The sequence below is a fragment of the Streptomyces sp. NPDC006552 genome, from assembly GCF_040611655.1.
Taxonomy (GTDB): Bacteria; Actinomycetota; Actinomycetes; order Streptomycetales; family Streptomycetaceae; genus Streptomyces.
In genome coordinates, this window is record NZ_JBEXOS010000062.1 from 1 (window position 1) to 49,833 (window position 49,833).

Here is a 49,833-nt window from a genome sequence, read left to right on the forward strand (position 1 = left end):
CGCATGGTCAAGGAGTACAAGGCCGAGCTGATGCACCCCTACTACGCGGCCGAGCGCGGCCTGGTCGACGACGTCATCGACCCCGCCGAGACCCGCGAGGTGCTGGCCCGCTCCCTCGCCATGCTGCGCACCAAACACGCCGACCTGCCCTCCCGCAAGCACGGCAACCCGCCGCAGTAGCGGCACCTACTCGTAGGAGACCCGCCCCATGTCCATGCCTGACATCCGTGTCGAGAAGGGCCACGCCGACCCCGAAGAGGTCGCGGCCATCACCGCGATCCTCCTGGCCCGCGCCGCCGCCGCCCCGCAGGCCCCGGCCCACCGCGTCCGGCAGAACCGGGCCGGCTGGCGCCGCCTGGAGCGCGAGCCCGGCTTCCGCGCCCCGCACAGCTGGCGCTGAGCCGCTACGCACGAAGCCCCGCCCTCCACAAGGAGAGCGGGGCTTTCGCGTGTGCGGCGCCCTAGCGCAGGCGCGCCATCAGCGCGTGCTCGACCAGGGTGATGAGCGAGGACTTCGCGTCGGCGCGGTGCCGGGCGTCCGTCGTGATGATCGGGGTGTCCGGGCCGATCTGCAGCGCCTCGCGGACCTCGTCGGGGCCGTAGGGCTGGTTGCCGTCGAAGCCGTTGAGGGCGATGACGAACGGGAGGCCGGAGTTCTCGAAGTAGTCGACCGCCGGGAAGCAGTCGGCGAGGCGGCGGGTGTCCACGAGGACGACCGCGCCGATCGCGCCGCGCACCAGGTCGTCCCACATGAACCAGAAGCGGTCCTGTCCCGGCGTGCCGAACAGGTACAGGATCAGGTCCTGGTCGAGCGTGATGCGGCCGAAGTCCATGGCGACCGTCGTGGTCGTCTTGTCCCCGGTGTGGGTGAGGTCGTCGATACCCGCGGACGCGGACGTCATGACGGCCTCGGTGCGCAGCGGGTTGATCTCCGACACGGCGCCGACGAACGTCGTCTTGCCGACGCCGAAGCCGCCCGCCACCACGATCTTCGCGGACGTGGTGGAGCGACTCTGAGCAACCGGCCCTCCGCTAGAGCTTGCGAAGTCCACTGAGCACCCTTTCGAGCAGTGTCACGTCTGGCTGGCCGCCGGCGTTCTCGTCGCCGCCGGGCTGATGAATGGCGACCAGGCCCGCCTCCGCCAAGTCGGCGACGAGAATCCTGGCCACGCCGAGGGGGATGGAGAGCAGGGCCGAGATCTCGGCCACCGACTTGATCTCTCGGCAGAGGTGGCAGATCCGCTGGTGCTCGGGCAGTTGGCCCTGCAACTGGTGCGGCTGCGCGGTGGTGTGCACCAGCGCCTCGATGGCGAGCTGGTAGCGCGGCCTGGTGCGGCCGCCCGTCATGGCGTACGGGCGCACCAGGGGGTTGTTCGCGGCGGCGGGCCTCGCGTCAGGACGTGGCTGCGGCTGCACAGGCTGGATGCGGGGCGCCGGCGGCTGGTCGTAGGGACCGGGCTGCCGGACCGGCCGGGCGTGGCTCGGCTGGGAGGGGTAGTCGTACCGGTTCTGCGAGCCGTCGCTGTGGCCCGCGCCCGGCCGGCCCTGACCCTGGGCGGGGCCGTAGGGCGGCCAGTGGGCCGACGAACCGCTCGGGGGTGTTGCTGAACCAGACACGTACTCCTCCTCCGACTGCGCTGGGCACCATCACTGTGGAGCCGCGTCCCGAAACTTTACGGCCACGGGACGCGAAAACGCACCGCTTGTCTGTCAGTTGAGAAGGCTTCCCTGAAGCTCCGCACGCAGGTCGGGCGTGAGAACCGTGCCCGCGCGGTCGACAAGAAGTGCCATCTCGTACCCTACGAGGCCAATGTCCGCCTCCGGGTGTGCAAGGACGGCAAGGGAGGAACCGTCGGAGATGGACATGATGAAGAGGAATCCTCGCTCCATCTCCACAACTGTCTGGTTCACCGCGCCCCCCTCGAAGATGCGGGACGCGCCCGCCGTCAGCGAGGTCAGTCCCGACGCGACGGCCGCCAGCTGATCGGCGCGGTCGCGGGGGAACCCTTCGGACATCGCCAGAAGGAGTCCGTCGGCGGAGACCACCACCGTGTGGGACACCCCGGGGGTGTTGTCCACGAAGTTGGTGATCAACCAGTTCAGGTTCTGTGCCGCCTGGCTCATCGGGCTCACACTAACGCTCCTGGTGGTAGGTGCTGTCAGGGCCACCGGGAAACCCGCGGTCCTGGCCGTTCGTCGTCACTACGGTCACTGCTGATCACTACTGCCTTCACTGCGGCCGCGCTGCACGCCGCGGCGCAGATTGCTCAGCCTGCCCCGCACGTCCTCGGGCGCGCGGGAGATCGAGGGACCGCCCTGCGGCGTCGACTCCGCGGCACCCTCCACCAGATTGGCCTTGGGCACCCGGCGCGGGAGGCCGGACGAGGTGACCCCGCCCGCCTTCGGCTCCTTCAGCCGCTCCGCGCGCCCCCACCGCTCGTCGTTGGCCGAGCGCCAGCTGGGAGCGTCGGTGGCGGCCTCGGCGGGCCGGTCCTGCGCGGGCTCCGGGCTCCGGGAGGCGCCGGGGCCGCCGCGGCGCGGCAGGCCCGCGTCGGTCAGCTCGTGCGGGGCGGAAGGGGAGGGGCCCGCCGCGAGCCCGGGACCGGCGGGGGTGCCCGGGCCGAAGCCTACGCTCTCCCGGTCCGCCGCGTCAGGGCTCTGCGCGGATTCCGCTTCGGGCGCGTACGGCGCCTGGAAGTCGCCCTGGTAGCCGTCCCGCGCCTGCCAGTCGTCCTGCCGGACGGGCTGCTCGAAGGCGTTGTAGCTGTCCCGGGGGGAGTCCGCATAGCCGTTCTGCGGGGCGAAGCCGGCGTCGTAGGCGGCCAGCGGCTCCGCCTCGAAGGACGACTGCGCGGGGGCGTATCCGTCGTACCCGTTCTGGTGCCGGTCGTCGTAGCCGCCCTGCTGCGGACCGCCGTAGCCGCCCTGACTCTGATCGTCGTAGGCGATCTGCTGCTGGTCGTCGTAGCCGTGCTGCTGGGCGTCGTACGCGGAGTGCTCGGCGTAGTTCGACTGGTGCGGCTGGTGCGGCTGGGACTGGCGTTGCTCGATCTCGTCCCGGAAGAGCGGGCGGTCGTCCTCGCCGTCCTGGCCGTGCGTCTGCGCCTCCAGGGCGGCGCGACGCTCCTCGCGCATCAGGGAGCGGCCGACCGGGTCCAGCTCGCGCGCGTCGTCCGGCACGTCGTAGCGGCTGTCGTCGAAGCCGAGCTCGGCCGCGGTGCGCAGCGGCTCCTTCTCGAAGGACGGCTGCTGCGGGATCATCGTCGAGACGGTGAACTCCGAAAGGCCCGCGAAGTCGGAGCCGCCCGGCTGCTGGCCGCTGCCGCCGTGGGTGATCGCGTCCGGGAGCATGACCAGCGAGGTCGTGCCCGCCTGCTCGCCCGAGGGGCGCAGCTGGACACGGATGCCGTGCCGGTCGGCGAGCCGCCCGACCACGAACAGGCCCATGCGCTGGGAGATCGCGGCGTCCACGGTCGGCGGGTTGGCCAGCTTGTGGTTGATGTCCGCGAAGTCCTCGGCGGTGAGGCCGATGCCCTTGTCGTGGATCTCGATCATGATGCGGCCGTCGGGCAGCCGGGTCGCGGTGACGCGGACCTTGGTCTGCGGCGAGGAGAACGTCGTCGCGTTCTCCAGCAACTCGGCCAGCGCGTGCACGAGGTCGGTGACCGCGCGGCCGTGGATGTCGGCCTCGGGGACGCCGGAGAGCTCGACGCGCTCGTACTGCTCGACCTCGGAGGCGGCGGCGCGCAACACGTCGACCAGCGGCACCGGCTGGTCCCAGCGGCGGCCGGGCTCCTCGCCGGCGAGGACCAGGAGGTTCTCGCCGTTGCGGCGCATACGGGTCGCGAGGTGGTCCAGGCGGAAAAGGTTCTCCAGCTGGTCCGGGTCGGCCTCGTTGTTCTCCAGGTCGGTGATGAGGGTCAGCTGGCCCTCGATCAGCGACTGGTTGCGGCGCGAGAGGTTGGTGAAGATCGCGTTGATGTTGCCGCGCAGCAGGGCCTGCTCGGCGGCGAGCCGGACGGCCTCCCGGTGGACCTGGTCGAAGGCGCGGGCGACCTCGCCGATCTCGTCGCGGGTGTTGATCGGGATGGGCTGGACGCGGGTGTCCACCCGGCCCGGGTCCGTGCGCGAGAGCTGGTCGACGAGGGTCGGCAGCCGCTGCTCGGCCACGTCGAAGGCGGCGGAGCGCAGCCGGCGCATCGAGCGGGACATCTGGCGGGCCATCATCCCGGCGATGACGAACGCGGCGAGCAGGGCGACGACCACGGCGGCGCCGATGATGAACGCCTGCCGCTTGGCGTCGGCGGCGATGCCGGAGGCCTCTGCCACGGCCCGGTCGGCGAGGTCCGACTCGATCGTGCGGTAGGCGTCGAACTTGGCGGTGTTCACCGCCCACCAGTTCTCGGCCGTCACGCCCTTCTGCGCGAGGGCGAGCCGGGCGCTGGGCTGGGTGCTGGGCAGCGCGACGAGGTCGCCGACCATCTCGGTGGCGTCCGGCGGCGGGACGTACTCCGGGTCCTTCGCCTTGGCAGCGGCGGCCTGCTTGGCGCCGTCCGTCTTCAGCTGTTTGATCGTGGCGTCGAGCTTCTTGAGGTCCTCGGGGGTGCCGCCGCCCTTGTACTCCTCGATGGCGATGCCCTCGAGGTAGGCGTAGCTGCCGAGCGCGGTGCGCTGCTTGGCGAAGTGCGTGACGGTCGGGCCCGGCTTGACCAGCAGGTGCATACCGATGGAGCGCTCCAGGGAGAGCGCCGCCTTGGTCAGCGAGATCGCGTAGACGGTGCGGCCGTAGCTGGTGATGTTGCCGGTGCCCAGGCCCAGCTCGTTGGCGAACTCCATCAGCGGGTGCTGGATGGCGACGTAACCCTCTTCGGTCGACACGCCGGGCAGCTTGGAGGTGTACGAGGCGGCGCGCAACTTGCTCAGACCGCCCTCGACCTGGGTGAACTGCGCCATGCGGCGCTCCAGGCCCTCCTTGTGCGGCATGTTCTTCGCGGCGGCGTGGAACTCGTCGGCGGCGGTGTCCGTCGCCGCGCGGGCCTTGGTGACCTCCGGGTCGTTCTTCTTGCCCTGGAGCAGGGGAGCGGCGGAGATGTCGCGCTCCTCGACGAGGCGGTTGCCGTACGTGAGGGAGGCCTGGACGAGCCGGGCGGTGTTCTCCGCGTCCTCGGCCTCGTGCCAGGTGTCGATCGAGTTCTTCACCTGGAATCCGCCCATGACCAGACCGACGAGGACGGGTATGAGCAGGATCGCGTTGAGCTTCGTGGGGACACGCCAGTTGCGCGGCGACATCCGGCCGCCCGACGGCTCGGGCACTGCCGTCCCGGCCGGGGCGGGCTGTGCCGCTGTACGCGGCGGCGGGGTGAAGTTGCCCCGCGCCGATGCCGGCTCGGGACCGCTCTTGCTTCGCCTCACTCGACCAACAACCTCTCGGCGTCGGCACCTACGTTGTGCCGCGGTATGTCTCCAGGCCCGTTCTTACTGGGCAGTTCAGCGCATTCCAGCACGTCAGACGGCGCACCTCCAAACAGTCGGAAGCGGAACCTCCCCGTGATGTATGCCCCAGATAAAACGGTCATAAAGAGCGAGCCCCGCCAAAAGGCGGGGCTCTTGTGAGCACAGTGGAACCGGGTGTGCGCGACGTGTGTCGGCACTCCCGGAATTCTCTGTCGAAACGTTATGAACACCGAGGCCCCGCGTGTCAAACGCCACAGGAGCCTCCGATAGTGCCCGTGACAACTACCGTACGAATTTGGCCAATTGCTGGCCGACTTCCGACCGTTTCCGACTACTTGAGCCGCGCCATCAACGCGTGCTCCACCAGCGTGATCAGGCCACTCTTTGCATCCGCACGGTGCCGGGCGTCCGTCGTGATGATCGGGGTGTCCGGGCCGATCTGCAGCGCCTCGCGGACCTCTTCCGGGTTGTACGGCTGGTGCCCGTCGAACCCGTTGAGGGCGACGACGAACGGCAGGCCGGAGTTCTCGAAGTAGTCGACCGCCGGGAAGCAGTCGGCGAGGCGGCGGGTGTCCACCAGCACGATGGCGCCGATCGCGCCGCGCACCAGGTCGTCCCACATGAACCAGAAGCGGTCCTGTCCCGGCGTGCCGAACAGGTACAGGATCAGGTCCTGGTCGAGCGTGATGCGGCCGAAGTCCATGGCGACCGTGGTGGTCGTCTTGTCCCCGGTGTGGGTGAGGTCGTCGATGCCGGCGGAGGCCGAGGTCATGACGGCCTCGGTGCGCAGCGGGTTGATCTCGGAGACCGCGCCCACGAACGTGGTCTTGCCGACGCCGAAGCCACCGGCCACCACGATCTTGGCCGAGGTGGTCGAACGGGGAGCGGCCCCCGTGGCGCCGTCAGAGCTTGCGAAGTCCACTGAGCACCCTTTCGAGCAGAGTCACGTCCGGAGCGCCGCCGTTGGCCTCGTCGCCGCCCGGCTGGTGGATCGCGACGAGCCCGGCCTCGGCCAGGTCCGCGACGAGGATCCGGGCCACCCCGAGCGGCATCGACAGCAGGGCCGACACCTCGGCGACCGACTTCACCTCGCGGCACAGGTGGCAGATGCGCTGGTGCTCGGGCAGCAGCGTTCCCAGGGCCGAGGGGTCGGCGGTCGTGCTCACCAGTGCCTCGATGGCGAGCTGGTAGCGCGGCCGGGTCCGGCCGCCGGTCATCGCGTACGGGCGGACCAGCGGCTGGTCGCCCTCAAAACCGTAGGCGGCCTGTGCGGCTGCGCTGCCGTACGGATCGTGAGGAGCGGTGGGCGGGGTCATGGATCCTCCGGGCGGGACGGCGAGCCGGGGCTGCCGTCTGAGGGTGGGCCGGTGGGGGGATTGTGACGGCCTTACGGTGACGGGACGCAGATCAGAAGGGGATTACGTGACTTCGCTGGATTCCGGGTGGGGGATGCACCAGACTCGAGATGTGACCGGGGTTACCGGCCGTCACCCCCTTCAGTGCAGCAGGGTGCCCTGCAGCTCGGCACGGAGGTCCGGGGTGAGTACAGCGCCCGCGCGGTCGACGAGGAGCGCCATCTCGTACCCGACGAGGCCGATGTCGCAGTCGGGGTGCGCGAGCACGGCGAGCGATGATCCGTCGGAGACGGACATGATGAAGAGGAAGCCGCGCTCCATCTCCACGACCGTCTGATTGACCGGGCCGCCCTCGAAGATTCTCGACGCCCCCGCCGTCAGCGAGGTCAGCCCCGACGCGACGGCCGCCAGCTGGTCCGCGCGATCGCGCGGGAAGCCCTCGGACATCGCGAGCAGCAGACCGTCCGCGGACACCACGACCGTGTGGGAGACCCCCGGCGTGTTGTCCACGAAGTTGGTGATCAACCAGTTCAGGTTCTGTGCCGCCTGGCTCATCTGGCTCAACTAACGCTCCTGCTGGTGAGTGGGGCGGGGGTGGCTGCCGGTCTGACCTGTGCCGCCGGCCTGCCGTCCCTGCTGGATGCCCCTACGGAGATTGGTCAGCCGTCCTCGCACGTCATCGGGGGCGCGCGAGACCTGAGGGCCGGTCTGATTCTGCTGTTCCTGGGCCGTGCCCGCCACGAGGTTCGCCCGCGGCACACGGCGCGGCAGACCCGAGACGGTGACGCCGCCCGCGGCGGGCTTGCGCACCCGCTCGGCCTGACGCATCAGCTCGTCGTTCGGGGACTGCCGCCAGCCGGCCTGGCCCTGGGCGGGGCCGCCGGCCGAGGGGTTCGCCGGAGCGCCCGCCTGGGCGCGCCGCGGAGCCTGCTGCGGGGCGGCCTGCTGGCCACCGCGCTGCGGCAGGGGCCGGCCCTGCTGCGGGTTCTGGCTCTGGTTCTGGTCCTGGCCCTGTTCCTGCTGGCCGTGGAACCAGTTCGTCTCCAGCGTGTCGTACAGCGGCGTGCGGCCGTCGCCCGGCCCGGCCGGCGGCAGGTACTCCTGCTGCGGCTGCGCCGGTACGCCCTGGTCCTGCCCGGACGGACGCGGCACGGGCGGGAAGTCCTGGCCGCCACCGCGTCGGCGCGGCGCTGTCGGCGGCTCGTACTGGCCCGTGCCCAGCGGGTCCTGGGCCTGGCCGTACTGCCCGGTGTGCGCGGGGTCCTGGGGACGCCCGTACTGCCCGCCGTCGGACGGGCCCGCGAGCTGCCCGTACTGGCCGGTGTGGGCCGGGTCCTGCGGACGCTCGTACTGGCCGGTGTCCGACGGGTCCGGCCCACGGCCGTACTGACCGGCGTCCGACGGGCCCGCGAGCTGACCGTACTGGCCGGTCTGCGCGGGGCCCTGCGGGCGCTGCTCGTACTGGCCGGTGTGGGCCGGGTCCTGCGGACGCTCGAACTGGCCGGTGCCGGAGGGGTCCTGCGGACGCTCGTACTGGCCGGTGTGCGCGGGCTCCTGGCGGCCGGGGAAGCCGCCGTCCTGGAAGCCGCCGTCCTGGAAAGCACTGTCCGCGAAGCCGTTGGCGTTGGCGTTGCCGTTGTTGTGGCCGGCCCCGCCGCCGTTCCTGTTCGGTGCGCCGCCGAAGACGTCGGAACGGACGAACTGGCCGGTGCCCTGACCCGGGCCCTGGTTCTCGTCCTGGCCGGCGCGGGGCGCGGGAAGCGGCGCGTCGTAGTCGGGACGGGCGAACTCGGCCGTGGCGCCGGGCCCTTGACGCTCGTCCTGGATCCGCGGGAACTGCGACGTGGAGTCCGGCTCGTCGTGGCCACGCGGCGCGTCGAGGTGCGGCTGCGCGTTCTCGTCGCTCCAGCTCGGCACGCGGGACGTCGCGCTGCCACCCGGCAGCTCGGCGCGCGGGCCGCCGCGGGCGGGCAGCACCGGACGGCGCCGGCCCTGCTTCTCGGCCGGGTCGTTGTGCGTGCGCTGCTGCGGCGGGACAGGGCCCTGCGCGCTGTTGAAGACACCGGCGCCGGCACCGGTCGGGGCCTGCGGGCCCTGCTGGGCGCGCGCGGGCAGCGGGGCGCCCGGACGCTGGGGGGCCTGCGGGTTCTGCGGGCCGCGCTGCTGCCCGGAGTCACGCGGACCCTGCGGGTTCTGCGGACCCTGGGGTCCGCCCTGCGGGTTCGGGAAGCCGCCGTCCCGGGCGGGAAGAGCCGCCCGCGGACCACCGGCGCCGGCACCGACCTGCGGCCGCGCCGCACCGGGCCCGGAGTTGAGCCGGCCCGCGGCGCCACCGCCGGCACCCGGCGCGACACCGCGCCGCGCGGCACCGGCGCCGGCCGCGGCCTGCGCGGCGGCGGGACCGCCGCCACCGGGGCCCGCCTGGCCGGGAATCTTCTTGCCGCCCTGGGCGACATCGACAGGAAGCATGACCAGCGCGGTCGTCCCACCGGAGTCGGAGGGGCGCAGCTGGATACGGATGCCGTGCCGCTGCGAGAGCCGGCCGACCACGAACAGACCCATGCGGCGCGAGACCGACACGTCCACGGTGGGCGGCGACGCGAGCCGCTCGTTGATCGCGGCGAGGTCCTCGGGGGAGAGGCCGATGCCGGTGTCGTGGATCTCGATGAGCACGCGGCCGTCGGGCAGCGCGTGACCGGTCACCTTGACCTTGGTCTGCGGCGAGGAGAACGACGTCGCGTTCTCCAGCAGCTCGGCGAGCAGGTGCACGAGGTCGTTGACGACGCGGCCGGCCACTTCGGTCGTGGGGACCGAGGCCAGCTCGATGCGCTCGTACTGCTCCACCTCGGACGCGGCGGCGCGCAGCACGTCGACGAGCGGGACGGGCCGGGTCCAGCGGCGGCCCGGCTCCTCGCCCGCGAGGACGAGGAGGTTCTCACCGTTACGGCGCATGCGGGTCGCGAGGTGGTCGAGCTTGAACAGCGAGGAGAGCTGGTCGGGGTCGGCCTCGCGGGACTCCAGCTCGGAGATGAGCGAGAGCTGGCGCTGGATGAGGCCCTGGGAGCGGCGCGAGAGGTTGGTGAACATCGCGTTGACGTTGCCCCGCAGCAGGGCCTGCTCGGCGGCCAGTCGCACGGCCTCGCGGTGCACGTCGTCGAAGGCCGCGGCCACCTGGCCGATCTCGTCCCGGGAGTGCACACCGACGGACTCGACGGAGGTGTCGACGTCCTGCGGGTCGGACTCGGAGAGCTGCTTGACCAGCTCGGGCAGCCGGTCCTGGGCCACCTTGGTCGCGGTGTCCTGGAGCCGGCGCAGCGAGCGGATCATGGAGCGGGCCACGACGAACGCGCCGACGAGGGAGACGCCGAGCACGATCAGGATGAGCGCGCCGTTGATGATGGCGGACTGTTCGGAGGAGTTGCGCAGCTCGCGGGCCTGCTGCTCCATCTGGTTGAGCAGCGTCAGCTCGATCTTGGACATCTCCTGGATACGGGAGCTGTCCGCGTCGACCCAGTCCTTGTAGGAGCGCTTGTCCTGGGTCTTGATGCCGTCCGGCTTGGACAGCACGCGCTCGGCGTAGCTGTCCGCCGCCTTGATGGTGGCGTTGTTCTCGTCGAGCGGCTTGAGCAGTTCCTGCGCGGAGACGGCGCCGTAGACGCTGCGGAACGAGCTGAGCTGCGAGTCCTGGTTCTCGGACGCCGACAGCGCGTACTGGCGGTCCGTCTCCGAGATCGAGCCGAACGACGAGCTGTTGGGCGGCAGCGCTGCCGCGATCACGGCCCGCTGCTCCGAGGCGTACTCCTTGGCCGAGGAGAACGCGGCCAGGGCGCGGGTGCGCTGGATCATCTCGGGGCTGCTGGTCGCCTGCGCCATGTCGGTGGAGAGCGAGAGCAGCTGATCGACGATGCGGGCGTAGGCCTCGACCGTCTGCGAGGAGTTGGTCTTGCTGGCGTACGAGCCCTGCCGGATCTTGTTGAGGCCGATCAGCTCGTGGGCGATCTGGACGGCGTGCTCACGCACGCCGTTGAGGCTGCCTGAGTCGCTGTCGCCCTCGATGTCGGTCGTGCTCTGCAGGAACGTGTCGCGGGCGCGGTTGGTCTTCTCGCGCGCCGCCTTGATGCTGAAGTCGCCGGTCGCCTTGGGGTCGGTCGACAGCGGCCCCGCCGACTGGTCGCGCTCCTCCTGGAGCGCCGACGCCAGGTCGGTGGCCTGCTTCGTCATCTCGGTCAGCAGCTTCATGTTGTCGAGCTGCTGGATGTCGTCGAGGGACTCGGAGATGCGCAGCGCGCCGAGCGAGGTCGCGGCGACCACGGGCAGCGTCAGCAGCGCGACCAGACGGGTCGAGATCCGCCAGTTGCGCAGCGCTATGCGCGGGCCGGGCCCGGGGGCCGTCCTGGCCTTGGCCGCGGTCGGTTCGGGCGCGCCCGGGCCGCCGGAGACCTGGGAGCGCCCGTCGCGCTCACCCGTCTCGACGGAGGCCGTGCGCCCCGGGTTCTGGGCGTGCGGGGGCTGGGAGCCGCCTGTTATCGGGCCGGTCCCGCCGCGCGGCTCCGGCTCCGCCGCAGCGCTGCCATCCCTGTTCTTACGTCCCTGCACTAGCGTCGCAACCTCTGGACCAGGCGTCCCTTCCGCATACGCGGGCAGGACGGTGTCGGCGTAGTTCGAAGGGCGACCTGAAACGCCCCCCTGTGGTCGTGAGTGACCGGCGCTGGCTCCCCTCCCCGTCGCAGCTCGGCGCTGACTCGCGCCTCTGTGCGCCGGTTCCATCCGCGACGGTCCCGGGAATTTCAGCACAGTGCAGGATCTCCAACAAGGCCCGAGGGACGCGCCGCACCTCCTGTGACCCGGTGTGAGGGGAGCGTGACGAGACGTAGAAAGTGATCTAGGGGAAAGCGGGCATTAGCGGACGTTCCCTGTACGGGCGGGGGGTGTCCCAGTCGCCATGATCGGGAGCGGAATGATGGGTTCGGTGGCGCAATGTCTGTTTCGCCGGTGCGGGTCCGTGGCCCGAAGTGCCCTTTTTGAGAGGTGCCTCGTGAGCAAACTCACATGGCGACGATCACAACTTCCCGGCTTTCGGTGGGAATCAGATGTTTAGCCTGACGCTTTACACGGACGGACCGACCGACAACCGAGAAGGTGCCCGAGCGCAGCCATGAAGACGACGACGATGTTCCTCAACCTCGCCAATCCGCGGCGCACCACGCTGGCCCACCTCAAGGACGCCGAGGAGATCCAGGCCGCTCCGCACCTGCCGGAGCACGCCGCCGAACTGCCGGCCAGCACGGCCAACCCGAAGCGCACCATCCTCATGGAGAAGCCGCAGTAGGTGGCGGAGCGTTAGCCTGGAGCGGTCACATCCCACCCGGGCCCAACGCAAGAATGAGGGGCGCAGCCACCCGTGCGCATCGCCAGATTCTCCATCGACGGGAACGTCGCCTTCGGCGCGGTCGAGGGCGACAAGCCAGACGAGCTCGTCCTCGACATCATCAAGGGCATTCCCTTCGCGGACTTCGAGCTCTCCGGCACCAAGGTCCCGCTGAGCAAGGTCCGGCTGCTGCCGCCCGTGCTCCCGAACAAGGTGATCGCCTTCGGCCGCAACTACGCGGAGCACGCCAGGGAACTGGGCCACGAGGTCCCGGACGCCCCCTTCGCCTTCTTCAAGCCGTCCACCTCGGTGATCGGCACCGGCGACGAGATCCAGTACCCCTCCTTCTCGCAGGAGCTGCACCACGAGGCCGAGCTGGCCGTCGTGATCGGCCGGATGTGCCGCGAGGTGCCGCCCGCGCGCGTGAACGACGTGATCCTCGGCTACACCGCCGCGAACGACGTCACCGCCCGCGACGTGCAGAAGCGCGAGAAGCAGTGGGCGCGCGCCAAGGGCTTCGACACCTCCTGCCCGCTGGGCCCGTGGGTGGAGACGGACCTGGACGTGGCGGCCGCCTCCGACCTCGGCATCCAGTGCACGGTCAACGGTCAGCAGCGCCAGCTCGGCTCCACGTCCCAGATGATCACGTCCATCGCGGACCTGATCGCCAACATCTCCGAGGCCATGACCCTCCTCCCCGGGGACGTCATCCTCACGGGCACCCCGGAAGGGGTCGGCCCCCTGCAGATCGGCGACGAGGTCGCGGTCAGCATCGAAGGCATCGGCACACTCACCAACAAGGTTGTCAAGCGTGGCTAGCGCACCCGTACGCGTCCGTTTCTGCCCGTCCCCGACCGGTAACCCCCACGTGGGCCTGGTCCGCACCGCCCTGTTCAACTGGGCCTTCGCGCGCCACAACCAGGGCACCCTGGTCTTCCGCATCGAGGACACCGACGCGGCCCGCGACAGCGAGGAGTCGTACGAGCAGCTCCTCGACTCGATGCGCTGGCTCGGCTTCGACTGGGACGAGGGCCCCGAGGTGGGCGGCCCGCACGCCCCGTACCGGCAGTCGCAGCGCATGGACCTCTACAAGGACGTCGCGGAAAGGCTTCTCGCCGCCGGCCGCGCCTACCACTGCTACTGCTCCACCGAGGAGCTGGACGCCCGCCGCGAAGCCGCCCGCGCCGCCGGCAAGCCGTCCGGCTACGACGGCCACTGCCGCGAGCTGACCGCCGAGCAGAAGCAGGCTTACGAGGCCGAGGGCCGCAAGGCCATCGTCCGCTTCCGGATGCCCGACGAGACGATCACCTTCACGGACCTGGTCCGCGGCGACATCACGTACGAGCCGGAGAACGTGCCGGACTTCGGCATCGTCCGCGCCAACGGCGCCCCGCTGTACACGCTGGTCAACCCGGTCGACGACGCGCTGATGGAGATCACCCACGTCCTGCGCGGCGAGGACCTGCTCTCCTCCACCCCGCGCCAGATCGCCCTGTACGCGGCGCTCAAGGACCTCGGCATCGCCAAGCAGACCCCGCTCTTCGGGCACCTGCCGTACGTGATGGGCGAGGGCAACAAGAAGCTCAGCAAGCGCGACCCCCAGTCGTCGCTGAACCTCTACCGTGAGCGCGGCTTCCTCCCCGAGGGCCTGCTCAACTACCTCTCGCTGCTCGGCTGGTCGCTCGCCGCGGACCGCGACATCTTCTCGATCGACGAGATGGTCGCCGCCTTCGACGTCGCCGACGTGCAGCCGAACCCGGCCCGCTTCGACCTCAAGAAGTGCGAGTCGATCAACGGCGACCACATCCGCATGCTCGACCCCAAGGACTTCGCGGCCCGCTGCGAGCCCTGGCTGAAGGCGCCGGTCGCGCCCTGGGCGCCGGAGGAGTTCGACGAGGCGAAGTGGGCGGCGATCGCCCCGCACGCGCAGACCCGCCTCAAGGTCCTCTCCGAGATCACCGACAACGTCGACTTCCTCTTCCTGCCGGAGCCGGTCTTCGACGAGGCGAGCTGGACCAAGGCCATGAAGGAAGGCTCCGACGCCCTCCTGGTCACGGCCCGCGAGAAGCTGGAGTCGGCGGACTGGACGTCCCCGGAGTCCCTCAAGGAAGCGGTCCTGGCCGCCGGCGAGGCCCACGGCCTCAAGCTCGGCAAGGCCCAGGCCCCGGTCCGGGTGGCGGTGACCGGCCGCACGATCGGCCTCCCCCTCTTCGAGTCCCTTGAGATCCTGGGCAAGGAGAAGACCCTGACCCGCATCGACGCGGCACTGGCGAAGCTCGCGGGCTGACCCGCGACAGCGGCACCACGACCGGCCCGGCCGACGGATCCACCCCCGTCGCCCGGGCCGGTCGGCGTTACGGTCGTGCCATGCCGCAGCAAGGCGCCCACCGCGCCATCAAGGCCATCGTCTGGGACATCGACGACACGCTCTTCGACTACGCCACCGCCGACGCGGCCGGTATGCGCGCCCACCTCACCGCCGAAGGTCTGCTCGACGCCGCCGGCACCGCCGAGCGGGCGCTCGCCCGGTGGAAGGCGCTGACCCGTGCGCACTGGGCCCGGTTCGAGGCGGGGGAGGTCGACTGGGAGGGGCAGCGCAGGGACCGGGTGCGGGAGTTCGTGGACCGGGCGCTGGACGACGCGGCGGCCGACGCGTGGTTCGCCCGCTACCTCGCTCACTACGAGGCGGCCTGGAGCCTGTTCCCGGACACCGTGCCCGTCCTCGACACCCTCGCCGCCGGCTACCGGCACGCGGTCCTGTCGAACTCCTCGCTGCACAACCAGGACCGCAAGCTGCGCGTCCTCGGCGTACGCGACCGCTTCGAGGCCCTGCTGTGCGCGGCCGAGCTGGGTGTCGCCAAGCCGGACGCCGCCGCCTTCCACGCCGTCTGCGACGAGCTGGGACTCGCGCCGCACGAGGTCGCGTACGTGGGGGACCAGCCGGACACCGACGCACGGGGAGCGGCCGAGGCGGGGCTGACCGGCATCTGGCTGGACCGGGCCGGGATCGGCGGCCGCCCGGAACTGGTCCGCATCACCGGCCTCCACCAGCTCCAGCCGCTGCTGGCCCGCGATACCCGTTTTGGAGCGCCGGAGACCTTCGGGTAATGTTCTTCCTGCGCCGAGGGAAGCGAGCCGAGAGGCCGGGCCCCGCAAGCGCAAGCCGAACAGAGATCCCCCCGGGGATTGCGTTTTGGTGGCCTATGGTGTAATTGGCAGCACGACGGTTTCTGGTTCCGTTAGTCTAGGTTCGAGTCCTGGTAGGCCAGCTCGCAGAGCTTATCTGCACCTGTGGATTCCAGATCCACGAAGCCCCCGTTGTGTAGCGGCCTAGCACGCTGCCCTCTCACGGCAGTAGCGCCGGTTCGAATCCGGTCGGGGGTACAGATCCTTCCCATGGGGACGGCACGGGTAGCTCCCACCGACCCCGATGCAGGATCGCTAGGGCCCCCGTTGTGTAGCGGCCTAGCACGCTGCCCTCTCACGGCAGTAGCGCCGGTTCGAATCCGGTCGGGGGTACGGGTCACACCCGCAAGGGTCTGAACCACCATGGCCTATGGTGTAATTGGCAACACTACGGTTTCTGGTACCGTCATTCTAGGTTCGAGTCCTGGTAGGCCAGCTCGCAGAGCTCATCTGCACCCGCGGATCACATCCGCAAGGCCCCCGTTGTGTAGCGGCCTAGCACGCCGCCCTCTCAAGGCGGTAGCGCCGGTTCGAATCCGGTCGGGGGTACAGAGACGACAGAGGCCCTTCCCGTGCGCGGGGAGGGCCTCTTCGCGTACGGCGGTGGGTGAGGCGTCGCGAAGACAACTCCGGCCGGTCGCTGCGGCGTTGGAGCGACCGGCCGGAACTGGCAGAAGTGCGAAGGGCGGGCGTCAGCCGGTGCGGCGCAGGGCCTCGGAGAGGCGGCCCGCGGCGTCGATCACGGCCTGGGCGTGCATCCGGCCCGGGTGGCGGGTGAGGCGCTCGATGGGGCCGGAGACCGAGACGGCGGCCACCACGCGGTTCGAGGGGCCGCGCACGGGCGCGGAGACGGACGCGACGCCCGGCTCCCGCTCGCCGATCGACTGGGCCCAGCCCCGGCGGCGGACGCCCGACAGCGCCGTCGCCGTGAAGCGGGCGCCCTGGAGGCCGCGGTGCAGCCGCTCCGGCTCCTCCCAGGCCATCAGGATCTGCGCGGACGAACCGGCCTTCATCGTGAGCGTCGAGCCGACCGGGACCGTGTCCCGCAGCCCGGAGAGCCGCTCCGCCGCTGCGACGCAGATGCGCATGTCGCCCTGGCGCCGGTAGAGCTGCGCGCTCTCGCCCGTGACGTCCCGCAGATGCGTGAGGACCGGGCCCGCCGTGGCGAGCAGGCGGTCCTCGCCGGCCGCCGCCGACAGCTCCGCGAGACGCGGGCCGAGAATGAACCGGCCCTGCATGTCCCGCGCCACCATGCGGTGGTGTTCCAGAGCCACCGCGAGACGGTGGGCCGTGGGTCGTGCCAGTCCGGTGGCCGCTACAAGTCCTGCGAGGGTCGCGGGCCCGGACTCCAGAGCGCCCAGGACAAGGGCTGCCTTGTCCAGAACGCCGACGCCGCTACTGTTGTCCATGCGTCGATACTCCCGTCTCACTCTGTGAAACGCAAGTTCAATTTTCCGGGGAACTTGCCACTCTGTACGGACACCGGCCCGCGGACCTACGGGCCGGGCAGCCGGCGTCCGGTACGGGGGGTACGAGCGACGGCGATCCGAATCTCTAGTTGGGCCGGCGCATGTGGTCGGTCGAAGGGAAAGCGATGGGTAGGACACTCGCGGAGAAGGTCTGGGACGACCACGTCGTCCGGCGCGCCGAGGGCGAGCCCGACCTCCTCTTCATCGATCTGCACCTGCTGCACGAGGTGACGAGCCCGCAGGCCTTCGACGGCCTGCGCAAGAGCGGCCGCCGGGTGCGGCGCCTCGATCTCACCATCGCCACCGAGGACCACAACACCCCGACCCTCGACATCGACAAGCCGATCGCCGACCCGGTCTCGCGCGTACAGCTGGAGACGCTGCGCAAGAACGCCGCCGAGTTCGGGGTGCGCCTGCACTCCCTGGGCGACGTCGAGCAGGGCGTCGTCCACGTGGTGGGACCGCAGCTCGGCCTGACCCAGCCGGGCACCACGGTGGTCTGCGGCGACTCGCACACCTCCACGCACGGCGCCTTCGGCGCGCTGGCCTTCGGCATCGGTACCTCGCAGGTCGAGCACGTGCTGGCCACCCAGACCCTGCCGATGGCCCGCCCCAAGACCATGGCGATCACGATCGACGGCGAGCTGCCCGAGGGCGTCACCGCCAAGGACCTGATCCTGGCGATCATCGCGAGGATCGGCACCGGCGGCGGCCAGGGATACATCCTGGAGTACCGCGGCTCGGCCATCGAGAAGCTCTCGATGGAAGCCCGCATGACCATCTGCAACATGTCGATCGAGGCGGGCGCCCGCGCCGGCATGATCGCCCCGGACGCCACCACGTTCGACTACCTCAAGGGCCGCGACCACGCGCCCGAGGGCCAGGACTGGGACGACGCGGTCGCGTACTGGAAGACGCTGCGCACCGACGACGACGCGGTCTTCGACGCCGAGGTGTTCATCAAGGCCGACGAACTCTCCCCGTTCGTCACCTGGGGCACCAACCCGGGCCAGGGCGCCCCGCTTTCGGCGGCCGTCCCCGATCCGGCTTCGTACGAAGACGCTTCGGAGCGCTTCGCCGCCGAAAAGGCGCTGGAGTACATGGGGCTGACCGCCGGGCAGCCGCTGCGCGAGATCAAGGTCGACACCGTCTTCGTGGGTTCGTGCACCAACGGCCGCATCGAGGACCTGCGCGCCGCCGCCGAGATCGTGGGGGGCCGCAAAGTCGCCGACGGCGTACGGATGCTGGTCGTGCCCGGCTCCGCGCGAGTGGGCCTGCAGGCCGTCTCGGAGGGCCTGGACAAGGTCTTCAAGGAGGCCGGCGCCGAATGGCGGCACGCGGGCTGTTCGATGTGCCTGGGCATGAACCCGGACCAACTCGCCCCCGGCGAGCGTTCCGCGTCCACCTCCAACCGCAACTTCGAGGGCCGGCAGGGCAAGGGCGGCCGCACCCACCTGGTCTCGCCCCAGGTCGCCGCCGCCACCGCCGTACTGGGCCATCTGGCCTCGCCGGCCGACCTGTCCGACGCCGACGCCCGTACGCCCGCTGGAGTCTGATCAGCCATGGAAGCATTCACCACGCACACCGGCCGGGCCGTCCCGCTGCGCCGCAGCAATGTCGACACCGACCAGATCATCCCGGCGCACTGGCTGAAGAAGGTGACCCGGGACGGGTTCGAGGACGGGCTGTTCGAGGCCTGGCGCAAGGACCCGGAGTTCGTGCTCAACAAGCCGGAGCGCGCGGGTGCCACCGTACTGGTGGCGGGCCCGGACTTCGGGACCGGCTCCTCCCGTGAGCACGCGGTGTGGGCCCTGCAGAACTACGGGTTCAAGGCCGTCATCTCCGCCCGGTTCGCCGACATCTTCCGCGGCAACTCCCTGAAGAACGGTCTGCTGACCGTGGTCCTGGACCAGAAGACCGTGGACGCGCTCCAGGACCTGGCCGAGCAGGACCCGACCGCCGAGATCACCGTCGACCTGGAGAAGCGCGAGGTGCGCGCCGAGGGCATCACCGCCGCCTTCGACCTCGACGAGAACTCCCGCTGGCGGCTGCTGAACGGCCTCGACGACATCAGCATCACGCTGAGCAACGAGGACGACATCGCCGCCTACGAGGCGAAGCGGCCCGCGCACAAACCGCGGACCGTCCAGGTCTGAGCCGCCTGCGGACAAGGCTCATTCCGGCCACATCCGCGGCCCCCGTACCCCCAATCGTGCAACGGTTGGGGGTACTTCCGCGTCCGGCCCCGAAGACCCTCGGGCGGGGTGCGCGAGGCACCCGCGCGACCTGCCAACTCCCTTGATTGCCCGGGGTGTTCCGCGGGTAGGCGAGTCCCGGTGCCGCTGCGGACGAGGGCGCCGCGTACGGGCTCAGGAGGCCCTTGTGGGGCGGGAGTTACCCCCTGCGGAGGCGACAACTCGCCCCAGATGGCACAATCTGTGCATGGAACACGACGGCCAACTCCCGATGTACGCGGCCGTCGCGGACCAGCTCAAGGAAGCGCACGCCAGAGTGCGCGCACTGCAAGTCCCGGAGGGCGTACGGATGGCGCTGGCCCGGAAGCTGCTGGCCATTACGGCCGCGGCCAAACACGATCTCGCCGGTGCGGCCAGACGTCTGGAGCGATTCGGTGCGGACCTCGACGACTTCGAAGAGGGCTCCCGCACGGAAGAGGAACTCTGAGACGGCCGAGTTCGTTGCGGCACAAGGGTGATTAGCCCGTTTCGTGTTTGATTTGCGGTATATATCTGCCTAACGTGCGAAAAAGCCGGGGCGAAAGAGATTCGTTCCGGCAATGTCTCCGAAGGGGAAGACGTGAACAAGGCGCAGCTCGTAGAAGCGATTGCCGACAAGGTCGGTGGCCGTCAGCAGGCCGCCGACGCCGTCGACGCGGTACTCGACGCCGTCGTCCGTGCCGTGGTCAACGGTGACCGCGTCTCGGTCACCGGCTTCGGTTCGTTCGAGAAGGTGGACCGTCCGGCCCGTTACGCCCGCAACCCGCAGACGGGTGAGCGCGTCCGGGTCAAGAAGACCTCGGTCCCGCGTTTCCGCGCCGGACAGGGCTTCAAGGACCTCGTCGCGGGCTCCAAGAAGCTCCCCAAGAACGACGTCGCGGTCAAGAAGGCGCCCAAGGGCAGCCTGACGGGCGCCGCTTCGGCGACGGTCAAGAAGGCCGCGGCCAAGAAGACGACGGCCAAGAAGGCCGCCGCCAAGAAGGCGACGCCGGCGAAGAAGACCACGGCCACCGCCAAGAAGACGGCGCCCGCGGCGAAGAAGACCACCGCCACCGCCACCGCCAAGAAGGCGTCGCCCGCCAAGAAGGCCACGGCGACCAAGGCGACCGCCAAGAAGGCGACCCCGGCCAAGAAGGCCACCACCGCCAAGAAGGCCACCGCGAAGAAGACCGCGCCCGCCAAGAAGGCCACGGCCAAGAAGGCGCCCGCGAAGAAGTCGACCGCGCGCAAGACCACCGCCAAGAAGACCACCGCCCGCAAGAAGTAAGGGCGTACGCCTCAAGGCTGCTCACGCGCCGGGCCGGGCTCTCCTCGGGGAGCCCGGCCCGCGGCATGTCCACCCAGCTCAGCGGGGGTGCGAGCGCTCAGAAGGTCTGCAGGGTCACGAGCACGATCTGCCGTGCCCCGCCCTCGCCCCGGACCTCGATCCGCACCCGCTGGCCCGGCCGCAGCAGGCGAAGACCGCCGGCGTCGAAGGCGGCGGCGTCGAACGGCAGCGGCGTGCCGTCGTCCAGCAGCACGCTGCCGGAGCGGGAATCGGAGTCGTACGTGTACGCGGTGGCCTGCATGCAGGCAGCGTACTCAGTCCATGCTCAGCAGCCCGGCCGCGGCCCTCGCGGTGTACGGGCCGACCCCCAGGATCAGCGCCGTCCGCAGATCGTCACCGGTGTCCACGTCCTGGCGGACGGAATCGACCTCGCCGGGGACGAGTTCCACGGCGCCCGACGCGGTGTGCCGGGAACGGGAACCCGTACCGAATGCGGGAAGCAATTCCGCGCCCGGTCCCGCGGACAGGAGCGTCGTGCCGATTCCGGCGGCGTCAGGGAGAAATGCCCGGGGAAATGCGGCCGCCGCGCCCAGAACGCGCGCCAATTCGGCGGGACGCAGCGCCGGGAGATCCGCGTTCAGCGCCGCCACCGCCGCGGCGGGACGCGGCGCGCGGACGGCGGCCGCTCCGTGCGCGAGCGCCGCATTGAGTCCGGCCCGCGGTGTGTCGGGCACGATGCGCGCGCCGAGCGCCGCCAGTTCCCGTCCGGCGAGGGCGTCGTCCGTGACGACCACCACATCACCGACGGCCGGGCAGGCCCGCGCGGCGGCCACCGTGTCCTGCGCGAACGCCAGCGCCAGGTCCGGGCGCAGGCCCCCGGCCGCGGGCGCCAGCCTGCTCTTGGCCCGCACCAGCGGTTTCAGCGGTATCACCAGGGTCCACTGCACGCGCCTATTGTGACCTGTGCATGAGGGGCCCCGGTGCGTAAGGCCAGGTACGCGAGGTGCGTACAGGGGCGGTGACGCGCGACGGGCGGGCGTACGGTGTTCTCGACAGACCGGTGGCCTGGGGCGACACTTGTGCGGCCCGACGGGGTCCCACGTGCATGGTCCTAGAGGAAGGTGTCCGAGTGTCCCGCCGCAGAATCGGGTTCTGGTACCGCTTCGCAGCGGTCCTCTGCAAACCCCCCCTGGTGGTTCTGTTCAAGCGGGACTGGCGCGGAATGGAGCACATTCCGGCCGACGGCGGTTTTATCACCGCGGTGAACCACAATTCACATCTGGACCCGTTCCTCTACGCGCACTATCAGTACAACACCGGGCGGGTCCCGCGTTTCCTCGCCAAGCACGGCCTCTTCAAGAAGGGGTTCGTGGGGGCTGCGATGCGCGGCACCGGACAGATTCCCGTCTATCGCGAGTCCACGAACGCGCTGAGCGCCTTCCGCGCCGCGATCGACGCCGTCGAGCGCGGTGAGTGCGTCGCCTTCTATCCCGAGGGAACACTCACCCGCGACCCCGATCTGTGGCCGATGACCGGTAAGACCGGCGTGGCGCGCGTGGCACTGCAGACGCGGTGCCCGGTCATTCCCGTCGGCCAGTGGGGCGCCACCGAAGCGCTCGCCCCGTACGCCAAGAAGCCGCATTTCTTTCCGCGCAAGACGCACCACGTCCTGGCCGGCTCTCCGGTCGACCTGACGCGTTTCTACGACCGGGAAATGACGCCGGACCTCCTGAAAGAGGTGACCGAGGTCATCATGGTCGAGATCACCTCCCTGGTGGCGGAGCTGCGCGGCGAGCAGGCCCCGGGCAAGCGGTACGACCCCCGCGAGGCGCGCATCGCGCAGCGCCGCAAGTTGCGGGCGCAGAGCGGCAGTTCGGAGGAGACGAAGTGACCCGACCCGTCAGGACAGCGGTCTTCGGCACCGGCTCGTGGGGCACGGCCTTCGCCATGGTGCTCGCGGACGCGGGCTGCGAGGTCACGCTCTGGGGCCGGCGCGGCGAACTGGTCGACGCCATCAACTCCACGCACCGGAACCCGGATTACCTGCCCGGCGTGGAGCTTCCCGCGAGCCTGCGGGCGACGACCGACGTGGCCGAGGCCGCGGCGGACGCCGAGTTCACCGTGCTCGCCGTGCCCTCGCAGACGCTCCGTGCCAACCTCGCCGCATGGGCGCCCCTGCTCGCCCCCGACACCGTGCTCGTCTCGCTGATGAAGGGCGTCGAGCTGGGTTCGGCGATGCGGATGAGCGAGGTCGTCGAGGACGTCACGAAGGTGGGTGAGGACCGCATCGCGATCGTCACCGGACCGAACCTCGCCCGCGAGATCGCCGCCCGCCAGCCCGCCGCCGCCGTCGTCGCCTGCCGCGACGAGGCGGTCGCCCAGCGCCTCCAAGTCGCCTGCCACACCCCGTACTTCCGGCCCTACACCAACACCGACGTGGTCGGCTGCGAGCTGGGCGGCGCCGTGAAGAACGTCATCGGTCTCGCCGTCGGCATCGCCGACGGCATGGGGCTCGGCGACAACACGAAGGGCTCGCTCATCACCCGCGGCCTCGCGGAGACGACCCGGCTCGGGCACGCCATGGGCGCCGACCCGCTGACCTTCTCCGGACTCGCGGGCCTCGGCGACCTCGTCGCCACCTGCTCCTCGCCGCTCTCGCGCAACCACACCTTCGGCACGAACCTCGGCAAGGGCATGACGCTGGAGGAGACCATCGCGGTCACCCGGCAGACCGCCGAGGGCGTCAAGTCCTGCGAGTCCGTGCTCGACCTGGCGCGCCGGCACGGCGTCGACATGCCGATCACCGAGACGGTCGTCGGCATCGTCCACGAGGGCAAGCCGCCGGTCGTCGCCGTGAAGGAGCTCATGTCGCGCTCCGCCAAGCCCGAACGACGCTGAGCGACGGCGGCACGACGCGGCTCCGCAGCGCTGACTCCGGTACTACCAGCAGGTACGCTCATCGCGATATGAGCAGCGAGAACCTCCCCCAGAGCCCCAGCCGTGCGAGCGAGCGTCCTGCGAGCGGTCAGAAGCCGCGCGTCGCTGTCGTCTTCGGTGGTCGTAGCTCCGAGCACGGCGTCTCCGTCGTCACCGCCGGCGCCGTGCTGCGCGCCATCGACCGCACCAAGTACGACGTCCTGCCCATCGGCATCACACGCGAAGGGCGCTGGGCGCTGACGGCGGACGACCCCGAGCGGATGGCGATCACCGACCGCAAGGTCCCCGACGTCGCCGACCTCGCCGACTCGCCCGAGGGCGGCGTGGTGCTCCCGGTCGACCCGGCCTCGCGCGAGGTCGTCTACACCGAGCCGGGCTCCGTGCCGAAGGTTCTCGGCGACGTCGACGTCGTCTTCCCCGTCCTGCACGGCCCCTACGGCGAGGACGGCACCATCCAGGGGCTCCTGGACCTCTCCGGGACGCCGTACGTCGGCTGCGGCGTGCTCTCCTCGGCCGTGGGCCAGGACAAGGAGTACATGAAGCGGATCTTCACGTCCTTCGGACTGAAGGTCGGCCCCTACCTCGTCGTCCGGCCGCGCGAGTGGGAACGCGACCAGGACGGCACGCGCCGGCGCATCGCCGAGTTCGTCGGCGAGCAGGGCTGGCCGCTGTTCATCAAGCCCGCGCGCGCCGGGTCGTCCATCGGCATCACCAAGGTCGAGTCCTTCGAAGGGCTCGACGAGGCGATCGAGACCGCCCGCGCCCACGACCCGAAGGTCATCGTCGAGGCGGGCATCGTCGGCCGGGAGATCGAGTGCGGCGTCCTCGAGTTCGAGGACGGGCCCCGGGCCTCGGCCCCGGCGGAGATCCCGCCCGTGCAGGCCCACGACTTCTACGACTTCGAGGCCAAGTACATCGACTCCGCCGCCGGGATCGTGCCCGCCCCGCTCACCCCGGAGCAGACCGCCGAGGTCCAGCGGCTCGCCGTCGCCGCCTTCGACGCCGTCTCCTGCGAGGGGATCGTCCGCGCGGACTTCTTCCTCGCGGAGGACGGCGAGTTCGTGATCAACGAGATCAACACGCTGCCCGGTTTCACGCCCATCTCGATGTACCCGCGGATGTGGCAGGAGAGCGGGGTCGGCTACCCGGAACTGGTGGACCGCCTGCTCCAGGCGGCACTGCGCCGCCCGACGGGCCTGCGCTAGCGCTCCGCCGGCCCGGACCGGTCAGAAGGCGAGCCCCTCGGGGATCGCCTTCTTCAGCGCCGGGGCCAGATCCACCAGCACACCGGACGCGTCCCGCCCCTTCTCCGTACGCACCTCGACATACGCCTTGCGACTGGCGGTGGTGTAGCGGTACGACCCGTCGTCCTGCTTCTCCATCAGCCAGTCGACCCCGTTCACCCCGCCGGCGACCGCGTCGGGGTCCCCGCCGTCGGCCACCGTCGGGTCGACCATCTTCGGGGGCCGCGCGACACCGCAGCGCAGTATGATCGCGTTGCTTCCCCAGGCCGCGGTCAGCGTGGACGCGGGTTCCGGGTCCGCGCGGCGCAGACCGTCCACCGTCGACGGCAGGACCTCGTCCAGGTTCCGGCAGAGTTTCGCGGCCGCCGCGCCCGGACGGGGAACCACGACCGACGCGCTGCCGTCTGCTGAGGAGCAGCCCGCCGCGGCGGCCAGCAGGCAGAGCGCGGGCAGCCCGATGAGACGACGGAGCCGGGAACGCGAAGAGTTCACCGGCACAGGGTAGACGGGGGCTACAGGTGGACGACCGGGCAGGTCAGGGTGCGGGTGATGCCGTCCACTTGCTGGACCTTCGCGACCACCATGCGACCCAGCTCGTCGACGGTGTCGGACTGGGCCCGCACGATGACGTCGTAGGGGCCTGTGACGTCTTCGGCCTGGATCACTCCCGGAATCTTGGCGATCAGCTCGGCGACGGTCGACGCCTTGCCGACTTCGGTCTGGATCAGGATGTACGCCTGTACCACGGAACCTCCAGGGCGGCCACGAGGATCATGTGGGGGAAAGGGACGCCACGGTATCGCGTCGCCGCTCGTCGCGGGGAGACCCGGGGTGGCTGTGGCGTACACACCGTCGGCGCGGCGGCCGCGCAAGTGATCGTAGGGGGCAGGCCCATGAGCGAAGTGGAGGGCGCGCCCATGACAGAAACCGTACCCATGACAGAGTCGGCTCGCGACCGCAAGCAGGCCGGGGCAGAAGGGGTAGTAGGCGCATGAAGGGCACCGTCGGCGAGCTGGGGGAGTTCGGGCTCATCCGAGAGCTGACCTCGCGGCTCACCACCACCCCGGCCGTACGCATCGGCCCCGGGGACGACGCCGCGGTGATCGCCGCGCCGGACCGCCGGGTCGTCGCCAGCACGGACGTCCTGCTGGAGAACAGGCACTTCCGGCGCGACTGGTCCACGGCGTACGACGTCGGCCGCAAGGCCGCCGCGCAGAACCTGGCCGACATCGCGGCGATGGGCGCCGTCCCCACCGCCCTGCTGCTCGGCCTCGTCGTGCCCGCCGAACTGCCCGCGTCCTGGCCGTCCGAGCTGATGGACGGCTTGCGCGACGAGTGCCAGGTGGCCGGCGCCGCCGTGGTCGGCGGCGACGTCGTCCGCGGCGACACCATCACCATCGCCATCACCGCGCTCGGCGATCTGCGCAACCACGAGCCCGTCACCCGGGCCGGCGCCCGCCCCGGCGACGTCGTGGCCGTGACCGGCTGGCTCGGCTGGTCCGCGGCCGGCTACGCCGTGCTCTCCCGCGGCTTCCGCTCCCCGCGCGCCTTCGTCGAGGCGCACCGCCGCCCCGAACCGCCGTACCACGCCGGCCCCGCCGCGGCCGGTCTCGGCGCGACCGCCATGTGCGACGTCAGCGACGGGCTCATCGCCGACCTGGGCCATATCGCGGAGGCCAGCAAGGTCCGCATCGACATCGTGTCCGGGAAGGTGGACGTGCCCTCCCAGATGAACGACATCGGCCAGGCCGTCGGCGTCGACCCGCTCCAGTGGGTGCTGACCGGGGGAGAGGACCACGCGATCGTGGCGACCTTCCCCCGCGACGTGAAACTGCCCGCCCGCTGGAAGGTGATCGGCGAGGTGCTCAACCCCTCGGCCCTGCCCCAGGTCACCGTGGACGGTGCGCCCTGGACCAGCAAGGGCGGCTGGGACCACTTCGGGGACGACTTCCCCGGCGGGGAGATCGAGTCGTGACCGCCCCCGAGCCCGCCCGCGCCGCCGCGCCGGTGCGCGTGCTGACCGTCGCCGGGTCCGACTCCGGCGGCGGCGCCGGCATCCAGGCCGACCTGAAGACCATGCTCGCTCTCGGCACCCACGGCATGAGCGTCGTCACCGCCGTCACCGCGCAGAACTCCCTCGGCGTCCAAGGAGCGTGGGAGCTTCCCGCGGAGGCGGTGCGCGCCCAGTACCGCAGCGTCGTCGACGACATCGGCGTCCAGGCCGTCAAGACGGGGATGCTCGCCTCGCCCGAACTCGTCGAGTGCGTGGCCGAGCTGCTCGCGGGCACCGGGGCCCCGGTCGTGATCGACCCGGTCGGCGTCTCCAAGCACGGGGACTCGCTGCTGGCCGCGTCCGCGCTGGAGTCGGTGCGCACGAAACTGCTGCCCACCGCCACCGTCGCCACCCCGAACCTCGACGAGGTCGCCCAACTCACCGGCGTCCTCGTCGCGTCGGAGGACGACATGCGCCGCGCCGCCGCGGCCGTACTCGCCTACGGGCCCCGCTGGGTGGTCATCAAGGGGGGCCATCTGCGCTCCGCGGGGACGGGCGGGGCCGACGCCGTGGATCTGCTCACGGACGGGTCCGCGGAGCACTGGCTGCGCGCGCCGCGTCACGACAACCGTCACACCCACGGCACGGGGTGCACTCTGGCCTCCGCGATCGCGGCGCAGCTGGCGAAGGGGCAGTCGGTGCCCGAGGCCGTCCGGGCGGCCAAGGCGTACGTGACCGGGGCGATCGCCGCCGGGTTCGCCCTCGGCGGCGGGATCGGACCGGTGGATCACGGCTGGAGGTTCAGGCCGGCCGGAGGTGCGGACGCGCCGTAGTCTTTCGGCTTCGGCCGGATGCGGACAGAGAAAAAGAGCCGGCCCCCGAGGGGACCGGCTCTTTCAAGCAACCAGCGAGGTGGCCGCGCTACACGAGACGTCAGCGCGAGACCTTGCCGGCCTTGATGCACGAGGTGCAGACGTTGAGCCGCTTCGGCGTCCGACCGACCACTGCACGCACACGCTGGATGTTCGGGTTCCAGCGACGGGACGTACGGCGGTGCGAGTGCGAAATGTTGTTGCCGAAGCCCGGCCCCTTGCCGCAGACGTCGCAGTTGGCAGCCACGGGTCACTCCAAAGACTTCAGATGCACTTACGGTTGATCCCGGCATGCCGGAATCGGATCGGAGGATCTGAGTGGCGGTGCCAGGGGTGGCCCGACGGTTATCGGGCAACCGGAGCAGCATACAACGGCTGCTTCGGTACAACGAAACTACCATGGGTGCCCGGCCCCCCGTCCCGGCGCCCGGAGCGGGCCCCTTCCCCGGCGGTCCGCGGGCGGGGTCTACTCTGCGAGGCCAGTCCAGCCGCTCAAGGAGGCGCAGGTGCCGCAGGTCCTCGACGTCGCCGCGGTGCGCGCCTGGTGCTCACTGGCGCTGGAGGGGCTCGGCCGCGACCGCGCGGAGATCGACGCGATCAACGTGTATCCCGTCGCGGACGGAGACACCGGCACCAACCTCTACTTGACCGTCGAGTCCGCGCAGCAAGCCGTCGAGGCGGTCTTCGCGGGGCTCCAGGCCGGCCCCGAGCCCGCCGTTCCCGCCCTGCCGGAAGTGATGCGGGCGATGGCCCACGGCGCTCTCCTCGGCGCCCGCGGCAACTCCGGGACGATCCTCGCGCAACTCCTGCGGGGCATGGCGCAGGTCCTCGCCGACGCAGGCCACCGTGACGGGTCTCACGCGGGAGCGGACGCGTCTCATGGCGGAGCGGACGCGGACACCCTGCGGCTCGCGCTGGCCCGGGCCGCCGCGTCCGCGCGCGAAGCGGTCGCGCACCCCGTGGAAGGCACCGTCCTGACCGTCGCCACCGCCGCGGCGCAGGCCGCGGCCGCGGCCGACGGTGACTGCGCCGCCGTGGTCCGCGCCGCCTACGAAGGCGCGTGCGCCGCGCTCGACGCGACCCCTGGGCAGCTCGCGGTCCTGGGTCGCGCCGGGGTCGTGGACGCGGGCGGCCGGGGGCTCGTCGTGGTGCTCGGGGCGCTCAGCGAGGCCGTCTCCGGACGGGCCGCTCCCGCGCGGGCCCGGGGCGCGGCCCCCCACGCGCGCGTGGAGAGCCCGTCCGCGCTCGAATGCCCGGAGGAGCCCGACGCCGCCGGGCCCGCCTTCGAGGTCATCTACCTCCTCGAAGCCGAGGACGCGGCCGTGGCCCGGCTGCGCGGCCGGCTCGACGCCCTCGGGGACTCACTGGTCGTGGTGGGCGGCGACGGCCTGTGGAACGTCCATGTGCATGTGGACGACGCCGGAGCGGCCGTGGAGGCGGGCGTCGAGGCCGGCCGGCCGTACCGCATCCGCATCACGCACTTCGGCCTCGGTGACGCGCACACGGCCCGCTCCTCGGCGCCGCCGCGCGAGCCGGCCCAGCGGGCGGTCGTGGCGGTCGTGCCGGGCGACGGGCTCGCGGGCCTGTACGCGCAGGCGGGCGCGACGACCGTGCCCGACCGGCCCGGCGAACCGCCCGCCAGCGGCGAGCTGGTCGAGGCGATCCGGCGGGCCCACGCGCGTGAGGTGGTGCTGCTGCCGAACGACGCGGAGCTGCGGCACACCGCGGCCGCCGCGGCCGAGCAGGCCCGCTCCGAAGGCGTGCGGGTGGCGCTCATCCCGACCCGGTCCGCGGTGCAGGGCATCGCCGCCCTCGCCGTGCACGAGCCCGACCGGCGCTTCGACGAGGACGTCGTCGCGATGACCTCGGCCGCCGGGGCGACCCGGTACGCCGAACTGGCCGTCGCGGAGCGGCAGTCGTGGACGATGGCCGGCATCTGCCAGGCCGGTGACGTCCTCGGCCTCATCGACGGCGACGTGGCCGTCATCGGCGCCGAGGTCCCCGCCACCGCCCGCACCGTCCTCGACCGGATGCTCGCGGCCGGGGGCGAACTCGTCACCCTCGTCCTGGGCGACGAGATCCCGGACGAGGTCGCGGACGGCCTGGAGCGGCACGTCCGCGAGACCTATTTGGCCGTCGACACCCTGGTGTACCGGGGCGGACGAGGGGCGGCGCCGATGCTGATCGGCGTCGAGTAGCCGGCTGCCGAGCCGCGCCCGCAACGGGCGGACCTTCCGGGGATCTCGCGGGACCGGCGCGGGAATGTCAGTGGCGTGGTGTGCAATGGATCTCGTGCCCGTGCTCGAAGAACCGCTGAAGAAGGTGCTCGGCCCTCCCACCGCGAAGGTGATGGCCGAACATCTAGGCCTGCACACCGTCGGCGACCTGCTCCACCACTATCCACGCAGATACGCGGAGCGCGGGGAGCTCACCCGGCTCGCCGAACTGCCGCTCGACGAGCACGTCACGGTCGTCGCCCAGGTCGCGACCGCCCGCGTCCTGCGGTTCAACGGCGGCAGCGGGCAGCGCCTCGAAGTCACCATCACGGACGGCAGCGGCGAACTGCAGCTCGTCTTCTTCGGCCGCGGCATCCACAAGCCCCACAAGGACCTGCTGCCGGGCACCCGCGCGATGTTCGCCGGCAAGGTCGGGGTCTTCAACCGGAAGATGCAGCTGGCGCACCCCGCCTACCAGTTGCTCACCGCGGACTCCTCCGAAGAGGCCGCCGAGACCGTGGGCTCCTGGGCCGGCGCGCTCCTGCCGATCTACCCGGCCACCGCCAAGCTGGAGTCCTGGAAGCTCGCCAAGGCCGTCGACCTGGTACTGCCCAGCGCCCAGGAAGCCGTCGACCCGCTGCCCGAGTCGCTGCGCGAGGGGCGGGGACTCGTCCCGCTCACCGAGGCGCTGCTCAAGATCCACCGGCCGCACACCAAGGCCGACATCGCCGACGCGCGCGCCCGGCTCAAGTGGGACGAGGCGTTCGTCCTCCAGGTCGCTCTCGCCCGGCGCCGGTTCGCCGACACACAGCTGAGCGCGGCCCCGCGCGTGGCGAAGCCGGACGGACTGCTCACCGCCTTCGACGCGAAGCTGCCGTTCACCCTCACCGACGGCCAGCAGAAGGTATCCAAGGAGATCTTCGACGACCTGGCCACCGAGCACCCCATGCACCGGCTCCTCCAAGGCGAGGTCGGCTCCGGAAAGACGATGGTCGCGCTGCGCGCCATGCTCGCCGTCGTCGACGCGGGCGGGCAGGCCGCCATGCTCGCCCCCACCGAGGTCCTCGCCCAGCAGCACCACCGCTCGATCACCGAGATGATGGGCGAGCTGGCGCAGGGCGGCATGCTGGGCGGCGCCGAGCACTCCACCAAGGTCGTCCTGCTCACCGGCTCCATGGGCACCGCCGCGCGCAGGCAGGCGCTGCTCGACCTCGTCACCGGCGAGGCCGGCGTCGTCATCGGCACCCACGCGCTCATCGAGGACAAGGTGCACTTCCACGACCTGGGGCTGGTCGTGGTGGACGAGCAGCACCGGTTCGGCGTGGAGCAGCGGGACGCGCTGCGCTCCAAGGGCAAGCAGCCCCCGCACCTGCTGGTGATGACCGCGACACCGATCCCGCGCACGGTGGCCATGACCGTCTTCGGGGACCTGGAGACCTCGGTCCTCGACCAGCTCCCGGCCGGCCGCTCCCCGATCGCCAGCCATGTGGTGCCCGCCGCCGACAAGCCGCATTTCCTCGCGCGCGCATGGGAGCGCGTGCGGGAGGAAGTCGGCAAGGGGCACCAGGCGTACGTGGTCTGCCCGCGCATCGGCGACGACGAGGACGAGAAGCCCAAGAAGGGCGCCAAGAGCGCGGCCAAGAAGCAGTCCGCCGAGGACGAGGCGGAGAAGCGGCCCCCGCTCGCCGTGCTCGCCGTCGCCGAGGAGCTGGCGCACGGGCCGCTCCAGGGCATCAGGGTCGAGGTGCTGCACGGCCGGATGCACCCCGACGACAAGGACGCGGTGATGCGCCGCTTCGCCGCGGGCGAGACCGACGTCCTGGTGGCCACGACGGTCATCGAGGTCGGGGTGAACGTGCCGAACGCGACGGCCATGGTGATCATGGACGCCGACCGCTTCGGCGTCTCCCAGCTCCACCAGCTGCGCGGCCGCGTCGGCCGTGGCGCGGCGCCCGGTCTCTGCCTCCTGGTGACCGACATGCCCGAGGCGAGCCCCGCCCGCGCGCGCCTGGGCGCCGTCGCCGCCACGCTCGACGGGTTCGAGCTGTCCCGCATCGACCTGGAGCAGCGCCGGGAGGGCGACGTGCTCGGCCAGGCCCAGTCCGGCGTGCGGTCCTCGCTGCGGATGCTCGCCGTCATCGAGGACGAGGAGATCATCGCGGAGGCGCGGGAGGAGGCCACCAGAGTGGTCGCGGCCGACCCTGGGCTCGAGCGGCTGCCGGGCCTGCGCACCGCGCTCGACGCCCTCCTGGACGAGGAGCGCGAGCAGTACCTCGACAAGGGGTGACAAGGGGTGACCCGCACCGGCCACGGCAAGAGGCCCGTCCTTTGAGACACTGATCAGGACGGACCCCACCAGCACCACGGACGCGCGCGGGTGCGCCGCCGTGACCGTGCCGAGCACAGACCCGACCAAGCCGACGAGCCGACAAGGACCGAGATGACCCGCGTGATCGCCGGCCGCGCCGGCGGACGCCGCCTGGCGGTGCCGCCGGGCAACGGCACCCGCCCCACCTCCGACCGGGCGCGCGAAGGCCTCTTCTCCACCTGGCAGGCGCTGCTCGGCACGCTCGACGGCACCCGCGTCGCCGACCTGTACGCGGGCTCCGGCGCCGTCGGCCTCGAAGCGCTCTCGCGCGGCTCCGCGCACGCCCTGCTGGTCGAGGCCGACGCCCGCGCGGCCCGCACCGTCCGCGAGAACATCCGCGCCCTGGGACTGCCCGGCGCCGAGGCCCGGACCGGCAAGGCGGAACAGGTCGTGGCGGGAGCGCCCCCTGCCACCCCCTATGACCTGGTCTTTCTCGACCCCCCGTACGCCGTGTCGGACGACGATCTTCGAGAGATCCTGCTCACACTCCGCACTCAGGGCTGGCTCACGGACGACGCGCTCGTCACCGTGGAACGCAGCACCAGAGGCGGCGATTTCCGGTGGCCCGACGGTTTCGAGGGACTGCGGTCCCGTCGCTACGGCGAGGGCACGTTTTGGTACGGTCGCGCCGCCCTGAACACCACCCTCACGTGCGACGACGCACGATGACCGGACCGGAGAGCGAGGGACTTCCCGTGCGCCGCGCAGTCTGTCCCGGGTCGTTCGACCCCATCACCAACGGCCACCTCGACATCATCGCCCGAGCCTCCAAGCTGTACGACGTCGTGCACGTCGCGGTGATGATCAATCAGTCCAAGCAGGGCCTGTTCACGGTCGACGAGCGGATCGAGCTGATCCGCGAGGTCACCGCCGAATTCGGCAACGTGGAGGTGGAGTCCTTCCACGGCCTCCTCGTCGACTTCTGCAAGCAGCGCGACATCCCGGCCATCGTGAAGGGCCTGCGCGCCGTCAGCGACTTCGACTACGAGCTGCAGATGGCGCAGATGAACATCGGCCTCTCGGGCGTCGAGACCCTCTTCGTCCCCACCAACCCCACCTACAGCTTCCTGTCCTCCTCACTGGTCAAGGAGGTGGCGGCCTGGGGCGGTGACGTATCGCACCTGGTCCCGCCGCGGGTGCACGGGGCACTGACCGAGCGCCTCCCCAAGAAGTGACACCCACCCGCCAGTTGGGCTTACAGTCGTCCCGTCCGTCTCCACACCCCCTGTCAGCCCAGTGACGACAGAGACAAGACGAGAGAGTGGCGAGCACACGGTGGACGTGCAGAAGAAGCTCGACGAGATCGTCGCCGCGGTCGGCAGCGCCCGGTCCATGCCCATGTCGGCCTCGTGCGTGGTCAACCGCGCCGATCTGCTCGCCATGCTCGAAGAGGTGCGCCAGGCGCTGCCCGGCTCCCTCGCCCAGGCCCAGGAGCTCATCGGCGGCCGCGAACAGATGGTCGAACAGGCCCGTGCGGAGGCCGACCGGATCATCGAGACGGCCCACGCCGAGCGCGGCTCGCTGATCTCCGACACCGAGATCGCCCGCCGCTCACAGAACGAGGCGGAGCGGATCCTCGCCGAGGCCCGCCAGGAGGCCGAGGAGGTCCGCGCGGAGGCCGACGACTACGTCGACTCCAAACTGGCCAACTTCGAGGTCGTGCTCACCAAGACCCTCGGCTCCGTCGGCCGCGGCCGCGAGAAGCTCCTCGGCACCGGCCCCGGCGCGGACGAGCAGGGGTACGTGGATCCCGAACTGGACGACGCCCCCGAGCGCAGCCACGACCCGGAGACCCTGCGCCGCGACGCCGACGCGTACGTGGACACCAAGCTGGGCGCGTTCGAGGCGGTCCTCGCCAAGACGCTGGACGCCGTCGGCAAGGGCCGGCAGAAGCTGCACGGCCGGATCGCCAGCGACGACCTGGGCGCGCTGTCCATGGACCCCGACGGCGGCTCCCAGGCGCACACCAGCGACGCCGACTACCTGGCAGGACTCGCCGACACCGGCGGCCAGGACCCGAGCCGCGCGCAGCCCCAGGAGCAGCAGCCCGAGCCCGCCGCGATGCCGCAGATCCCGGCCCAGCAGCCCGTCGCCGCCTACGCGGACCAGCAGGACCCGTACGGGTACCAGCAGCAGGGATACGGCCAGCAGGACCCGTACGCCGCGTACCAGCAGCAGGACCCGTACGGATACCAGCAGCAGGATCCGTACGCGGCGTACCAGCAGCAGGACCCGTACGGGTACCAGCAGCAGCACCAGGACCAGCAGCACCACGATCCGCAGCAGGAACAGGCCGGAGCGCTCGACGAGACCAGTCTCTTCGACACGAGCATGATCAGTCTGGAGCAGATGCGCCAGTACGAGCAGGGCCGCTGACGCCCTGCTCACGGGGGCACCGGGAGCGGATTGGGCCGTGGGCGAAAGGTCCAGTACCCTGGTTCTTCGGTCGCGCGTACACGTGTGATCTCAAGCTGCCCGGAAATCTTGCGGTGGCGATCCCCATGAGTTTCGAAGATCGAAAGCAGGAACGGCCCTGAGTACTCGCCTCGACCACCGCAACCCACTTGTGTTCGATACGCACGAGCTGGGCCGGCGTCCTGGTGCCATGCAGCGGTTGTCCCGCACGATCGACGCTCCCGCGGATCTGGGTATCCAGGGAGTCATCGGAGTGCCGGAAGGCGCCCCGGTGGAGCTCGAGCTCCGACTGGAGTCGGTCATGGAAGGGGTGCTTGTCACAGGCACCGCCCGTGCACTGGCGAAGGGGGAGTGCGTAAGGTGTCTCGAGCCGATCGGTCTTGAGGCCGATGCGGACTTCCAGGAGATGTTCTCGTACCCTGACGCCGACGACCGGGGCCGTGTCCGCACGGAGCCGGCCGACGACGCCGGGGAATCCCCAGAGGACGAGGACAGGCTCTTTCTCGAGGACGGCTTGTTCGACCTCGAACCCGTGCTGCGTGATGCGGTGGTGCTCGCACTGCCGATGCAGCCGGTGTGCCAGGACGACTGCGAGGGACTGTGCTCCGAGTGCGGAGTACGGCTCGCGGACGAACCGGGACATCATCACGACGCCGTCGACATCCGTTGGGCGGCTTTGCAGGGACTCGCTGGATCCATCCAGGACGGCGAGAAGGACGAGATGAGCGGCGCCGAAGCGCAAGCGGGCGTCGACGAGAAGCAGGAGAAGTAGCCGTGGCTGTTCCGAAGCGGAAGATGTCGCGCAGCAACACGCGCCACCGCCGGTCGCAGTGGAAGGCTGCGGTCCCCACCCTGGTTTCGTGTGAGCGTTGCCAGGAGCCCAAGCTGCAGCACATCGCGTGCCCCGCTTGTGGCACCTACAACAAGCGCCAGGTTCTCGAGGTCTGAGCGGCTGGTGAGAGGCACAGTGGCTAGCCATAAACCGGCGGATGACGCCAAGAAAAAGGCCGACACCACAGCCTCGTCCCACACGCTTCTGGAAGGGCGGCTCGGGTACAAGCTCGAGTCCGCCCTTCTGGTGCGTGCGCTGACGCATCGCTCGTACGCGTACGAGAACGGCGGACTGCCCACGAACGAGCGGCTGGAGTTCCTCGGGGACTCCGTGCTCGGTCTCGTGGTCACCGACACGCTCTACCGCACCCACCCCGACCTGCCCGAAGGCCAGCTGGCCAAGTTGCGGGCCGCGGTGGTCAATTCGCGTGCACTGGCGGAGGTCAGCCGCGGGCTCGACCTGGGCTCCTTCATCCGGCTCGGCCGGGGCGAGGAAGGCACGGGCGGCCGGGACAAGGCGTCGATTCTGGCCGACACCCTGGAAGCGGTGATCGGCGCGGTCTATCTGGACCAGGGGCTGGATGTGGCCGGTGAGCTGGTACACCGGTTGTTCGACCCGCTGATCGAGAAGTCCTCGAACCTCGGAGCTGGCCTGGACTGGAAGACCAGTCTCCAGGAGCTCACGGCGACCGAAGGGCTCGGTGTCCCCGAGTACCTGGTCACCGAGACCGGCCCCGATCACGAGAAGACCTTCACTGCTGCCGCCCGCGTCGGAGGCGTCTCGTACGGCACCGGCACCGGCCGCAGCAAGAAGGAAGCGGAGCAGCAGGCCGCAGAGTCCGCGTGGCGTGCGATTCGCGCCGCCGCGGACGAGCGGGCCGAGGCGACGGCTTCGGCCGTGGCCGCCGACCCCGCGGTGGCCGACACCGCGCCCGGCGTCTGATCGCTGCGCTTCCTGCGCCCGCCCCCGCACGGTTCCGACCGGTGGGGGCGGGCGTTTTTTTGCGGGCCGGCCCCGGCGTCGTGTTGTATGTGCGGCCTGGTGGGGGCTGGTCGCGCAGTTCCCCGCGCCCCCTGCGGGGCACGATTCGCCCCAGTCCCTTTCCGGAGGTTCCTGTGCCAGAGTTGCCCGAGGTCGAGGTCGTCCGGCGCGGGCTCGCCCGCTGGGTGGCGCACCGGACCGTCGCCGACGCCGAGGTCCTGCACCCCCGCTCCGTCCGCCGCCACCTCGCGGGCGGCGACGACTTCGCGGCCCGCCTGCGGGGCCAGCGGATCGGGGAGCCGAGTCGTCGCGGCAAGTACCTGTGGCTCCCGCTGGAGACGGCGCACATGTCCGTGCTCGCGCACCTCGGCATGAGCGGCCAGCTCCTGGTCCAGCCGCAGGCCGCCCCGGACGAGAAGCACCTGCGCATCCGCGTGCGGTTCGCGGACGACCTCGCCACCGAACTCCGCTTCGTCGACCAGCGCACCTTCGGCGGCCTGTCGCTGCACGAGACCGCCGCGCACAGTGCGGACGGGCTGCCCGACGTCATCGCGCACATCGCCCGCGACCCGCTGGATCCGCTCTTCGACGACGCCGCCTTCCACGAGGCGCTGCGCCGCAAGCGCACCACCATCAAGCGCGCCCTGCTCGACCAGTCACTCATCAGCGGCGTCGGCAACATCTACGCGGACGAGGCGCTCTGGCGCGCGCGGCTGCACTACGAGCGCCCCACCGCCGGGCTCACGCGCCCGCGCACCACCGAACTCCTGGGACACGTGCGGGACGTGATGAACGCGGCGCTCGCGGTGGGCGGCACGAGCTTCGACTCGCTCTACGTGAACGTGAACGGGGAGTCGGGCTACTTCGACCGGTCCCTGGACGCGTACGGGCGCGAGGGCGAACCGTGCCGGCGGTGCGCGACGCCGATGCGGCGCCGGGCCTGGATGAACCGGTCGAGCTACTTCTGCCCGCGCTGTCAGCGGGCCCCGCGCGCCGCGTCGTAGCGCTCGCGCGCGACCAGGACCTCGTCCATCCGTCCCTCCAGGAGGTGGATGAGGGCCAGCAGCCGCCCGGTCACGTCCCGGCCGAGGGGCGTCAGCTCGTAGTCCACGCGCGGCGGGTTCGTGGGCTGCGCCTCGCGGTGGACCAGGCCGTCGCGCTCCAGCGCGTGCAGGGTCTGCGAGAGCATCTTCTCGCTCACCCCGTCCACCCGGCGGCGCAGTTCGTTGAAGCGGAGCGAGCCCTCGGACAGCGCCCCGAGCGTGAGCGCGCCCCAGCGGCCCGTGACGTGCTCCAGCGTGCCGCGCGAGGGGCACGCCTTGGAGAAGACGTCGAAGGCGAGACCGGTGCTGTCCATACGCCGAGGGTACTCCGGCACAGCGCACTCCAGCGGGTGGCGCTGCCCAGGGGAGAGCGCTCGCTCAGGACGCGGCGGCGCCGGTTCTCAGAAGCCGAAGTCCTGCGTCCACCACGGGCCGCCCGAGCCGAAGTGCACGCCGACCCCGAGGGTCTTGTAGTCGCAGTTGAGGATGTTCGCCTTGTGGCCGGGGCTGTTCATCCACGCCTCCATCACGGACTGGGCGGTGGCCTGGCCGCGGGCGATGTTCTCGCCGCCGAGATTGCTGATGCCGGCCTTCTCGGCGCGGTCCCAGGGGGTCGCGCCGTCCGGGTCCGTGTGGTCGAAGAAGCCCCGCGCGGCCATGTCCTCGCTGAACGTGGTCGCCAGCGCCGCGAGGTCGCCGTCGGCGGTCACGGGGGAGCAGCCCACCTTGGCCCGCTCCTGGTTGACGAGGTTCACCACCTGAGCCGCGGTCGTGCTTGCGGAGGAGGCCGGCGCCGTGGTGCGAGGCGCCCGCGTCTTCTGGGGAGCCGCGGTCGAGGGGCTCGCGCTCTTCTTCTGCGAGGCGTCGGCGCCGGCGGCGGTCGTGGACGGCGCCGGCTTCTTGGAGGGAGCGGCGGACGGACTGCCTGCCGCGGACTTCGAGGGCGAGACGGACGGTGCGGCGCGCTCGGTGGTGCGGCTCGCGGCCGACGGGGCGCGCTCGTCGACCGTGCCGCCCTGCGCCGCCACGGAGGGAGAACCGGCGGCCTGCACCGTGTTCCCGTCGTGGTCGCCGCCGAACTTATAGGTGTCGGCCCCCGGTATGAGCCCGGAGGCCACCGCGACCGCGCCCATGGCGACGGCGGCGGAGACACCGATCAGCCCGGTACGGACGGGGACACCGCCGCGCTTCTTGCGCCGATGGGAACGGCCGTGCGGCTCCTGACCCGCGCCCCCGGCCGAGGATATGGACCCGTACACGGCCGTCACGGTCGCGTCGTCGTCCAGGAAGGCCGAGAGGTCCGGGAAGGGAGTGGAGTCCGGGGCCTCCGAGCTACCGGGGGAGCCCGGAGCGTGCGCGCCGTACGGGGCGTAGGGCTCAGAGGAGGCGTACGGGGTGGAGGGGCCGTGTGACGCGCGGGGGTCGTACGAGGCGGATGTGGCGTACGGGTCGTAGTCGTACGAGTCGTACGGCCTCTGCGCGGAGTGGGCGCGCGCGGAGTCGTCGGCCGGCTCGGCGGCGTACTGGTGCCGGTCGCCCGACAGGTACGACGCCGGGTACGCGTCCGCCCGCCCCGCGCTGTACGTCCCCTGGTACGCCCCCGGGACGTCGTACGGCCCGGGAGAGCGGCTCTCCGGGGTGTCCGTGGCGCGGCCGGCGTCGGAGCGTCGGTGGCGTCCCATGTATGGCCTTCCTCGTCCTCGCGGTCGTCCCATGCGACTCACCCGTACGGGTGAGGCTCAGTTGGTGGGCGACGGTACCGCAAGGCGCATGGGGGCGAAGTGCTTCGTGTGCGATCGGCCGGTTAGCGTGCACGCATGAACGAAGACGTGCGGCTGACCGCGTGGGTGCGGGGACGCGTCCAACGTGTGGGTTTTCGGTGGTTCACGCGTGCGCGAGCCATGGAGATCGGCGGCCTGTGTGGTTTTGCTCTCAATCTGGAGGACGGCCGCGTCCAGGTGGTCGCCGAGGGGCCTGAGCCGGCGTGCCGGCAACTCCTCGACTGGCTCCATGGCGACGACACACCCGGGCGCGTCGACGGAGTGACGGAGATCTGGGACACACCCCGGGGCGGCTACGAGGGGTTCGCCATCCGCTGAACCATCGGCGCAGGCGAGGCCGGGTGAGCCGGCCCAGCGGCGCCGCGGGCCACCGCTCCGGGCAAGAACGCCCTGGTGGTTGCCAAGACGCGGCTCTCATGGCAGGCTCCCCGGAAACGGAAGATCACCACACCCCCAGGGCCCCGAAGGTCAGGCCGCACCGGTCGATACACGGTGCGAAGCCCCCGGGTCGCCCGCCAATACGGGGCGTGATCGTGTTGACCGTCAAACTTTTTGGTGAGACTCTGGAATCCCCGCGCACCTTAGCTGTTTGGCATGGAGGAACAGCACCACAGCACGACGAGTGCCAAGCACCGCGGGTGCGATTCCCATACGACCCACACCGCTTCGGTCGGTCACTCAGTGTGGAGGACCCTTCATCATGGCAAAGGCGCTTCTCGGTTACGTCGGCGGCAGCGACCCGCGACTCCTCGCCGAGATGCGACGGCTCCAGCAGCGCGTTCAGGACCTCGAATCCGAGCTTGGTCGGATCCAGGCCGAGAACGACACGCTCGCGGCTGCCGCTTCTCGCGACTCTCTCATGGAGAGCATCGACGTACCCCAGGCGGAGCCGGCGCTCACCTGATCACGCCCAGCGACGCGCGTGAGCAGGCTGCTCGTACAGCCGCTTGACTGAAAACGCAAGGGACGCTTCGGCGTCCCTTCTTTCATGCTTCCTCGGTCCCCTCCGCGCTCCCCCGCAGAGCCTTTGTGCCGCAGCGCCGCCTCACCGTCTGATGTGCCCTGCGCCTTCTCCGGCGAAACCGTGGGTTCATGGAGTGAGACAGGGGTGCCCGGTAGAGTCCGACGGCGTGCACCTCAAGGCTCTGACCCTGCGCGGGTTCAAATCGTTCGCCTCCGCCACCACGCTGCGGTTCGAGCCGGGCATCACCTGCGTCGTGGGGCCCAACGGGTCGGGCAAGTCCAATGTCGTGGACGCCCTGAGCTGGGTCATGGGCGAACAGGGAGCCAAGTCGCTGCGCGGCGGCAAGATGGAGGACGTCATCTTCGCCGGCACCACCGGGCGTGCCCCGCTGGGCCGTGCCGAGGTGTCGCTCACCATCGACAACTCCGACGGCGCGCTGCCCATCGAGTACGCCGAGGTCACCATCGCGCGGATCATGTTCCGCAACGGCGGCAGCGAGTACCAGATCAACGGCGACACCTGCCGGCTGCTCGACATCCAGGACCTGCTGTCCGACTCCGGCATCGGCCGCGAGATGCACGTCATCGTCGGACAGGGCCAGCTCGACGGGGTCCTGCACGCCGACCCCATGGGCCGCCGCGCCTTCATCGAGGAGGCCGCGGGCGTCCTCAAGCACCGCAAGCGCAAGGAGAAGGCGCTGCGGAAGCTGGACGCGATGCAGGCCAACCTCGCGCGCGTGCAGGACCTGACCGACGAACTGCGCCGGCAGTTGAAGCCGCTGGGCCGCCAGGCAGCCGTCGCCCGCCGGGCCGCCGTCATCCAGGCCGACCTGCGCGACGCGCGGCTGCGGCTGCTCGCCGACGACCTCGTCCGGCTCCAGGAGGCGCTCAGCGCCGAGGTCGCCGACGAGGCCGAGCTGAAGCAGCGCAAGGAAGCGGCCGAGGAGGAGCTGAAGAAGGCGCTGCTGGCCGAGGGACGGCTGGAGGACCAGGTGCGGCAGCTGTCGCCCCGGCTGCAGCGGGCGCAGCAGAGCTGGTACGAGCTGTCGCAGCTGGCCGAGCGGGTGCGCGGCACGATCTCGCTGGCCGACGCCCGCGTCAAGAGCGCCACCTCCGCGCCGGTCGAGGAGCGGCGCGGCCGGGACCCCGAGGACCTGGAGCGCGAGGCCGCCCGGGTGCGGGAGCAGGAGGCCGAGCTGGCGGCGGCGCTCGAAGCCGCCCAGGTCGCCCTGGACGAGACGATCGCGCACCGCAGCGAACTGGAGCGCGAGCTGGCGGTCGAGGAGCGGCGCCTGCGGGACGTGGCCCGCGCCGTCGCCGACCGCAGGGAAGGCCTCGCCCGGCTCCAGGGCCAGGTCAACGCCGCGCGGTCGCGGGCCGGTTCCGCGCAGGCGGAGATCGACCGGCTCGCCGCCGCCCGGGACGAGGCGCGGCAGCGGGCCGTCGCCGCGCAGGAGGAGTACGAGCAGCTCCGGGCCGAGGTCGACGGGCTCGACGCCGGCGACGAAGAACTCACGACGCGACTCGAAGGTGCCAAGGCCGCGCTCGCCGGCGCCGAGTCCGCGCTCTCCGCGGCCCGGGAGGCGGCCACCTCCGCGGAGCGCAAGCGGGCCGCGGTCGCCGCGCGGCACGAGGCGCTCGCGCTCGGCCTGCGCCGCAAGGACGGCACGGGGGCGCTGCTGTCGGCGCGGGAGCGGCTGACCGGGGTCCTGGGGCCGGCCGCCGAGCTGCTGACGGTGGCGCCGGGGTTCGAGGTGCCGGTCGCCGCGGCGTTCGGCGCCGCCGCCGACGCGATCGCCGTGGCCACACCCGCCGCGGCCGCTGAGGCGATCCGGCTGCTGCGCAAGCAGGACGCGGGGCGCGCCGCGCTGCTCCTGGCCGGGGACCCGGGCGCGCCGTCCCCCGCCGAGCACCCGGCCGGGCCGCTCGCCGGGCAGACGCCCCCCACCGCCGCCGAACTGGTCCGCGGCCCCGCCGAGCTGATGCCCGCCGTGCGCCGGCTGCTGCACGGCATCGTGGTCGTGGGCACCCTGGAGGACGCCGAGGACCTGGTCTACGCGCGGCCCGAGCTGACCGCGGTGACCGCCGAAGGCGACCTGCTCGGGGCGCACTTCGCACAGGGCGGGTCCGCCGGGGCCCCGAGCCTGCTCGAAGTGCGGGCCTCCGTCGACCAGGCCGCCGCCGAACTCGAACAACTGGGCGCACAGTGTGAGGAGTTGGCCGAGGCGCAGCGCGCGGCGGCCGAGCGGCGCACCGAGTGCACCGGGCTCGTCGAGGAGCTGGGGCAGCGCCAGCGCGCCATCGAGCGGGAACGCTCGGGCCGCGCCCAGCAGCTCGGGCGGCTCGCCGGTCAGGCCCGCGGCGCCGCTGGGGAGGCCGAGCGCGGCGCCGCCGCCGCGGCCAAGGCGCAGGACGCGCTGGAGCAGGCGCTCCTGGACGTGGCGGAGCTGGCGGAACGGCTCGCGGTGGCCGAGGAGCAGACCCCTGACGGGGTGGGGGACGAGGAACCGGACACCTCGGTGCGGGACCGGCTCTCCGCGGACGGCGCCAACGCACGGCAGACGGAGATGGAGGCCCGGCTCCAGGTGCGTACGCACGAGGAGCGGGTGAAGGGGCTGGCGGGCCGGGCCGACTCGCTCGACCGGGCCGCCTGCGCCGAACGCGAGGCACGCGCGCGTGCCGAGCGCCTGCGCACCCGTCTGCGGTACGAGGCCGCGGTCGCCGGGGCGGTCGCGGCCGGCGCCCGCCAGCTCCTCGCCCACGTCGAGGTCTCCGTCACCCGGGCCGACCAGGAGCGGACCCTGGCGGAGCGGGCCAAGGCCGAACGGGAGCGGGAACTCGTCGCCGAGCGGGCCCGCGGCCGCGACCTCAAGGCCGAGCTCGACAAACTCACTGATTCAGTTCACCGAGGCGAGGTACTAGGAGCCGAGAAGCGGCTGCGGATCGAGCAGCTGGAGACCAAGGCGCTGGAGGAACTCGGTGTCGAGCCGGCCGGGCTTGTCGCGGACTACGGTCCGGCTCAGCCCGTGCCGCCCTCGCTCCCCGCCGAGGGCGAGGAGCTGCCGGAGGACCCGGAGCATCCGCGCAATCTGCCGCGGCCCTTCGTCCGTTCGGAGCAGGAGAAGCGGCTCAAGTCCGCGGAGCGCGCGTACCAGCAGCTCGGGAAGGTCAATCCACTGGCCCTGGAGGAGTTCGCGGCGTTGGAAGAGCGCCACAAGTTCCTCAGTGAGCAGCTGGAGGATCTGAAGAAGACCCGTATCGACCTCCTTCAGGTGGTGAAGGAGGTGGACGAGCGGGTCGAGCAGGTCTTCACCGAGGCATACCGCGACACGGCGCGCGAGTTCGAGGGCGTCTTCGGCCGCTTGTTCCCGGGCGGTGAGGGGCGGCTGATCCTGACCGATCCCGACAACATGCTCACCACGGGCGTGGACGTCGAGGCCCGGCCGCCGGGCAAGAAGGTCAAGCGGCTGAGCCTGCTCTCGGGCGGCGAGCGCTCGCTGACCGCGGTGGCCCTGCTGGTCTCCATCTTCAAGGCGCGGCCCAGTCCGTTCTACGTGATGGACGAGGTCGAGGCCGCTCTGGACGACACGAATCTGCAGCGCCTCATCCGCATCATGCAGGAGTTGCAGGAGGCCTCGCAGCTCATCGTGATCACGCACCAGAAGCGCACGATGGAGGTCGCCGACGCGCTGTACGGGGTCTCCATGCAGGGCGACGGGGTCTCGAAGGTGATCAGCCAGCGGCTGCGCTAGTCCGGTCGGTTCCCCGCGGCTCCTTGCCTTCATGTGATCTTCAAGTCTTGAACTCAACAATCCCTTCCATGCCGGAAAACTCACAGCAGACCAACTATTGACTTCGAAACTTGAAGGCATAGTCTCTGCAACGTTGCTTTTACCTTCAGGTGGTGGGCGGCGTGCAGTTGTGCGCCACTGGAAGGGCTCGCCCCCACCCCCGGCAGCGAGGCCGGTGGCCCGAGGAGTACACGTGACCAGCACTGAGGCACCTTCGCCAGGAGCCAGAAACGCCCAGCCCGATCACCTCGGGCACGTCATCTTCATCACGGCCGCGGCCGCGATGGGTGGCTTCCTGTTCGGCTACGACAGTTCCGTGATCAACGGCGCGACGGTCGCCATCCAGCACAGGTTCGACGTCAGCGCCGACACCCTGGGCTGGATCATCGCGTCCGCGCTGCTCGGCTGCGCCGTCGGCGCCGCCATCGCCGGACGCATCGCCGACCGCATCGGCCGCATCCGCTGCATGCAGATCGCCGCGCTCCTCTTCGCGATCAGCGCCGTCGGCTCCTCCCTGCCGTTCGCGGCCTGGGACCTGACGATGTGGCGCGTCATCGGTGGCCTCGGCATCGGCATGGCCTCGGTGATCGGCCCGGCCTACATCGCCGAGGTGGCCCCGCCCGCGTACCGCGGCCGGCTCGCCTCGTTCCAGCAGGCCGCCATCGTCATCGGCATCGCCGTCTCCCAGCTCGTCAACTGGGGCATCCTGAACATGGCCGACGGCGACCAGCGCGGCAAGCTGGGCGGCCTGGAGGCCTGGCAGTGGATGCTCGGCGTCATGGTCATCCCTGCCCTGCTCTACGGGCTGCTCTCCTTCGCGATCCCCGAGTCGCCGCGCTTCCTGATCTCCGTCGGCCGCCGCGAGCAGGCCAAGAAGGTCCTCGCCGAGGTGGAGGGCACCGGTGTCGACACCGACGCCCGTGTCGATGAGATCGAGCACGGCATCCGCCGTGAGCACAAGTCCTCCTTCAAGGACCTGCTCGGCGGCAAGTTCGGCTTCCTGCCGATCGTCTGGATCGGCATCTTCCTGTCGATCTTCCAGCAGCTCGTCGGCATCAACGTGATCTTCTACTACTCGAACCAGCTGTGGCAGTCCGTCGGCAAGGACCCCTCCAGCTCGTTCCTGTACTCGTTCGAGACGTCGATCGTGAACATCATCGGTACGGTCATCGCGATGGTCTTCGTCGACCGCATCGGCCGCAAGCCGCTCGCGATCATCGGTTCCACCGGTATGGCCGCCGCCCTGTTCACCGCCGCCTGGGCCTTCTCCTACCGGACCGGCACCGGCGACAACGTCTCGCTGCCGAACGCGCAGGGCCTGACCGCGATCATCGCCGCCAACGCCTTCGTCCTCTTCTTCGCCCTGTCCTGGGGCGTGGTGGTCTGGGTGCTGCTCGGCGAGATCTTCCCGAACCGGCTGCGCGCCGCGGCGCTCGGTGTGGCGGCCTCGGCCCAGTGGCTGGCCAACTTCGCCATCACCAAGACCTTCCCGAGCATGTCGGAGTGGAGCCTGAGCGGCTCGTACATCATCTACGGTGCCTTCGCCGCGATCTCCATCCCGTTCGTGCTGAAGTTCGTGAAGGAGACCAAGGGCAAGTCCCTGGAGGAGATGGGCTGACCCGCCCGCTCCCCGCGAGACCCGGGGAGATGGACCAAGTCCCCGCTGCCATCTCCCCGTACACGTCACCGCCCCGGCTCACTCCTTGAGCCGGGGCAGTACGTTTTCGCAGAACAGACGCAGGCTGCGCCACCCCTCGTCGAGCGGCATACCGCCCGACAGCGGATGCAGCACGTAGCTCTCACCGCCCAGCGCCACGCACTCCTCGGGCGTGAGGATGCGGTAGACGCCCTCGGCGCGCAGCTCCTCGACCGTGGTCGCCGCCGACTTCACGGCGGAGCGGATGTCCGCCGACTGCCAGGAGGCGTAGGTCCGCGCCTCGTGCAGGAAGTGCGCCCCGTGCTCGGCCCAGGCGCGGTCCGGGTCCTCCGACAGATGCAGCAGCGCGGTCGTCTCCGCGGGCATCATGGTCCAGCCCTCGGTCCCGTACTCGGCGAGCCGCTCCTTGTAGTACGCCTCAAGCCGCGGCAGATGCGCGCTCGGGAAGAACGGCAGGCCGAGCCGGGCCGCCCGGCCCGCGGCCGCCTGCGAGGAGCCGCCGACGAGCAGCAGCGGATGCGGCCGGGTGAACGGCCGGGGCGTGACGCGCACCTGCCGCCCGCGGAAGGTGAACTCCTCGCCGGACCAGGCCGTCAGCAGCGTCTCCAGCAGCTCGTCCTGGAGCCGGCCGCGCCGGGACCACTCCACGCCGAACTGCGCGTACTCCTGCGGCCGGTAACCGATCCCGGCCACCGTCACCAGCCGGCCGCCGCTCAGCAGGTCCAGGACGGCGATGTCCTCGGCGAGGCGCAGCGGGTCGTGCAGCGGTCCGATGATCGCGGAGACCGTGACGGCGATGCGGCGCGTGGCGCCGAAGACCGCGCCGGCGAAGGTGAACGGCGAGGGCAGCCAGTTGTCGGCGACACCGTGGTGCTCCTCCGTCTGCACGGTGTCGATGCCCCGGTCATCGGCGTACGCCGCCATCTCGACCGCCGCCCGGTAGCGGGCGCTGAGCGACTCCGGGGTGGCGGCGGGGTCGACCAGATTGAACCGTACGACGGAGACGGGCATCGAGAAGTCCCCCTTCACGCGGGCCGGGCTCGGTGAAGGGGGACGGTAGCTGACGGGGCGTCAGACGGCCAGGGGTGCGGGCTGCCGGCTCGCGTCCGCGGCCGTGGTGGTGTCCGCGGGCTTCGGCAGCGCCAGGTACAGCAGGCCGGAGACGACGATCGTGACGACCCAGCCGAGACCGTACTCACCGACGAAGTTGTTCGTGGCGAACGGCCCCGTGAACCAGTCGGACGTCGTGAACATCAGGCCCGCGACCAGGCCGACGGCCCAGGCGATGACGGCCGCGGGGGAGAAGCCGCCCCGGTACCAGTACGCGCTGGTGCGGCCCGTGTCGACGAGCGCCGCGGGGTCGTAGTGCGTGCGCGTGAACATGTCCGCGCCGAAGACGCCGACCCAGGCCGAGAAGGCGACGGCGAGCAGCGACAGGAAGGCGATGAATGAGCCCATGAAGCTCGTCGCCACCAGCATCAGGATGCCGCCGAAGATCAGCGAGATCACCGCGTTCACCGAGACGGCCCAGTGGCGCGGGATCTTGAAGCCGAGCGTCTGCGCGGTGAAGCCGGCCGAGTACATCGACATGGCGTTGATCAGCACCATGCCGACCAGCGCGATCAGCAGGTACGGCACCGCGATCCACATCGGCAGGATCTCGCCGAGGAAGGAGACCGGGTCGGCGGCCGAGGCCAGGTCGGGGGTGGAGACCGCCATGACGGCGCCCATCAGGACCATCGGCAGGACGACGATGCCGGCGCCGCCGACCGAGTTGCGCACGATCGCCGCGGAGGAGGCGGTGCGCGGCAGGTAGCGGGTGAAGTCGGGGGAGGACGGGATCCAGCTGACGCCGCCCGCGGCGATCATGCCGATGCCGGCGACCATCAGGGACGTCTGGCCCGCGGGCCGGCCGAAGACCTCCGACCAGTCGGTGTCGACGATCAGATAGATCAGCACCATGACCGAGAAGAGGCCGAAGAGATACGTCGCGTACTTGTTGCACTTCTGCACGACGTTGATACCGAGGCCCGAGATCGCGAACGTGGCGACCACGAAGCAGAGCAGGGTCACGATCACCAGGAAGTCGTTCTGCCGTACCCCGAAGACGATGTCCAGGACGGTCAGCACGGCGTACGCGCCGGTCACCGCGTTGATCGTCTCCCAGCCCCAGCGGGCCACCCAGATCAGCGAGCCGGGCAGCAGGTTGCCGCGCTGACCGAAGACCGCACGGGACAGCGCCATGCCGGGGGCGCCGCCGCGCTTGCCCGCGATACCGATGAGGCCCACGAGACCGTACGAGACCATCGGCGCCGCGATCGCGACGACCAGGGCCTGCCAGAAGTTGAGCTTGTACGCCACGACGAGGCTCGCGCCCATCGTCAGCAGCAGCACGCTGATGTTGGCCGCGACCCACGTCGGGAACAGCTCACGGGTCTTGGCGGTGCGCTCGGCATCGGGGACGGGCTCGATGCCGCGTGTCTCCAGGGCGCCTTCGGATGCGGCGGTCTTGCTCATGCGGTGGGGTTCCGTGCCTCTGTGGGGGTGGGGCGGAGTGAGGGATCGCGAGGGACTCTACGCGCGTTGATGCGACCTCTACCATCGTAGTTTAGTCCGAGTAATACCCTGCGGTGACGTTTGTCCTTTGGAGGATGCGACGAGAGCGGCGCCGCAGAGGCCCCATGGCTGATACTGGACGGGTTATGGACATCGTCATCCTTGCTGTAGTCATCGCCGTGGTCGTGATCGGCGCGCTCGGCGGGCTCGTGGTCGGCAGCCGCAAGAAGAAGCAGCTGCCGCCCCCGCCCCCCTCGGCGCCCGACATCACCGCCGCCCCGCCCACCGAGCCGCACGTCGGCGACGAGGCCGAGACGCCCCGCGACGAAGCGCGGCGCACGATCGAGGAGGTCGACCTCCCGGTCGCCGAACCGGCCACCGAACAGCCGCCGGCGGCTCCCGAGGTAGAGGTTCCCGAGCCGGCCGCGGGCCGCCTGGTGCGGCTGCGCACCCGGCTCTCCCGGTCACAGAACGCGCTGGGGAAGGGGTTGCTCACGCTCCTGTCCCGCGAGCACCTCGACGAGGACACCTGGGAGGAGATCGAGGACACGCTGCTCACCGCCGACGTCGGTGTGCAGCCCACCCAGGAGCTGGTCGAGCGGCTGCGTGAGCGCGTGCGGGTGCTCGGCACCCGCACGCCGGACGAACTGCGCGCACTGCTGCGCGAGGAGCTCCTCGCGCTGCTCGTCCCCGAGTTCGACCGGACCGTGAAGACGGACGGGAACATCGGTGGCGCCACCCCGGGCATCGTGATGGTCGTCGGGGTCAACGGCACGGGCAAGACCACCACCACCGGCAAGCTCGCGCGCGTGCTGGTCGCCGACGGCAAGAACGTCATGCTCGGCGCCGCCGACACCTTCCGCGCCGCCGCCGCCGACCAGCTGCAGACGTGGGGCGAGCGGGTCGGCGCGCGCACGGTGCGCGGCCCCGAGGGCGGCGACCCGGCGTCCATCGCCTTCGACGCCGTGAAGGAAGGCATCGCGGCGGGCGCGGACGTCGTGCTCATCGACACCGCGGGCCGGCTGCACACCAAGACCGGTCTGATGGACGAGCTGGGCAAGGTCAAGCGCGTCGTGGAGAAGCACGCCCCGCTCGACGAGGTGCTGCTGGTGCTCGACGCCACGACCGGGCAGAACGGGCTGGTGCAGGCCCGGGTCTTCGCCGAGGTCGTCGACATCACCGGCATCGTGCTGACCAAGCTCGACGGCACGGCCAAGGGTGGCATCGTCATCGCCGTCCAGCGCGAGCTGGGCGTGCCGGTGAAGCTCATCGGTCTCGGGGAAGGGGCGGACGACCTGGCGCCGTTCGAGCCCGAGGCGTTCGTGGATGCGCTGATCGGGGAGTAGCGGGTCCGGGGGTTCGCGGATGCGCTGATCGGCGAGTGGCTGGTCGGAGGCGTTCGTGGACGCGCTGGTCGGCGTGTGGCTGGTCCGGAGAGTTCATGGACGCGCTGATCGGCGTGTAGCGGTCCGGGGGTTCGTGGACGCGCTGACCGGCGGGTGCTGGTCCGGGGTGTTCGTGGACGGGCTGATCCGCGCGGAGCGGATCCGAGGTGTTCGTGGACGCCCTGACCGGCGAGTGGCTGGCCCGTGGTGTTCGTGGACGGACTGATCGGCGCGGAGCTGGTCCGAGGGGTTCGTGACGCGCTGATCGGCGCGGAGCGGATTCAAGGCGTTCGTGACGTGCTGATCGGCGTGGAGCGGGTCCGAGGTGTTCGCTGACGCGCTGGTCGGCGTGTGGCTGGTCCGGCGCAGCGGCGTCTCATGGATGCGGGGAGTGGGGGGGGGGGGGGGGGCCCCCCCCCCCCCCTACCCGGTCGGCCCCCGGGGGGGGGGGGGTTTGGGTGGGGCG

General features: G+C 71.1%; 47 protein-coding genes, 5 tRNA genes and 1 pseudogene. 35 read left to right on the forward strand and 18 right to left on the reverse strand.

The genetic code is table 11. From position 1 onward, the window contains the following. Together ABZY33_RS28305 and ABZY33_RS28310 are read left to right on the forward strand one after the other, a co-directional pair. A partial coding sequence (locus tag ABZY33_RS28305) for a carboxyl transferase domain-containing protein (RefSeq protein ID WP_356494525.1) occupies positions 1-180 on the forward strand: 180 nt, incomplete at its 5' end. 28 nt (positions 181-208) lie between these two features. Continuing rightward, a complete protein-coding gene (locus ABZY33_RS28310; RefSeq protein WP_356494526.1) occupies positions 209-400 on the forward strand; it encodes an acyl-CoA carboxylase subunit epsilon in 192 nt (63 codons plus the stop codon). Positions 401-461: 61 nt separating this feature from the next. On the opposite strand, the gene ABZY33_RS28315 is transcribed toward ABZY33_RS28310, so the two are convergent. The 8 genes and pseudogenes from ABZY33_RS28315 to ABZY33_RS28350 form a co-directional block, all read right to left on the reverse strand. Then, positions 462-1,052, reverse strand: coding sequence for an ATP/GTP-binding protein (locus tag ABZY33_RS28315; protein ID WP_356494527.1), 591 nt, complete (start codon positions 1,050-1,052; stop codon positions 462-464). Then, the gene (locus tag ABZY33_RS28320) at positions 1,033-1,617 is read right to left on the reverse strand and encodes a DUF742 domain-containing protein (protein WP_356494528.1); all 585 of its coding nucleotides are present in this window, start codon (positions 1,615-1,617) and stop codon (positions 1,033-1,035) included. The genes ABZY33_RS28315 and ABZY33_RS28320 overlap by 20 nt, the downstream gene beginning before the upstream one ends. A 93-nt stretch (positions 1,618-1,710) precedes the next feature. Beyond that, positions 1,711-2,124 carry a roadblock/LC7 domain-containing protein gene (locus ABZY33_RS28325; RefSeq protein ID WP_026057603.1) on the reverse strand — a complete coding sequence of 138 codons (414 nt, stop codon included), beginning with the start codon at positions 2,122-2,124 and terminating at the stop codon, positions 1,711-1,713. Positions 2,125-2,134: 10 nt separating this feature from the next. Beyond that, positions 2,135-5,412: pseudogene (locus ABZY33_RS28330) on the reverse strand (nitrate- and nitrite sensing domain-containing protein). Positions 5,413-5,785: 373 nt separating this feature from the next. After that, positions 5,786-6,376 (reverse strand): ATP/GTP-binding protein, encoded by a 591-nt coding sequence (locus ABZY33_RS28335; RefSeq protein WP_356494529.1) that lies wholly within the window; start codon positions 6,374-6,376, stop codon positions 5,786-5,788. Further along, positions 6,357-6,770, reverse strand: a complete 414-nt coding sequence (locus ABZY33_RS28340) for a DUF742 domain-containing protein (RefSeq protein WP_356494530.1) — start codon at positions 6,768-6,770, stop codon at positions 6,357-6,359. The genes ABZY33_RS28335 and ABZY33_RS28340 overlap by 20 nt, the downstream gene beginning before the upstream one ends. Positions 6,771-6,950: 180 nt before the next feature. Next, entirely contained in the window at positions 6,951-7,364 is a 414-nt protein-coding gene (locus tag ABZY33_RS28345) for a roadblock/LC7 domain-containing protein (protein ID WP_356494565.1), read from the reverse strand. Between the two features lie 9 nt (positions 7,365-7,373). Then, the gene (locus ABZY33_RS28350) at positions 7,374-11,405 is read right to left on the reverse strand and encodes a nitrate- and nitrite sensing domain-containing protein (RefSeq protein WP_356494531.1); all 4,032 of its coding nucleotides are present in this window, start codon (positions 11,403-11,405) and stop codon (positions 7,374-7,376) included. 559 nt (positions 11,406-11,964) lie between these two features. Between ABZY33_RS28350 and ABZY33_RS28355 the strand changes: the two genes are divergently transcribed. The 9 genes from ABZY33_RS28355 to ABZY33_RS28395 all read left to right on the forward strand — a co-directional run bounded on the left by ABZY33_RS28355 (position 11,965) and on the right by ABZY33_RS28395 (position 15,912). Next, positions 11,965-12,138 carry a hypothetical protein gene (locus tag ABZY33_RS28355; RefSeq protein ID WP_356494532.1) on the forward strand — a complete coding sequence of 58 codons (174 nt, stop codon included), beginning with the start codon at positions 11,965-11,967 and terminating at the stop codon, positions 12,136-12,138. Positions 12,139-12,210: 72 nt separating this feature from the next. Then, entirely contained in the window at positions 12,211-12,996 is a 786-nt protein-coding gene (locus tag ABZY33_RS28360; RefSeq protein WP_356494533.1) for a fumarylacetoacetate hydrolase family protein, read from the forward strand. After that, positions 12,980-14,464, forward strand: coding sequence for a glutamate--tRNA ligase (gltX, locus tag ABZY33_RS28365; protein ID WP_356494534.1), 1,485 nt, complete (start codon positions 12,980-12,982; stop codon positions 14,462-14,464). The genes ABZY33_RS28360 and gltX overlap by 17 nt, the downstream gene beginning before the upstream one ends. 80 nt (positions 14,465-14,544) lie before the next feature. Continuing rightward, entirely contained in the window at positions 14,545-15,285 is a 741-nt protein-coding gene (locus ABZY33_RS28370) for an HAD family hydrolase (protein WP_356494535.1), read from the forward strand. 89 nt (positions 15,286-15,374) lie between these two features. Further along, a tRNA-Gln gene (locus ABZY33_RS28375) sits at positions 15,375-15,446 on the forward strand. A gap of 42 nt (positions 15,447-15,488) precedes the next feature. After that, positions 15,489-15,561 (forward strand) — tRNA-Glu (locus ABZY33_RS28380). A 62-nt stretch (positions 15,562-15,623) separates the two neighbouring features. Beyond that, a tRNA-Glu gene (locus ABZY33_RS28385) sits at positions 15,624-15,696 on the forward strand. A 31-nt stretch (positions 15,697-15,727) separates the two neighbouring features. Continuing rightward, positions 15,728-15,799: transfer RNA gene (locus ABZY33_RS28390), tRNA-Gln, on the forward strand. Positions 15,800-15,839: 40 nt separating this feature from the next. Beyond that, positions 15,840-15,912: transfer RNA gene (locus ABZY33_RS28395), tRNA-Glu, on the forward strand. Positions 15,913-16,055: 143 nt separating this feature from the next. Here the strand turns inward: ABZY33_RS28395 and ndgR are convergent. Next, a complete protein-coding gene (gene ndgR / locus ABZY33_RS28400) occupies positions 16,056-16,772 on the reverse strand; it encodes an IclR family transcriptional regulator NdgR (protein WP_324767461.1) in 717 nt (238 codons plus the stop codon). 185 nt (positions 16,773-16,957) lie between these two features. On the opposite strand from ndgR, the gene leuC reads away from it, so the two are divergent. The 4 genes from leuC (at position 16,958) to ABZY33_RS28420 (ending at position 20,333) form a co-directional block, all read left to right on the forward strand. Further along, a complete protein-coding gene (gene leuC, locus ABZY33_RS28405) occupies positions 16,958-18,388 on the forward strand; it encodes a 3-isopropylmalate dehydratase large subunit (protein ID WP_356494536.1) in 1,431 nt (476 codons plus the stop codon). A gap of 6 nt (positions 18,389-18,394) precedes the next feature. After that, complete coding sequence (leuD, locus tag ABZY33_RS28410; RefSeq protein WP_356494537.1) at positions 18,395-18,988, forward strand: 3-isopropylmalate dehydratase small subunit; 594 nt, start codon at positions 18,395-18,397, stop codon at positions 18,986-18,988. A 286-nt stretch (positions 18,989-19,274) separates the two neighbouring features. Further along, positions 19,275-19,514, forward strand: coding sequence for a hypothetical protein (locus ABZY33_RS28415; protein ID WP_356494538.1), 240 nt, complete (start codon positions 19,275-19,277; stop codon positions 19,512-19,514). Between the two features lie 132 nt (positions 19,515-19,646). Then, positions 19,647-20,333: an HU family DNA-binding protein gene (locus ABZY33_RS28420; protein ID WP_356494539.1), complete on the forward strand. Its 687-nt coding sequence runs from the start codon at positions 19,647-19,649 to the stop codon at positions 20,331-20,333. Positions 20,334-20,430: 97 nt separating this feature from the next. Here the strand turns inward: ABZY33_RS28420 and ABZY33_RS28425 are convergent, their stop codons facing one another. Beyond that, positions 20,431-20,634: a hypothetical protein gene (locus ABZY33_RS28425; RefSeq protein ID WP_356494540.1), complete on the reverse strand. Its 204-nt coding sequence runs from the start codon at positions 20,632-20,634 to the stop codon at positions 20,431-20,433. A 13-nt stretch (positions 20,635-20,647) separates the two neighbouring features. Further along, the gene (gene cofC / locus ABZY33_RS28430) at positions 20,648-21,280 is read right to left on the reverse strand and encodes a 2-phospho-L-lactate guanylyltransferase (RefSeq protein ID WP_356494541.1); all 633 of its coding nucleotides are present in this window, start codon (positions 21,278-21,280) and stop codon (positions 20,648-20,650) included. A 182-nt stretch (positions 21,281-21,462) separates the two neighbouring features. Between cofC and ABZY33_RS28435 the strand changes: the two genes are divergently transcribed. The 3 genes from ABZY33_RS28435 (at position 21,463) to ABZY33_RS28445 (ending at position 24,475) form a co-directional block, all read left to right on the forward strand. Then, entirely contained in the window at positions 21,463-22,224 is a 762-nt protein-coding gene (locus ABZY33_RS28435; protein WP_356494542.1) for a lysophospholipid acyltransferase family protein, read from the forward strand. After that, positions 22,221-23,231: an NAD(P)H-dependent glycerol-3-phosphate dehydrogenase gene (locus tag ABZY33_RS28440; RefSeq protein WP_356494543.1), complete on the forward strand. Its 1,011-nt coding sequence runs from the start codon at positions 22,221-22,223 to the stop codon at positions 23,229-23,231. The genes ABZY33_RS28435 and ABZY33_RS28440 overlap by 4 nt, the downstream gene beginning before the upstream one ends. Before the next feature lie 68 nt (positions 23,232-23,299). Continuing rightward, complete coding sequence (locus ABZY33_RS28445; RefSeq protein ID WP_356494544.1) at positions 23,300-24,475, forward strand: D-alanine--D-alanine ligase family protein; 1,176 nt, start codon at positions 23,300-23,302, stop codon at positions 24,473-24,475. 21 nt (positions 24,476-24,496) lie between these two features. Here ABZY33_RS28445 and ABZY33_RS28450 read toward each other — a convergent pair whose 3' ends face one another. Next, positions 24,497-25,006 carry a DUF3515 domain-containing protein gene (locus ABZY33_RS28450; protein WP_356494545.1) on the reverse strand — a complete coding sequence of 170 codons (510 nt, stop codon included), beginning with the start codon at positions 25,004-25,006 and terminating at the stop codon, positions 24,497-24,499. Between the two features lie 20 nt (positions 25,007-25,026). Then, positions 25,027-25,260 carry an Lrp/AsnC ligand binding domain-containing protein gene (locus ABZY33_RS28455; protein ID WP_356494546.1) on the reverse strand — a complete coding sequence of 78 codons (234 nt, stop codon included), beginning with the start codon at positions 25,258-25,260 and terminating at the stop codon, positions 25,027-25,029. Between the two features lie 245 nt (positions 25,261-25,505). On the opposite strand from ABZY33_RS28455, the gene ABZY33_RS28460 reads away from it, so the two are divergent. Then, positions 25,506-26,489 (forward strand): thiamine-phosphate kinase, encoded by a 984-nt coding sequence (locus ABZY33_RS28460; RefSeq protein ID WP_356494547.1) that lies wholly within the window; start codon positions 25,506-25,508, stop codon positions 26,487-26,489. Then, positions 26,486-27,340 carry a bifunctional hydroxymethylpyrimidine kinase/phosphomethylpyrimidine kinase gene (gene thiD / locus ABZY33_RS28465; RefSeq protein WP_356494548.1) on the forward strand — a complete coding sequence of 285 codons (855 nt, stop codon included), beginning with the start codon at positions 26,486-26,488 and terminating at the stop codon, positions 27,338-27,340. Before ABZY33_RS28460 ends, thiD begins: the two co-directional genes overlap by 4 nt. Positions 27,341-27,440: 100 nt before the next feature. Here thiD and rpmB read toward each other — a convergent pair whose 3' ends face one another. After that, positions 27,441-27,626, reverse strand: coding sequence for a 50S ribosomal protein L28 (rpmB, locus tag ABZY33_RS28470; RefSeq protein WP_003957616.1), 186 nt, complete (start codon positions 27,624-27,626; stop codon positions 27,441-27,443). Between the two features lie 259 nt (positions 27,627-27,885). Between rpmB and ABZY33_RS28475 the strand changes: the two genes are divergently transcribed. From ABZY33_RS28475 to mutM, 9 genes are all read left to right on the forward strand, one after another. Beyond that, positions 27,886-29,577 (forward strand): DAK2 domain-containing protein, encoded by a 1,692-nt coding sequence (locus ABZY33_RS28475; protein ID WP_356494549.1) that lies wholly within the window; start codon positions 27,886-27,888, stop codon positions 29,575-29,577. Between the two features lie 85 nt (positions 29,578-29,662). Further along, entirely contained in the window at positions 29,663-31,882 is a 2,220-nt protein-coding gene (recG, locus tag ABZY33_RS28480; RefSeq protein ID WP_356494550.1) for an ATP-dependent DNA helicase RecG, read from the forward strand. A gap of 153 nt (positions 31,883-32,035) precedes the next feature. Beyond that, the gene (gene rsmD / locus ABZY33_RS28485; RefSeq protein ID WP_356494551.1) at positions 32,036-32,632 is read left to right on the forward strand and encodes a 16S rRNA (guanine(966)-N(2))-methyltransferase RsmD; all 597 of its coding nucleotides are present in this window, start codon (positions 32,036-32,038) and stop codon (positions 32,630-32,632) included. Between the two features lie 26 nt (positions 32,633-32,658). Continuing rightward, entirely contained in the window at positions 32,659-33,138 is a 480-nt protein-coding gene (coaD, locus tag ABZY33_RS28490) for a pantetheine-phosphate adenylyltransferase (protein ID WP_356494552.1), read from the forward strand. Between the two features lie 100 nt (positions 33,139-33,238). Next, positions 33,239-34,339 (forward strand): ATP synthase F0 subunit B, encoded by a 1,101-nt coding sequence (locus ABZY33_RS28495; protein ID WP_356494566.1) that lies wholly within the window; start codon positions 33,239-33,241, stop codon positions 34,337-34,339. Positions 34,340-34,496: 157 nt separating this feature from the next. Beyond that, positions 34,497-35,150, forward strand: coding sequence for a DUF177 domain-containing protein (locus ABZY33_RS28500; RefSeq protein WP_356494567.1), 654 nt, complete (start codon positions 34,497-34,499; stop codon positions 35,148-35,150). Between the two features lie 2 nt (positions 35,151-35,152). Beyond that, positions 35,153-35,326 carry a 50S ribosomal protein L32 gene (gene rpmF, locus ABZY33_RS28505; protein ID WP_030361955.1) on the forward strand — a complete coding sequence of 58 codons (174 nt, stop codon included), beginning with the start codon at positions 35,153-35,155 and terminating at the stop codon, positions 35,324-35,326. A gap of 7 nt (positions 35,327-35,333) precedes the next feature. Further along, the gene (gene rnc / locus ABZY33_RS28510; protein ID WP_356494553.1) at positions 35,334-36,152 is read left to right on the forward strand and encodes a ribonuclease III; all 819 of its coding nucleotides are present in this window, start codon (positions 35,334-35,336) and stop codon (positions 36,150-36,152) included. Positions 36,153-36,325: 173 nt separating this feature from the next. Beyond that, the gene (gene mutM, locus ABZY33_RS28515) at positions 36,326-37,195 is read left to right on the forward strand and encodes a bifunctional DNA-formamidopyrimidine glycosylase/DNA-(apurinic or apyrimidinic site) lyase (RefSeq protein ID WP_356494554.1); all 870 of its coding nucleotides are present in this window, start codon (positions 36,326-36,328) and stop codon (positions 37,193-37,195) included. Here mutM and ABZY33_RS28520 read toward each other — a convergent pair. Then, positions 37,168-37,548 carry a helix-turn-helix domain-containing protein gene (locus tag ABZY33_RS28520; protein ID WP_356494555.1) on the reverse strand — a complete coding sequence of 127 codons (381 nt, stop codon included), beginning with the start codon at positions 37,546-37,548 and terminating at the stop codon, positions 37,168-37,170. The genes mutM and ABZY33_RS28520 overlap by 28 nt on opposite strands. An 87-nt stretch (positions 37,549-37,635) precedes the next feature. Continuing rightward, a complete protein-coding gene (locus ABZY33_RS28525) occupies positions 37,636-38,916 on the reverse strand; it encodes a CAP domain-containing protein (RefSeq protein ID WP_356494556.1) in 1,281 nt (426 codons plus the stop codon). A 135-nt stretch (positions 38,917-39,051) separates the two neighbouring features. Here ABZY33_RS28525 and ABZY33_RS28530 point away from each other — a divergent pair, with 135 nt between their 5' ends. The 4 genes from ABZY33_RS28530 to ABZY33_RS28545 all read left to right on the forward strand — a co-directional run bounded on the left by ABZY33_RS28530 (position 39,052) and on the right by ABZY33_RS28545 (position 45,387). Beyond that, the gene (locus tag ABZY33_RS28530) at positions 39,052-39,333 is read left to right on the forward strand and encodes an acylphosphatase (RefSeq protein ID WP_356494557.1); all 282 of its coding nucleotides are present in this window, start codon (positions 39,052-39,054) and stop codon (positions 39,331-39,333) included. 382 nt (positions 39,334-39,715) lie between these two features. Further along, complete coding sequence (locus ABZY33_RS28535; RefSeq protein ID WP_356494558.1) at positions 39,716-39,919, forward strand: hypothetical protein; 204 nt, start codon at positions 39,716-39,718, stop codon at positions 39,917-39,919. Between the two features lie 226 nt (positions 39,920-40,145). Beyond that, complete coding sequence (gene smc / locus ABZY33_RS28540; RefSeq protein WP_356494559.1) at positions 40,146-43,730, forward strand: chromosome segregation protein SMC; 3,585 nt, start codon at positions 40,146-40,148, stop codon at positions 43,728-43,730. 232 nt (positions 43,731-43,962) lie between these two features. Then, positions 43,963-45,387: a sugar porter family MFS transporter gene (locus ABZY33_RS28545; protein ID WP_356494560.1), complete on the forward strand. Its 1,425-nt coding sequence runs from the start codon at positions 43,963-43,965 to the stop codon at positions 45,385-45,387. Between the two features lie 78 nt (positions 45,388-45,465). Here ABZY33_RS28545 and ABZY33_RS28550 read toward each other — a convergent pair whose 3' ends face one another. Next, positions 45,466-46,437 (reverse strand): LLM class flavin-dependent oxidoreductase, encoded by a 972-nt coding sequence (locus tag ABZY33_RS28550; protein ID WP_356494561.1) that lies wholly within the window; start codon positions 46,435-46,437, stop codon positions 45,466-45,468. Between the two features lie 60 nt (positions 46,438-46,497). After that, positions 46,498-47,943, reverse strand: coding sequence for a cytosine permease (locus tag ABZY33_RS28555; RefSeq protein ID WP_356494562.1), 1,446 nt, complete (start codon positions 47,941-47,943; stop codon positions 46,498-46,500). Between the two features lie 185 nt (positions 47,944-48,128). Between ABZY33_RS28555 and ftsY the strand changes: the two genes are divergently transcribed. Then, positions 48,129-49,328, forward strand: coding sequence for a signal recognition particle-docking protein FtsY (ftsY, locus tag ABZY33_RS28560; protein ID WP_356494563.1), 1,200 nt, complete (start codon positions 48,129-48,131; stop codon positions 49,326-49,328). A 243-nt stretch (positions 49,329-49,571) separates the two neighbouring features. Further along, positions 49,572-49,703: a hypothetical protein gene (locus ABZY33_RS28565; RefSeq protein WP_356494564.1), complete on the forward strand. Its 132-nt coding sequence runs from the start codon at positions 49,572-49,574 to the stop codon at positions 49,701-49,703. The last annotated feature ends 130 nt before the right edge of the window (positions 49,704-49,833 follow it).

What these genes read in the sequence shown, in the direction of transcription:
- ABZY33_RS28525 (WP_356494556.1), bottom strand. Translation starts at nt 38,916, where the DNA reads ATGGGACGCCACCGACGCTCCGACGCCGGCCGCGCCACGGACACCCCG.
- ABZY33_RS28425 (WP_356494540.1), bottom strand. Translation starts at nt 20,634, where the DNA reads ATGCAGGCCACCGCGTACACGTACGACTCCGATTCCCGCTCCGGCAGC.
- ABZY33_RS28355 (WP_356494532.1), top strand. Translation starts at nt 11,965, where the DNA reads ATGAAGACGACGACGATGTTCCTCAACCTCGCCAATCCGCGGCGCACC.
- ABZY33_RS28460 (WP_356494547.1), top strand. Translation starts at nt 25,506, where the DNA reads ATGAAGGGCACCGTCGGCGAGCTGGGGGAGTTCGGGCTCATCCGAGAG.
- ABZY33_RS28340 (WP_356494530.1), bottom strand. Translation starts at nt 6,770, where the DNA reads ATGACCCCGCCCACCGCTCCTCACGATCCGTACGGCAGCGCAGCCGCA.
- ABZY33_RS28535 (WP_356494558.1), top strand. Translation starts at nt 39,716, where the DNA reads ATGGCAAAGGCGCTTCTCGGTTACGTCGGCGGCAGCGACCCGCGACTC.
- ABZY33_RS28415 (WP_356494538.1), top strand. Translation starts at nt 19,275, where the DNA reads ATGGAACACGACGGCCAACTCCCGATGTACGCGGCCGTCGCGGACCAG.
- recG (WP_356494550.1), top strand. Translation starts at nt 29,663, where the DNA reads ATGGATCTCGTGCCCGTGCTCGAAGAACCGCTGAAGAAGGTGCTCGGC.
- ABZY33_RS28325 (WP_026057603.1), bottom strand. Translation starts at nt 2,124, where the DNA reads ATGAGCCAGGCGGCACAGAACCTGAACTGGTTGATCACCAACTTCGTG.
- ABZY33_RS28310 (WP_356494526.1), top strand. Translation starts at nt 209, where the DNA reads ATGTCCATGCCTGACATCCGTGTCGAGAAGGGCCACGCCGACCCCGAA.
- ABZY33_RS28550 (WP_356494561.1), bottom strand. Translation starts at nt 46,437, where the DNA reads ATGCCCGTCTCCGTCGTACGGTTCAATCTGGTCGACCCCGCCGCCACC.
- rsmD (WP_356494551.1), top strand. Translation starts at nt 32,036, where the DNA reads ATGACCCGCGTGATCGCCGGCCGCGCCGGCGGACGCCGCCTGGCGGTG.
- ABZY33_RS28520 (WP_356494555.1), bottom strand. Translation starts at nt 37,548, where the DNA reads ATGGACAGCACCGGTCTCGCCTTCGACGTCTTCTCCAAGGCGTGCCCC.
- ABZY33_RS28345 (WP_356494565.1), bottom strand. Translation starts at nt 7,364, where the DNA reads ATGAGCCAGGCGGCACAGAACCTGAACTGGTTGATCACCAACTTCGTG.
- ABZY33_RS28530 (WP_356494557.1), top strand. Translation starts at nt 39,052, where the DNA reads ATGAACGAAGACGTGCGGCTGACCGCGTGGGTGCGGGGACGCGTCCAA.
- ABZY33_RS28555 (WP_356494562.1), bottom strand. Translation starts at nt 47,943, where the DNA reads ATGAGCAAGACCGCCGCATCCGAAGGCGCCCTGGAGACACGCGGCATC.
- ABZY33_RS28370 (WP_356494535.1), top strand. Translation starts at nt 14,545, where the DNA reads ATGCCGCAGCAAGGCGCCCACCGCGCCATCAAGGCCATCGTCTGGGAC.
- leuD (WP_356494537.1), top strand. Translation starts at nt 18,395, where the DNA reads ATGGAAGCATTCACCACGCACACCGGCCGGGCCGTCCCGCTGCGCCGC.
- ndgR (WP_324767461.1), bottom strand. Translation starts at nt 16,772, where the DNA reads ATGGACAACAGTAGCGGCGTCGGCGTTCTGGACAAGGCAGCCCTTGTC.
- ABZY33_RS28445 (WP_356494544.1), top strand. Translation starts at nt 23,300, where the DNA reads ATGAGCAGCGAGAACCTCCCCCAGAGCCCCAGCCGTGCGAGCGAGCGT.
- ftsY (WP_356494563.1), top strand. Translation starts at nt 48,129, where the DNA reads ATGGACATCGTCATCCTTGCTGTAGTCATCGCCGTGGTCGTGATCGGC.
- leuC (WP_356494536.1), top strand. Translation starts at nt 16,958, where the DNA reads ATGGGTAGGACACTCGCGGAGAAGGTCTGGGACGACCACGTCGTCCGG.